The following is a 55,705-nucleotide window of genomic DNA, read 5'->3' on the forward strand; positions in this document are numbered from 1 at the left end:
TCCGCCGGCGGTTTTGGGCGAGGCCTTCTCTCGTACGGGGGTCGTGTGCCTCTACGGGACGACGGCTCGCTGACCGGTGTCCGTCGCCCGTCTCAGCGGCCGGCGTCCGGCGGGCCGCCGGGTGCCCGGCGCCTGCGGCGGCGGGGCGACGACCGTTCCTGTCCGCCGAGTCCGCCGGCGGTTTTGGGCGAGGCCTTCTCTCGTACGGGGGTCGTGTGCCTCTACGGGACGACGGCTCGCTGACCGGTGTCCGTCGCCCGTCTCACCGGCCGGCGTCCGGCAGGCCGCCGGTGTCCGGGGCGCGGCCGGTCAGGCAGTAGGCGCCGCCCGCCGGGTCGCGCAGCACCGTCCAGTGCGGGCCCCCGCCCACCACGACGGCGCCGTGTTGCTCGTGCCGGGCGCGGACGGCGGCGAGGTCCGCGCAGGCCAGGTCGAGGTGGGCGGAGGCGGGGCGCTCGCCGTCGAGCCGCTGGAGCAGGATCCGCACGGGCAGCCCCGCCGGCGGCTTCAGCACCTCGAACTCCGGCCGCGACCCCTTCAGCCGCTCCCAGCCGGTGAGACCGGCCCAGAAGTCCGACTCGGCGGCGTACGCCGACGGCGGGATGTCCAGGCACACCTGGTCCAGCCGGCTGCCCGCCACCACCGGCGGCCGTACCGCCTCCCCGTGCCAGGGCACGGCACAGAACAACTGCCCCGCGGGAGAACGCAGTACGGCCCAGTCGCCGTGGTCCGCCACCGGCTCCGCGCCAAGTTCCAGGGCCGCTCCGGTCACTTCCCGTACGTCCTCGGCGCAGAGGTCGAGATGGGCGCCGCCGTCGCCTTCGGTGACGCCCTGGAGCTTCACACACGCGTCCGCGCCTGCCGCCTCCTCGGGCAGCAGCGTCATGAACTCGCCCCGCTCGCCCCGGGGTTCGGAGGCGCGGGTGCCGGTGACGGCGGTCCAGAAGGCGCGCGCCTCGGGCAGCCGCTCGGCGGGCCGGTCGACGAAGGCGTACGTCCAGCGAATGATCACGGCCTGGAGTCTAGGCGCGAACCCCCCGAGGGCACGCGGACTTTCACTCCGCGGGCCGCTGGAGGAAGCGCAGCTGGTTGCCCGCCGGGTCCCGGAAGGCACAGTCGCGCACCCCGTACGGCTGGTCCGTCGGCTCCTGGAGCACATCGGCGCCGGACTCCCGCACCCGCTCGAACAGCGCGTCGCAGTCCTCGGTCGTGAAGATGACACCCCTCAGCATGCCCTTGGCCAGCAGCTCCGCGAGCGCCTGCCGGTCGGCGGGGGAGGCGTCCGGGTTCGCGCCGGGCGGCTCCAGCACGATCTCGACGTCCGGTTGCAGCGGCGAGCCCAGCGTCACCCAGCGCATGCCCTCGAAGCCCACGTCGTTGCGGACCTCCAGGCCGAGCACGTCACGGTAGAAGGCGAGCGCCTTGTCATGGTCGTCCACCGCGATGAAGCACTGCTTGAGTTTCACGTCCATGCGCTCACGCTAGGCCCATCCGGGCCGGGGCGCGCGGTTCAGTACGAGCGGCGGCGTGGGCGGGTGAACGTACGGGCCACGCAGGACGGGATCACCGCGCTCTCCTCGTGGTCACGGGCCCGGTAGGCGCTCGGCGTCTCCCCGACCAGCTCGGTGAAGCGGGAGCTGAAGGAGCCGAGCGACGTACACCCCACGGCGAGGCACACCTCGGTCACGGTGAGGTCGCCGCGGCGGAGCAGCGCCTTGGCGCGCTCGATCCTGCGGGTCATCAGATAGCTGTACGGCGTCTCCCCGAAGGCCTTGCGGAAGCTGCGCTGGAAGTGGCCCGGGGACATGTGGGCGCCCCGGGCCAGCTCGGTCATGTCGAGCGGCTCGGCGTACTCACGGTCCATGCGGTCGCGCACGCGCCGCAGCCGTCTGAGGTCCTCCAGGGTCACGTCCACAGCTTGGCACAGGGCACCGGCATCGAGAGATGAAACGATTTCGCACAGGACTGCACAACAGGCTCCCTCATATTCGACACGTCGTTCGCCCTCGGTTCTCCGTGCACTGGCCGGCCGTTGCTTGCTTTGGGGAATGGACCACATCACGTTCCTCGTGGCGGTCGTCATCGTCACGGCACTGGCGTTCGACTTCACGAACGGGTTCCACGACACCGCGAACGCGATGGCCACCTCCATCGCCACCGGCGCCCTCAAGCCGCGCACCGCGGTCCTGGTCAGCGGGGTCCTCAACATCGCCGGGGCCTTCCTCTCCACCGAGGTGGCCAAGACGATCTCCGGCGGGATCGTCGACGACACCCTGGTCAGCCCGGCGATGATCTTCGCGGGGCTGGTCGGCGCGATCCTGTGGAACCTGCTGACCTGGCTCGCCGGGCTGCCCTCCAGCTCCTCCCACGCCCTCTTCGGCGGCCTGATCGGCGCGGTCTGGGTCGGTGCGGGCTCCCACGGCGTGCACTTCGACAAGGTCGTCGACAAGGTGCTGATCCCGGCCGTGGCCTCGCCGGTGGTGGCCGGCGTGGCCGCCCTGGTCGCCACCTACCTCGCCTACAAGCTCTCCGCCCGTGCCCGCCAGGACTCGGTGACCAGGGGCTTCCGCCTCGGTCAGATCGCCTCCGCCTCCCTGGTGTCCCTCGCGCACGGCACCAACGACGCGCAGAAGACGATGGGCGTGATCACGCTGACCCTGATCTCGGCGGGCGCGCTCGGCCATGACGCGGGCCCGCCGGTCTGGGTGATCGGCGCGGCGGGCCTCGCCATCGGTCTCGGCACCTACCTGGGCGGCTGGCGCATCATCCGCACCATGGGCAAGGGCCTGGCGGAGATCCAGTCACCGCAGGGCTTCGCCGCCGAGACGGCTTCCACGACCGTGATCCTCACCTCGGCCCACCTGGGCTTCGCGCTGTCCACGACCCAGGTCGCCTCGGGCAGCATCCTCGGCGCGGGGCTGGGCCGCCGCCTCGCGGAGGTCCGCTGGGGCGTGGCCGGCCGTATGGTGCTGGCCTGGCTGATCACCCTGCCCGCCGCCGCGCTGGTCGGCGGCCTCGCGGCGAGCGTGGTCAAGCACGGCGGCGACCTCGGTACGGCGGTCATCGCCCTGGTCGCCCTGGCCCTCGCCGGCGCCATCGTCGCCGCGTCCCGCCGTAACCCGGTGCGCGCCGACAACGTCAACGACCACCACGAGGTCACCGTCCGCACCCCGGCCCCGACGAACGTCGGCACGGCCGCCTGAACCCTCGGGGAGCCCCCATGCATGTCGACTGGTCCGTCCTCGGCAAGGTCGCCGCGGTCAGCCTCGGTGTCACCGTCGCCGTGGTCGTCGTCTTCACCTTCGGCGTCCTGGGCCTGTCCCGGGCCGAAGCCGAGCGCGCCGAAGCCGGAGCCGGAGCCGCCACCGTGGGCCGGGCCCTGGCCGGCCTGTGCTTCCTCGCCTGCGCGGCGGTGGTGGCGTACGGGATCTATCTGATCGTGCCGCAGTTCCACTGACGGCGAGTCCGCACGAGCAGGGGCCCGGTCGAGGGGGAACAGACCGGGCCCCTTTCCCGGACTCGTCCGGCGGAAGGCGTCAGGCGCGCGGAGGTTCGCCGTCGGTGTCCCGCTCGCCGTGCGGGGCGGGCGCGGTGGTGGCCCGTGGGATCAGATGGGTGGGCAGCACGATGTGCTGCTCGTGGTCCGCCTCGGAGTCGTCGATGAGGCTCAGGGCCAGCCGGCCGGCCTCGCGGCCGATGTCCGAGGGCGACTGGGCGATGGTGGACAGGTCGAACCAGTCGGCCGCCGGCTGGTCGTCGAAGCCCAGGACGGACATCTGCGCGGGTACCTCGATGTGGGTACGGCGCAGGGCCCGGATGACGGCGACGGCGACCTGGTCCTGTTCGGCGAAGACGGCGGTGGGCGGCTCGCGCAGGCTCAGCAGCTTTCCGAGCGCTTCCGCGGTGGCCCGTTTGTCGCCGACCGGCAGTCCGGCCACGAGGTCGTCGTCGAGCGGGATGCCCGCTTCGGTGAGCGCCTGCTGGTAGCCGAGCAGCCGCTCGTTGGAGCTGAACGAGAAGCCGCTCGCGCCCACCGTCTTGAGGAAGGCGATCCGGCGGTGGCCCAGGTGGAGCAGGTGCCGGGTGCCGTGCAGGGCGCCGGCGACGTCGTCGACGTACACGCTGGGGCGGCCGTCGACGTGCTGGCTCACATAGATGACCGGCATCCCGAGGGTGTCCAGCCGGTCCGTCTCCTCCTCGGTGAGGTCGAAGGAGAAGACCAGGAGCGCGTCGGCGTTCCGGCGGGCGGGCAGCCGGTCGAAGAACGAGGTGCGCTCGGCGAGGTCGGGTATCACGTAGACCGTCAGCTCCATGCCCGCCGCCCGCAGCAGCGGGGCCAGGCTGGAGAGGGCCGAGCCCATGAACCACGCGTTGAGGGTGGGGACGAGCACCGCCACGGTCCCGGTCCTGCCCGTGACAAGGCTCGCGGCCTGTCGGGAGACGGCGAAGTTCAGTTCGCGGGCGGCCTGTTCGACGCGGGCGCGGATCTCCGGCGAGACGGTGGTCATGCCGCGCAGGGTCCGCGAGACGGTGGACGTGGACACCCCGGCCCGTTCGGCGACGTCAGCCATCGTGGGGTGTCGCTGAGCTGGTGGCATGTAACGGACGGTAGCACAGCGAGCCCTGTTCAGAGGCCCCGTGAGACAGCGCTTTCATGGCGCGGAGCGTCCTGCTGCCGTCTCGTTACCCGGAAGTAACGCATTGACTTCCGTCTACGCCACTCCTACCGTGCAAGCGTTGTCTCGACCCCAGTCAAATCCTTTTCCTGTGGGCGCAGGAAAGTGGCTTTGACCTGCGTGTTTGATCAAGAAGTTGCCGTGACAACGCAGTCTCGCAACAGCGTCGCCTCAGGTTCCGCACGACCAGGAGAGACAGTGAAGACCACAACCGCCAGAGCCCTTCGATGCTCGGCCGCGCTCGCCGCCGCCGGACTCCTCCTCGCCGCCTGCGGCTCGTCCGACGACGGCGGTGCCACGGGGAAGTCCGGGTCCACCTCCTTCACCGGCCGCGGGCCCATCACCTACGTGGCCGGCAAGGACACCACCGGCGCGGTCCAGCCGGTCCTCGACCAGTGGAACAAGCTGCACCCCAAGGAGAAGGTCACCTTCATCCAGCTGCCGACGGACGCCGACGCGCAGCGCCAGCAGATGATCCAGAACGCGGAGACGAAGTCCGACGCCTACACGGTGCTCTCCCTGGACGTCGTGTGGACGTCGGAGTTCGCCGCCCACCAGTGGATCGACAGGCTGCCCGAGGGGAGCTTCCCGCTGGACAAGATGCTCAAGCCGGTGGTGGAGACGGCGAAGTACCGCGGCGGTCTGTACGCGGCCCCGGCCAGTTCCGACGGCGGACTGCTGTACTACCGCACCGACCTGCTCAAGCACGCCGGAGTCACCAAGCCCCCGACGACCTGGGCGGAGATGAAGGCCGACTGCGCCAAGGTGAAGAAGCTGCCCGAGGCCAAGGGCATGTCCTGCTACGCCGGGCAGTTCCAGAAGTACGAGGGCCTGACGGTGAACTTCTCCGAGGCCGTGAACTCCGCCGGCGGTTCCGTCACCGACGCGAACGGCAAGCCCGACGTCGACACCCCCGAGGCGGCGAAGGGACTGGACTTCCTCGCCGGCTCCTTCCGGGACGGGACGATCCCCAAGGCGGGGATCACCTACCAGGAGGAGGACGGCCGGCAGGCGTTCCAGGCCGGCAAGCTGGTCTTCCTGCGCAACTGGCCGTACATGTACGCGCTCGCCGGCAAGAGCGGGGTGGCCGGCAAGTACGCCGTCGCGCCGCTGCCCGGCCTGAACGGACCCGGCGCCTCCAGCCTGGGCGGTCACAACCTGGCCCTGTCGTCCTTCGCCAAGAACAAGGCCACGGCGCTGGACTTCATGAAGTTCTACAGCGGCGAGACCACCGCGAAGACCTTCCTGGAGAAGGCCTCCCTCGCCCCGCCGTACGCGGCTCTGTACGACGACCCGTCACTGTCCCGGCAGTATCCGTACCTTCCGGTCCTCAAGCAGTCGATTCTGCGCGCCGTGCCGCGCCCGCGCGTCGTTCAGTACGGCGATGTCACCTCGGCGGTCCAGCAGGAGGCGTACGCGGCGCTGACCGGCACCAAGAGCAGCGCCCAGGCGCTGAAGGACCTGCAGCGGGAGCTGCTCAAGGCCACGGCGCAGTGAGGGGCGGGGCCATGACCGACATCGAGATCCCGCCAGGATCCGCCGCCGACGAGTCCCACCCCCCGTCCCGTACACCGGTGAAGGCCCTGCGGTCCCGCTCCCGGGCCCGCGCCACGGCCGGTGCCGGGCGGATGGCGGCCCTGCTGGTGTCCCCGACGCTGCTGGTCCTGACGATCGTCGTGCTGTACCCGACGGTGATGGCGCTGCGGGAGTCGCTGTACGGGGCGAAGGGGCTGGACCCGAAGACCGGCTTCATCCGCAGCACCGAGCCGTTCGTCGGGCTGAGGAACTACGCTGACATCTTCGGCGCGGCCGGGGACCGGTTCTGGAACGCCTTCTGGAACACCACCTTCTTCACCGTCGTCACCGTCGGTCTGGAGACGGTGATCGGTGTGGCCATGGCCCTGATCATGCACCGTGCGTTCAGCGGCCGGGCCCTGGTCCGGGCGAGCATCCTCATCCCCTGGGCGGTGCCCACGGCCATCTCCGGCCTGCTGTGGCGGTGGATCTTCAACAGCGACGGCATCGCCAACGCCCTGATCGGCCACCAGATCCTGTGGACCACCGAGGGCTTCCACGCCAAGGTCGCGGTCATCGTCGCCGAGGTGTGGAAGACCGCCCCGTTCATCGGGCTGCTGGTCCTGGCCGGACTGCAGGTGATCCCGAACGAGGTCTACGAGGCGGCCCGCATCGACGGTGCCCGGGCGCTGCGCCGGTTCTGGCACATCACGCTGCCGCTGGTGAAGCCCGCCCTGCTGGTGGCGATGCTGTTCCGCTGCATGGACGCGCTGCGGATGTTCGACCTGCCCTACATCCTCATCGGCGCGCAGAAGAACTCGGTGGAAACCCTGTCCATGCTGGCGCAGAACGAGGCGTCCAACGTCCGCTTCGGGCCCGCCTCCGCCTACGCGGTCCTGCTCTTCCTGTACGTCTTCCTCATCGCGCTCGCCTTCGTACGGCTGCTCGGCGCCGATCTCGTCGGCGACACCGGCGGCAGCCGTCGCAGGAGAGGCAGGCTCGTGTCCGCACGCCGCGCGGAGGTGACGGCATGACGACCACGGCGAAATGGCGCGGCCGGCTGCTGTACGTGGGGGTCGCCGCGGTGGTGGCCTACTGCCTGGCCCCGTTCTACTGGATGCTGGTCTCCAGCCTGCGCCGTACCTCCGACATCTTCGACACCTCGCTGGTGCCGTCCCCGGCGTCCTTCGCGAACTACCGGTCGCTGTTCGGCGCCTCCCAGGGGTTCACCCGGGCGCTGCTCAACAGCCTGGTCGTGGCCGGCACGACCACCGTGCTGGCGCTGGCGCTGGCCACGTTCACCGCCTATGCGATGGCCCGGCTGGAGTTCCGGTTCAAGCGGCTGATCCTCACCCTGATCATCGCCACCTCGATGTTCCCGGTGGTGTCGATCGTGGTCCCGCTGCTGAAGCTGTTCACGGACTTCGGCTGGATCAACACCTACCAGGCCATGATCGTGCCGAGCATGTCCTTCGCGCTGCCGCTGGCGGTGTGGAACCTGACCACGTTCTTCCGGCAGATGCCGGACGAACTGGAGCACGCCGCCATGGTCGACGGCTGCACCCGCGGCCAGGCGTTCCGCAAGGTCATCATCCCGCTCGCCGCGCCCGGCATCTTCACCACCGCGATCATCACCTTCATCGCCGCCTGGAACGAGTTCCTCATCGCCCTGTCGATGACCAACCGGCCGAACATGCAGACCGCACCGGTCGCCATCTCCAAGTTCACCGGCGCCACGACGTACGAGACCCCGTTCGGCAGCCAGATGGCCGCGGGCGTCCTCGTCACGATCCCGCTGGTGGTCATGGTGCTGCTCTTCCAGCGCCGCATCGTCGCCGGCCTGACGGCCGGTGCCGCGAAGTGAACCCCTCTTCTAAGGAGCACCACACCTGATGCCCGGTACCGCACCCTGGTGGCGCAGCGCCGTCATCTACCAGGTCTACATCCGCAGCTTCGCCGACGGGAACGGTGACGGCATCGGTGACATCGCCGGCATCCGCTCCCGCCTGCCGTACCTGAAGTCGCTGGGCGTGGACGCCCTCTGGATCAACCCGTGGTACAAGTCGCCGCAGGCGGACCACGGTTACGACGTGGCTGACTACCGTGCGATCGACCCGCTGTTCGGCAGCGTCGCCGAGGCCGAGCAGCTCATCGAGGAAGCCCACCGGCACGGGATCCGCATCATCCCCGACATGGTGCCCAACCACACCTCCGACCAGCACGCCTGGTTCCAGGCGGCGTTGGCGGCGGGCCCGGGCAGCCCGGAGCGCGAGCGCTACGTCTTCCGCCCCGGCCGCGGCACCGACGGCGACCTGCCGCCCAACGACTGGGTGTCCTCCTTCGGCGGCCCGGCCTGGACCCGGCTGCCGGACGGGGAGTGGTACCTGCGCCTCTTCGCCCCCCAGCAGCCCGACCTGAACTGGCAACACCCCGAGGTGCGGGCCGAGTTCGAGTCGATCCTGCGGTTCTGGTTCGCGCGGGGCGTGGACGGCTTCCGTATCGACGTGGCGCACGGACTGATCAAGCACCCCGAACTGCCCGACCTGCCGCCGCGCCCGGCCGGGGCCGACCGGCGCCGGCCCCACCTCGACCACCCGCACTGGGACCGCGACGAGGTCCACGACGTCTACCGCGCCTGGCGCAAGGTGGCCGACGAGTTCCCCGGCGACCGGTGCTTCGTCGCCGAGGCCTGGGCCGACACCCCCGAACGGCTGGCCGCCTACGTCCGCACCGACGGCCTGCACACCGCGTTCAACTTCGACTTCCTGATGTCCAGTTGGGACCCGAAGGACCTGCGCACGGTCATCGACGACTCCCTCGCCATGCTCGGCGCGGTCGGCGCGCCCGCCACCTGGGTGCTCTCCAACCACGACGTCATGCGCCACGCCAGCCGGTACGGCCGCAGGGCGACCAAGCGCTGGGTGGCCAACGAGCGCTACGAACCCGAAGGCCCCCTCGACCTGGAACTGGGCACCCGCCGCGCCCGGGCCGCCGCCCTCCTCATGCTCGCCCTGCCCGGCGGCGCCTACATCTACCAGGGCGAGGAACTCGGCCTGCCGGAGGTCGAGGACCTGCCCGAGGCGGTGCTGCAGGACCCCGTCTGGGAACGCTCCGGCCACACCGACCGCGGCCGTGACGGCTGCCGGGTGCCGATCCCCTGGTCCGGGCGGAGCGCACCGTACGGCTTCAGCCCCGAGGACGCCTCCGCCGCGCCCTGGCTGCCGCAACCCGCGGACTGGGCCGCACGCACCGTCGAGGCGCAGACCGGCGACGAGACCTCCATGTTGGAGCTCTACCGCGCCGCGCTGCGCCGCCGCCGCGAGCACCCCGCCCTCGGCGACGGCACCCTCACCTGGCTGGACGCCCCCGCCGGAGTCCTCGCCTTCCGCCGCGACCCCGGTTTCGTCTGCGTGGTCAACCTCTCCACCGAGCCGTACCCCCTCCCCGACCACACCGCGATCCTGCTGACCAGCGGCCCCGTGGAGAACGGCCACTTGGCCCCCGACCAGGCGGCCTGGCTCACGGTGTAGCACGTCCCCGGCGGCCTCGGCCGCCGCGCTGTCCGCACACAGGCAAGGGGCCCGGTCGGAGCAACCGACCGGGCCCCTTTGGCAAGGGAGAGAAAGCCTCAGGCCTTCTTGGTCTCCTAGTAGTGGGCCAGGTCGGTGACCTGCGGAGATGTTTGCTTCGGGTCGCTGACCTGGCCTTTTGGTGATTGGTGGCGATGGGGGGCGACGATCTTGAGCGGGTGTCCTGCGGACTGGGTGCGGACTGCTGTCGGCTCGGCGCCATCTCCGTGATCACGGACTTGTCATGGCTCTCGTGACGGATGCGGAGCCCCGAGACTGTCACTCACAGGCCGATCCCGGACTTCACCCTGCCGTGGAAGCAGTGTCAGTCGGCGGCGGAGCCGCCGCGGGTGACCAGGCCCGTTTCGTAGGCGAGGACGACGGCCTGGGCGCGGTCGCGCAGGGCGAGCTTGGTGAAGATCCGGGCGACGTGGGTCTTCACGGTGGACTCGCTGAGAGTGAGGGCTTCGGCGAGTTCGGTGTTCGAGAGGCCCCGGCCCATGAGGGCCAGTACCTCGAGTTCGCGGGGCGTCAACGGAGCCAGGTCGCGGTGGATCGCGGGTGTGCAGGCCGCGGCTGCCAGTGGCGTGCGGCGGAGGGCCGTACCGGCGGCCCGGTCGGCCTCGTGGGCGCTTGCGTAGCGCTCGACCAGGCGGCGGGTGATCGAGGGGGCGAGTAGTGCGTCGCCGGTGTTCACCAGTCGCACGGATGCGGCGAGGTGGGCGGCGGTGACGTCCTTGAGGAGGAAGCCACTCGCCCCGGCGGCGAGCGCCGCGTAGACGTAGCGGTCGAGGTCGAAGGTGGTGAGCATGAGCACCCGACAGTGTGGGACAAGCCGGAGGACGCGTTTGGCGGCTTCCAGACCGTCCAGGTTGGGCATCCGGATGTCCATCAGGAGGACGTCCGGGTGCAGCCGCTCGGCTTCCGCGACGGCCTGTACGCCGTCTGCGGCCTCGCCGACGACCTCGATGCCGCGCGAGGCGAGGATGAGGCGGAAGCCGGTTCGGATGAGTTCCTCGTCGTCGGCGATGAGGACGCGCGGACCACCCGTCTCTCGGCTCGGGTTCGGATCCGGGGCATGGGAGTTCAGAACCGGGCCAGGGGTGTGGAGGTCGCGTTGGTCTGGGGCGGACTCGGTCACGGGCGCTCCAGGGGGATGCGGGCGCGGACGCGGTAGCCGCCGCCTATGCGGCGCCGGGCGTCGAAGCGGCCGCCGTAGACGGCGACTCGCTCGCGGAGACCGATCAGGCCGCGTCCCGCTCCGTCGTCCCGGTGTTCGTGGGCACTGGGTCTGGCCCCCCTGCTCGCGCTGTCGGCGGACAGCACGCTCGGTCCGCTGTTGAGTACCTCGACCCGCAGACTGCCGTCGGCATAGCGCACCGTCACGGTCGCCGTGCCGCCGTCACCGTACTTGAGTGCGTTGGTCAGCCCCTCCTGGATGATTCGGTAGGCGGTGACGTCGATGCCAGGCGCCAGCGGGCGCGGTTCACCCGAAATGCGCACCTCGACCGGGAGGCCGGCGAAGGCGATTCGGTCGACGAGGGTGCCCAGTTGGCTCAGGCTCGGCTGCGGAGCGAGCCCGGAGAGCTCTCCTTCGCCATACTCCGATGCGCGGTCATCGTCATCGCCGTCGGGAGACGGCGCCAGTAGGCCCAGCAGATGCCGCAGTTCGGTCATCGCGTCGCGTCCGGCACCCTCGACGGCCTGCAGTGCGGCCTCGGCCGCGTCGGGCAGGGTAGCCAGTACCTCGCGGGCGGCGGTCGCCTGAACGACCATCAGGCTGACCTTGTGGCTGACGATGTCGTGCAACTCGCGGGCGATGCGGGCACGCTCGGCCGCCACCGCCGTGCGGGCGGCGGCCTCCCGTTCCCGCTCCAGCAGCCAGCGCCGGTCCTCCAGAACCTGGCGGTGGCGGTGGCGGGCGCGCGTCAGCAGCACGGCGGTACCCCCGGCCACGACCAGGCTCACCGCCGCGGAGGCTGCGAGCAGCCCGCATGCTCCCGATGTCCACACGGAGCTCATCGTGCCAGGTAGCCGGAGAGTGAGCGTCCCTCTGCGGGTCCACCCCGTACATCCCCAGGATGACCGTCGCCGCGGGTTACCTCCGCGGGCTGACGCCCGGACGGTCCAGGCCGCCTACCGTCCCTGCCATGAAAGCCGAAGACATCAGCGGCCCGGCCTTGGACGTCGGCCCGGCTGCTGCGCGCGACCAGGAAGTCGTCCGGGTGAGTGGCCTGCGCAAGGAGTACGGCGACACCTCCGCCCTGAACGGGGTGTCGCTGGAGATCGGGGCCGGGGAGGCGGTGGCGGTGATGGGTCCGTCCGGCTGCGGCAAGTCCACCTTGCTCAACATGATCGCAGGGCTGGACCGTCCGAGCGCCGGGTTGGTGCGCGTCCACGGCGAGGACCTGGGCGAAATCAACGAGAGAGGGCTGGCGCTATTCCGGCGCCGCCGGATCGGCATGATCTTCCAGTTCTTCAACCTCATCGACGACCTGCCCGCGATCGACAACGTCGCCCTGTCAGCCCAGCTCACCGGAACGCCGGTCCGTCAGGCCCGGCGCCGGGCCCTGGAGTTGTTGGACGAACTCGGCATCGCCGACCGTAAGAACGTCTATCCCGCCGCGCTCAGCGGCGGGGAGCGTCAGAGGGTGGCCGTGGCCCGCGCGCTGATGAACCGTCCCGTGCTGCTGCTGGCCGACGAGCCGACCGGCGCGCTGGACAGTCACACAGGCGAGCAGGTGATGGACCTGCTCATCGACCTCAACGAACTTGGCCAGACCCTGCTGCTCGTGACGCACGACGAGCGGCTGGCCACCCGCTGTGCCAGCCGCCTGGTGACCATGGCGGACGGCCGGATCACCGGCGAGCGGACCGTGGAGCGGTCGGCATGAGCGCGGTGTGGCGAGCCTCTCGCGCGGCGGTGCGCCGCCGCCGGCTGCAGACTGCTGTGATCGGGGTGGTGGTCCTCGTCTCCAGCATGGCCCTCGTGGTCGCTCTCGGCCTGCTGGACGTCGCGTCCGGCCCCTTCGACCGGCTCTTCGGCCAGGCGCACGGGGCGCACGCCGTCGCCACCTTCGACGCGGCGAAGATTTCCCGTGCCGAGCTGGCACGGACCGGGCGCCGACCGGGAGTACGGGCCTCGGCCGGGCCGTTTCCGGAAGCCGTGGTCGAGGTGCCGCAGAACGCGGCGTCCCAGATGCTCGGGGTGGCGCCCGGCCCCTTGACCGTGGTGGGGCGGGCGGACCCCGGTGGTCCGGTCGACCGGTTGGATCTCTTCGCCGGACACTGGGCCACCAGCCCCGGCCAGGTCGTCCTGGCGTTCCCCGACGCCCCCGGGTTGGGCCAGGGGCCCAACTCGCCGATCGGCAAGCGCATCCAACTGCCCGGGCTGCCCCCGCTGACCGTCGTGGGCCTTGCATCCAGCGTGAGCGAGACTGCACAGGCATGGGTCTCCCCGCAGCAGATAACGGTCCTGCACCCCACCGCGTACCAGATGCTGTACCGCTTCGACCAAGCTACGACAGCCCGCCAGATCACCGTGTACACCACAGCGGCGACCGCCGGCCTGCCGCCCGGATCGCTGCTCGCCCACCAGTCGTATCTGACGCTGAAGGCGCAGGTCGCCTCCAAGCCCAACGCGTTCGTGCCATTCCTCATGGTCTTCGGGATCCTCGGTCTGCTGGTGGCGGTGCTGATCGTGGGCAATGTGGTGAGCGGTGCCGTCGTGTCCGGCTTCCGGCACATCGGTGTGCTCAAATCCGTCGGATTCACGCCCAACCAGGTCGTCGCTGTCTACCTCGTGATGGTCTGCGTCCCGGCGACCTCGGGCGCGGTGGCCGGGACCGCCCTCGGCGCGGTGCTGGCACAACCACTGCTGCACCAGGTCTTCACGGGCGCGGATCTGGGCACCGGGATGGTCACGCCGGCGATCGCCTCCTGGGTGTACGTGGCCACGGCGCTTGGCATGCCGGCAGTCGTGTTGCTGGCCGCACTGATTCCGGCACTGCGCGCGCACCGCCTGTCTGCGGCACGTGCGATCAGCGCGGGCAGTGCACCCGGTGGCGGACGGGGGCTGGCGGTGCAGCGGTGGTTGACCGGGGTGCGGCTGCCGCGCTCGGTGACCCTGGGCCTGGGTCTGCCCTTCGCCCGGCCTGGACGGGCGCTGCTCACCGTCTGCTCGGTGCTGCTCGGCGTGGCGACGGTGACGCTCGCCACCGGCCTGTCGGCCACTATGGTCTCCTACGGCGACGCGGTCGAGGGCGTCGGCAAGGTGCAGGTGATCGTCTCGCGCGGAGAAGCCAGGTCCGGGCAGACCGTCCCGCAGCACAGCGACGCCGCGGCACAGGCGCTGCTGCGCGGTCTGCCGCACGCGGCGGGCGTAGCTGCCGTCGGTTACGCCAACGTGCGGCTGCTCGGGCAGAGCCAGGACGTAACGATCGAGGGTGTGCGCGGGGGCCGGTCCGCTCTCCAGGACGACCTGGCCAGAGGCCGCTGGATGCGTGGGCCCGGCGAGGCGGTGGCCTCGGGCCGATTCCTGTCCAAGTACGGTCTGCGGCTCGGTGACTCCATGACATTGGGCACGGCGGACGGCCGGCAGGAGCGCGTGGCCCTTGTCGGGGAGGTCGTGTCCGGGGCGGCGGACTGGATGCGCGCGGACTGGGCGACGGTGACCGCCCTGGCACCAGGCGCGCAGGCTGACCAGTACTGGGTGCGGCTCAGCCCCGGAACCGATGTCAGCACGTACATGAAGGCCGTTCGGACCGCTGATCCCGGGCTGTACCCGAGCGCGAAGACATCTGTGAACGCCGGGGCCGTGACCGTGATCGGCTCCGCGTCCGCTCTGACCCTGATGCTGACGGTGGTCGCCGCGATGGGGGTGTTCAACACCGTCGTACTGAGCAGCCGGGAGCGGCGGCGCGATCTGGGGATGCTGAAGTCGATCGGCATGACACCACGGCAGGCCACCGCGATGCTGGTGGTGTCCATGGCTGGGCTCGGTCTGGTCGGCGGGATCCTGGGTCTGCCGATGGGAGTCGCGGCCTACCGTGTGGTCATTCCGATGACCGAGGACAGTGCCCACCTCGCCTTCCCGGACCGGATGCTGGACGTGTGGCACCCGGGGAACATGGCGCTGCTGGCCCTGGCCGGGGTGGCGATCGCCGCACTGGGCGCGGTGATACCGGCGAGAGCGGCGGCTCGGCAGACCATCGCCCGGGTCCTGCACACCGAGTGACGGCCGCTCCGCGTTGGAATGGGAACGCCGACACCGGTCCCTTCAACTCATGAGGGGCATCGGCGTTCCTATCGCCAGCCGTCGAGGGAGACTTCCGGACCACCCACGAGGTAACGGTGGAGAGCACTGGCGCTGGTGTCCACGAACTCCGCGGGGATGGCGTCGGCATCGACCCAGCGGACCTGGGCGTGCTTGCGAGGTTCGCGGTTTTCGGGCACGCCGGTCCATTCGTGGGCGGTGAAGACGACGGTGAGGAAGCCGTTGGGGGCTTCGACGCCCCAGGCGCCGTGGATGATGTGGGCGACCTTGAGGGAATCCGGCTTCACGGTCAGGCCGGTCTCCTCGTACAACTCCCGCACTGCCGTCTCGGTGATGGGTTCGCCGGGTTCGCTCTTGCCGACGGGGAGGTCCCACATGCCCTGGGCGAATTTGGCGTTCTGGCTGCGTTGGAGGAGGACGACTCGGTTGGTGGCCTTGTCGTGGACGATGACGGCGGCGACCAGCAGGGTCATGGATTCGAGGGCGGGCGGCAGGGCTTTGGGCTGGTCGTCGGACTGCGGCTGAGCCACGGTTATGTTCCTTCGTCGACCCATTGGTGGATAGCGTTGGCCTAATAATCAGCGGTACGTTCGATTTCGATGGCCAGAGCGCCAAGGGCCTCCTTCTTGGGCGGGTAGATGGCTCGGATGTTGTTGAGCTGCTGTTCCCGAGTGGCGGTCGGATTGACGTTGACCGGTCCCTCGCCGTCGAGCAGGGCCTCGAAATCGGCGTACTCCGTGACCCGTTTGACCTTCACGTCGCAGGTCTCATCGGTGCCCTTGATACGGAAGCGGATGGTGTCGCCGGCACCAAGACCATCGAGGTGCGGGTACTTGACCCGCACCTCGATGGTCTTGGTGCCCGCGGCGACGAGGTCGAAGTACTGGCGGTAGAGGTTGAGCTCGTGGATGCGGGCGGTGGTGTCGGTCATGGGGCGGGAACGCTCCTGGTGGCTGGTGCGGTCATCATGCGGCTGATCTCGGCGGCCGAGTAGGCGCGGAAGAAGTGCCGGGGATCGGACAGCAAGATATCGGTCACGGCCAGTAGTTGCTCTACATACTCCGCGATGGTGCCGGGCCACTGACGGGTGTCGAGCATCCAGTCAGCTGCACCTTCTGGTAGAGGTGCACGGCCTTCGCGGATCAGTGATTTGGACAGCTTGGCGCCGGTGTGGGTGACGACCTGTGGGCAGAACAGACGGGCGGGGAGCTGGGCGCGGGTGAGGCCGATTGCCTGGAGGGCTTCGTCGACCAGGTGGGAGCCGAAGACCCAGTCGCCACCCTTGACCATGACGTGGAGCGTGCCGTGAGGGTTGGACAGGGCGACTTCCTTGACCGCGTTGCGGTACAGGGTGGCCAGGTCGAGGTAGGCGCCTGTGGTTGGGGTGATGGTTGCCTGGTAGGGGCCGTGGTGGAGGCACACGGCAGCGACCCGCGCGGTCTCGCGGTCGGTGAGGTGGGCGCGGGTGCGTTCGGCGTGTTTCTCGGCCCAGCCGCAGCCAGGATGCGGGCAGGGGATGCGCAGGTGTGGGGTGCCGGTGGAGGGCGCGAGCCACCAGCGGGCGGCGTCAAGGCGGGGGAGGAGCCGCAGCCAAGTGCGGCGGAAGTGTTCGCCGGCCTGCTGTTGACTGTAGGTCTCGACCCGGTGTGGGATGCCGAGGCGCCGGGACAGTGCGGTGAACAGGGGTTGGTAGAGGGCGATGACGAGGTCGGTCAGGGCGTCGCGGCCGAGAGCTTGGGCGTAGGCGCGCTGGTAACGGTGACCGCTGACCGAGTCGGTGGTCAACTCGTAGGGGGCGTTGTCGAGGGCGCTGAAGAGGACCTCGGCGGGGATGCCGAAGCGATCGCGCAGGCGGGCAGCCATGGCGAAGGCCAGGGACTGTACGAGGGAGGTGCCGATGTGCGGAGCGCCGTTGATCTGTGTACCGACGACCAGCACGATTCGCTCCGGCGGGGTGGCCAGGATGCGCGGGGTCAGCACGTCCTCGGCGTGGTGGAGGGCGTTGGCGAGGACAGTGTTCGGTGAGACGGGGTAGGTCGTCACGGGATGTCCCCCTGGGGTGGGTTGGGGTTCATTCGGATTGGGTGTGGCCGAAGAGCAGGCGCTGGCGGAGCGTGACGCGGTTCAGGTAGGCGTCGATCTCTGCTGTTGTGGCGCTGCGGGAGAGCGGGTCCAGGCCCAGGACGAGGGCCACCGGGGTTCCCTGGCCGAGCAGCAGAGTCCAGGGACGGCCTGAGGGGATGCGTTTGCGGTAAGGGGTGCCGTCGAAACGCAAGGCCACCTCGGTCGGAGTGATTTGACGCAGGCGTGGCCCGATGTCGGGTGGAGGTGCGGTGGCGGGACCGAGGCGCAGAGCGTCGGCGACGGCGCGCATGCGTTGCTCGATGACGACCGTCGTCTCGTACGTACTGCGGGGTGGTTGAGGGACGAGTAGGAGGCAGCACAGTGTGGCGCCGTTTGGAGTGGTGTCCAGCCATGTGGTGGTGACGAGAGAGGCGATCAACCCAGCCGTTGGGATCGAGGACTTGGCGCTCGCGGGCATCAGCATGCGGGCACCGCGCGTCGGTGGAAGGCGGCCCAGACGCACTTGCCGGGGCCCTGGCGTTCCTCCACGCCCCAGTGGTCGGCAACTGCGGACACGAGCAGAAGGCCGCGGCCGTCGTCAGCGGTGTCCCGTGCCTCCTGCTTTTCGGGTCTGCCCTTGCCGCCGTCGTGTACTTCGATGCGCAGCAAGGTGGCGTGCAGTTCGACGCGCACAAGGACCTGACCGCCCGCAGGGGCTCCGTGCAGGACGGCGTTGGTCGCGAGTTCGGAGGTGCACAGCTGGATGTCGTCGAGGCGTTCGGTCCGGCCCCACTGGGTAAGGGTCGCGGCGACGAAGGAGCGGGCGGCGCTTGGGGTGGTTCGGCGCCGGTCGAAGAGCATCGTTTGGTGCTCGACGGCGCCGTCGAGGGCTTGGGCCGGTGTGAGGGTGTCCGGCTCGTCGGGCAGTGTGCTGGGCATGGCCAACAGCCAACCGCTGTCGCTCGTTCGGGTCGGGAGCCAGCGTGGGGGCCATACCGGGGGCCACTATGGGGGCCAGAACTCACGTGCTCCAGGGAGAGCGGATGGGCGACACGGGGATCGGCGCGTTGCTCGTTCGGCTGCGTACCGAGCGCGGCTGGACCCAGCAGCGGGTGGCCGATGAGTACAACGCCCTGGAGGGGCGTGCCGCCAAGACGGGTAAGGAGATCGGGCGTTACGAGCGTGAGGCGCGTATCCCGGTCCCGTACACCCGCAGACACCTGGCGCAGGTGTTCGGCGTCGACGTCGCAGTGCTCGACCGTGCTGTGGTGGTGAGCAAGAGTCGCCCGGGCGGAGACAGCGCCACAGGGGCCTCGATGGCGCTATCTGTGGCGCCTCAACGCTCGGGTGCGGGCGTCGTTTCAGCGGACGCGGCGGTGTCGGCCGACTTCGCCCGGTTCATCGCGCAACGCAACGCTGACGAGTTCGTCGTCGAGCAGTTGGAGGCCGATGTCGCCCGACTCGCCCGTGCCTATGTCAGCCACCCGCTGCTGGAACTGCATGTCGAGATCAAACGGCTGCGGGACGGGGTGTTCGCGTTACTGCGCGGGCGTCAGCGCCCCCAGCAGACCACCGACTTGTACGTCGCGGCCTCACGGTTGTGCGGGCTGTCCGCGCACGTCTGCCTGGACCTGGGTGACTACGATTCCGCGGCCACGCATGCCCGTACCGCCCGGGCCTGCGCGGAGGCGGCCGGGCACGAGGGGATGCTGGCCTGGGTACGGGCAGTGGAGTCCCTGATCGCCTACTGGACCGGGCGGTACGAACAAGCAGCGCGGCTGGCGCAGGCCGGCCGTCACCACCGGGCCAGCGGCACCATCGGAGCCCGGCTGGCGAGCCTGGAGGCACGGGCACTGGCCATAGCCGGCGACCGAGCGGGCGCGGTGGCGGCGCTGGCGGACGCCGAACGCTCTCGTGAAGCGATGCCTGGCCACGACGAGGTGCCGGGCCTCTTTGCCTTCCCGGCCGCCAAGCAGTTCGCGTACGCAGGGACGAGCTACCTGGCCGTGGGCGGGCGGGAGCATGTCCGGCGGGCCATCGCCAGCGCGGACACCGCGATCCGGCTCTACCGCAGCGCCGAGGACGACGACCAGTCGGTGGGTGACCTGTTCGCCGCCCATGTAGATCTCGCCCGTGGCCATCTGCTTCTGGGCGATCTGGACGGCACCGAGGCGATGCTCGGGTTCGTCCTCGAATCCCCGCCCGAGCGCATGTCGGCCAGCATCGTGCGCCGGCTCACTGCTCTGGGGCGGGAGCTGAGCGGGTCGCAGTACGGTGGAGCCGCGCAGACCGCTCACCTACGCGAACGAATCCAGCACACGGCCGTCCTCGCGGCCTCACCAGCTGCCCACCCTCCGGAGCTGCCGACGTGACCGAACTGTCCGCCGCACACGACGCCGCCGTCACCGACCGGAGCCGCCTCGCCGGGAGCGCCTACAGCAGTGACCGGGATCTGGCCGCCCGTCAGTCGCTCTACCAGTGGCAGGTGCCCCATTACGACCTCCCCGGCATCGTCGCCGAGCAGCTGAGCGGCGTAGGTGGGCGTGTAGTCGATGTCGGCTGCGGCAATGGCAAGTTCATTCAGCGGCTTCGCGACGAGCGGCCCGACCTGGCTCTGCTCGGCCTGGACATCGCTCCCGGCATCCTCGTCGGCGTGCCTGGTCCCGTCGCCGTGGCGGATGCCACTCGCCTGCCGCTGGCCACGGCGACCGTCGACGCCGCCCTGGCGCTGCACATGCTCTACCACGTCCCCGACATCCCCCAGGCTGTACGGGAACTGTCCCGGGTGGTTACCCGTGACGGGCTGGTGATCGCCTCCACCAACAGCGACCGGGACAAGGCCGAACTCGACGACCTGTGGCAGCGGGCCGCAGGCGACGTCCTCGGCACCGGACGTGGCCCGGCCCGCATCTCGCTCAGCGCCCGCTTCTCCCTGGAGAAGGCCGGGGCCTTGCTGGGCGAGCAGTTCGGGCGCGTGGAGACGATCGAACTGCCCGGCACCATCTCGGTCCACGAACCCGAGCCAGTCATCGCGCACATGGCGTCCTACGGGGCGTGGGCCGACCAGCACGAGGTGCCGTTTGAGGCCACGATCGAGCGGGCCCGCGCGATCCTCGCCGATCACATTGCCCAGCACGGGGCCTTCAAGGTCACATGCCTCGGCGGCATCCTCGTCTGCCGCCGCTGAGGGCCGACTCCCTTATCGGTGTCGGCTGCGTTCCGTCGGCCGTTCGCTCACCGCCGTGGGTGTGAGCTGTGGTGCTGGTGTGACTGGCGTGGCTGTTCGGGTGCTTCGACTGCGTGCGGCCTGAGCTCGCTTGTTCGGCTGGGCGGTGATGCGCCAGTTGAGGACTTCGGCGGGCTGTCCGGCGGTGTCGAGTTCTCGTTGGGCGGCGACTTCGACCAAGAGGCGCCGGGGATTGTGGCCGGCGGTCTCGGCGCGGGCGAGGGTTGTGGTCAGGGCCGGCCAGGCGGGGTCGGCGAGGATGCGGTCGGCGTGGTCTGGGAGGGCTGCGCGCAGGTCCTGCTCGAAACGGCGGACGGTGGCGCCGCGTGGGGCGCGGCGGGTGAGATCCGCCAGTACCGGCTCGCCGACCTGCTGGTAACCCGCCTGCAGATGGCGGAAGGCTGCCTCGGCAGCTGCTGCCTGCTGCTCGTGGCCGCGTTGTTCGTGCCACTTGGCGGCTGCCCGCGCGAGATGGAGCGCGGCGAAGATCAGGGCTATGGCGAGCCCGCCCGGACCGTGTGTGGCGTAGGCGAGTTCTCTGGCGGCTTCCCGCAGCGCGGTGGCGGCTTGGTGGTCGGCCTGGATCGTCGAGCGGCGGGCGCGGTTGAACACCCTTGCCGCCGCCTCCAGTTCGTCCCGGTGCGAGCCGTGAGTGGTGCGGGCCAGGTTGTGGAGGGCGTCGCCGAAGGCATCCAGGTGGCCCTGGGCCACAGCATCGTCGTCCGCATCGAGGGTGCCGTGGGCGTGGCGGATGGCGCTTTCAGCGCGGCTCCACGGCTCGGCTGGGTCCGCCACCGATTGAGGGCGGTCGGCCAGGTCCTGGGCGGGGAGACGTTCGCACAGGCGGTTGTAAGACAGGTCGGGGGCGAGCTTCGAGCCGCCGTACCAGACCGGCTCGCCGTTGGCCGTATCGCCGGGCGCGGCCAGGCTGTAGCCGGTCACCTCGCCGGTCTCGGGGCCGATGCGCGGCCTGACCTGGATGCCGAGGGAGCGCAGCACGGTGAAGTACTCGTCGATGCTGCGTACGGCGGCGGCGACCGCGTATGCCTGCTCGCGCAGCCACTCCCGTGCGGCCTGCTCCCGGCCCTGGCGCTCGGCCTTGGCCCGCTCGGCGCCGGTGGGGGTGCGCGGGGCGGTGAGATCGCCGGACTTCAGGCGGCGCAGCCCGAACTCAACCTCGATCTTGCGGCATTCGCGCTGGGCCCGCCAGCCGTCCCGGTTCGTACGGGGGCGGCGGCCGTCGGCGCGGACGGTGGTCGCGAGGATGTGGATGTGGTCGTCGGCGTGCCGTACTGCGATCCACCGACACGCCTTCTCGTCCCCCTCGGGGGCGATGCCCGTGGCAGCTACGACCCGGCGGGCGACTTCGGCCCACTCGATGTCGGTGAGGTAGCGGTCGCCGGGCGCGGTGCGCACGGGGCAGTGCCACACGTGCTGCTGCGGCTTCTCACCGCCCAGTTCACGGGTGCGCAGGTCGACGTGATGGTCCAGGCGCCGGGCCAGCTGGGTGTACGTAGCCTCGGGGTCGCGGCCGGGGGCCGGGGCGCCGGCCGTGTCCCAGGCGGTTACGATGTGTGGATTGGTGTGCTCGTCGCGCCGCCCCTTGCCGAACAGGTAGTTGATCAGGCCCGAGTGTGCTGGAGCCGGTGGAGACGTCAGGCACCATGCGGGATTCCCTCCGTCAGGAGCCGGTCGATGAGCTGATAGCTGTTCTCGGCTGCCTGCTCGACGAGGGCCAGCACGGCCTCGGCGTGCTCGGGAACAGTTCCGCGGTGGATGGCTCCGGTGATCTGGTTGAGGTTGTTGCCGGTGCGGTTAAGCGCGACCGTGTGAGCCTCGATGGCTTCGATCAGCGGGCGTATGGGATCGTCCTCCGGGCTCCCGATCAGACCTGCCTTGCCCAGGGCGACGGCCAGAGCGGCGTCGCCGACGAACCCTGCGAACTTCTGGCCACGCCGCTCGGCTTCCTCGGCGATGATCCGGACCGCGGTCGGGGTGAAGCGGACGGTCTTCTCCTGGTCGCGCTTCTCGGTGGTGCGCTTGCGGTTCATCAGCGCAGGGAGCGTCCGGGCTTCGGGCTCGCGCCACGAGGGCTGCTCGGCAAGCGGGGGTGTGTCGGCGGGCGGCTCGACGGATGAGGGCGCGGGGTCGGCGACGGGCGCGGTCATCCCCTTTGCCGGCTCGTGCGCCCGCTGGCGCTCGGCCTCCTCCCCCGCCACCCCTGGGGCGGGGGCAAGCGCGGACGAAGCCTCGTTAGAGGCTCGTTCGCTCCAGCTTGCTGCTGTTCGTCGGGCAAGGCCGAACAGCCCCCTGCGGCGGCTGCTGTGGGCGTGGTTGTCGTGCATGACGGTGCTCCGAGGGCGTGTGGGCGGGGCGGCGTCGCAGTCCGTCGCGTCCGTCGCATGCCTGGTCAGCACAGGTACGGACACGGGCGCAGGTACGGAGAGATCCGTATCGGCGAGGAAATCCGTCCCCGCGCTGACCTGCGCGGGGACGGATGCGACGGAGTGCGCCGGGCCCAGGGGAAGGTGGGTTAGCGGGCGTGCTTGGGTCCTCCGGCGCCGCCTGGAGGGCTGACGGGCAGGGTTCCCGTCGCCCTGGCGGGCGGCAGGCCCCTGGCTGGAGGTGCGGGTGCGCCCTTCTGCGTGGGCGCGGAGACCGGTTGGGCGGTGTCGGGGCAGTAGCGGGCCCAGGCATCGAGGAACCGGTTGCGCATGTATGCCTTGGCCTGCCTGCCCTCCTCGAAGCGGTAGTTGGCCGGGCTGATGTTGAAGTCCCGCAGCAGGTTGGCCAGGTGGTAGGCGTTCAGGCCCTTGGTGCCATACTCCGCCCAAGGCGCTTCGGCATCCACGGTGAGTTCTTGGACCAGGTCATGGGTGCGCAGGGCCTCGGGGTTGTCCCGCTCAGCGAAGACGCGGCGGATGTCCCGCAACAGCCGTGTCTTCAGGCTGCTCTGCTCGTCCTGGACGACCTCGTTGCGGGTCATCGCCACGCAGGCTGCCCGAGCACTCGCGGGCCAGTGACCACCGGCCATGTCGGCGACGATGACCAGGGGCTCCCAGGTGTCCGCGGCTCGGTCCTCGACCGGCATCGTCGGCACCAAGCGGGCAGCTGTTGCATGCAGTGGGGTCAGCCATGCAGCCAGCTTGTCCCGCAGCGCGTTCAGTTCCGGTACGGCGTAGCGCGAGCGGAACGGGGTGACCTTTTCGCCGGGCTTGCGCTTTTGCATGCGGAGCACGACCGCCCGGTCCATGATCGTGTCGGGCAGGTCGCCGATCGCGGCCAGTGCTGCCATCGCGAAGGTCGGATACGGGGTCGGCTTGTGCTCCGGACCGGAGATGCGCCAGGCGGGCCGGTTGCGTTGGTGTCCGGCGTTCAGCAGGCCGCGCAACTCCTCGTTCTCGCCGGCCTTGGGGCCGAATATGGTGTCGGCCTCGTCCACCAGGATCGTGCGCGGGACCTTGCCGACGACCCGGAAGAGCACCGCTGTGGACATGTTCACCGTCATGATCGGCTTGTGGACGGTTTCGTGGAGCACGTCCAGGACGCGGGACTTGCCGCACCCCTTGGTCGGCCCGACCACCGCCAGGCGGGGAGCGTGCTGCAGCGCGGGCTGGATGTGGGTGGCCGCCACCCACAGCGTGACCGCGTTCAACGCCTCCTCGCTTGGCAGCACCACGTACTTGGCGATCGCCGCCTGCAACTCGTCCAGCAGCGCGGCACCGTCAGCAGCTGACACGGTGTCGGAGCCTTCGTGGTCTCCGGCGCCCGACCTGCCATCGGGGACCGGGGCGTCATGCTGCACGGTCCCCTCCACGGGACCGTCGGTCCCCAGCGACCGGCGGGGACCACGATCACGGTCCCCATTGCGGTCCCCTGGTGCAACTTCCGTGTCTTGGGGACCGGTCCCCGTTGTCACGCCGCTGACCTGCACGGTTCCGCCGGATGCGGATGTCGGGACTGCGGCTTGAGGGGACGGAGGCTCGGGCGCATCGCGGGGACGGTCTCCAGACGTCGTGTCAGTGGGGAGCCGGTCCCCGCGGTGCGAGGGGATGCCCTGGCCGGGGACCGCGACGGGAGGCCAGGCGGTGGTCAGGGATGTGTTCGTGGTGTTGGGGGACGTAGAGTCCTCCATAGACGTTCCTCTCCGGTGGGGGTAGGGCGGGCAAGGCCCCACCCCTCACCAACTCGTTCGTTCAGGGATGGGCGATCAGTTGGGGAATCTCCGGCTCTCGGTGTTGGCGCGCCGAGGGCCGTTGTCGTGCTCGGGGCTTCCGGCGGCTCAGGAAGCCAGGCCCCACTCGTCTTGGCCGTCGGCCAGCGTGCGCTCGTACCGGAGCAGCTCGGCCTCGGGGTACAGCACCCGCTTGCCGATCTTGATGCCGCGCGGGCCTTTCCCGATCTGGCGCCAGTAACGGACGGTGCTCTCGGCCGTTCGGTAGCGCTCGGCGACCTCGGCGGTGGTCAGGTATCGCATGCGTTCCAATTCGACTAGGTGGCAATTCGGTCTGCATAGGTGTACCTGACGATCGCCGGTTAACCAAATCGGAGAGAGTATGTTTCAATTTGGATAGCAACGGTCACGGCGGAGGTGTGATGGCAGGCGACAAGCACGACAGTGGCGAAGTGCCACTGCTCTACAGCGAGGGCAACATCGCCGCGAGGGTGGCCCTGGAGCGCGAGGTCAGAGGGTGGAGCACGATCGAGCTGGCGGACCGGGTGTCCAAGGCCGGCGTCAAGATGAACCAGACCGCGGTCTGGCGCATCGAGAACGGCACCCCACGCCGCCGCATCAACGTCGATGAGGCGCTCGCGTTCGCCCGTGTCTTCGAGCTGCCCCTCGAAGAGCTGATGTCCCCGCCACTGGAAGGGCTGGACCTCAGCAGCAGGCGGCTCGTCCAGGAAGCCGTCGAGGCGTACTACGAGACCCGCGACGCCGAAGACCGCCTGCACCACGCCATCGTCGGCATCGCCGAGCACATCCAGGCCCACCCCGACAGCTCACGGGCCATCCACGAACAGTGCCTTCGCCTCATGGGCGAGGAGCGCGACGCCCGCACCCTCACCGAGTACATCGAGGGCGGCGGCTACTACCGATAACCAACCCGAAGGAGAAGCCACTTGGCCAACATTCAGAAGCGCCCAAACGGCAAGTGGCGGGCTCGCTACCGCGACCTCGACGGCAAGGAGCACGCCCGCCACTTCGATCGCAAGCTCGACGCCCAACGCTGGCTCGATGAGGTCACGACCAGCATCGTGACCGGCCAGTACGTCGACCCGCGGGCCGGACGGATCTCGTTCGAGAAGTACGCGAAGAAGTGGGAGGAGTCGCTCATCGCCAGCGAGGCGGCCGAGCGCATCACCGACAACGCGCTATGGCTCCACCTCGTCCCGGCACTCGGCTCCCGCGCCATGGCGGCGATACGCCGCAACGACATTCAGGTGCTGTTCAAGAGCCTGTCCGAACTGCTCGGCCCCGGCAGCGTGCGCAACGTCTACGACGTCCTCGTACGCGTCATGACCGCGGCCGTCGAGGACAAGGTCATTCCGGCCAGTCCGTGCCGCCGGATCACCCTCCCGCCCATGCCGGACGAGGAGGTCACCCCGCCCACGGTCGCCCAGGTCGAGGCCATGGCGCGTGTGATGCCGCCGTACATCCGTGCGGCCATCGTCACGCTCGCCGGATCAGGCTTGCGCATAGGCGAGCTGCTCGGCCTCAAGGTGTCGGACGTCGACTTCAAGGCCGGCACCATCCGGGTCGAACGGCAGCGGCTCCAGTCCGGGAAGATCGGCCCGCCGAAGACCGGGAAGTCTCGGCGAACGGTTCCGGCATGCGAGGTCATCACCGACGCGCTCCTCGCGCACCTTGCCGCACGCCCCTCCAAGGAGTGGCTCTTCACGATGGAGGAGGGCAAGCCTCTCAACTACCGCCGTTGGAAGACTGAGTGGAACTGCGCCCGCAGGACCCTCCAAGCGACGGAGAACGAGGCAGCCGAACGCGAGGGCCGCAGGCCCGTAGAGCTGCCCCACATGGTGACGCACGACCTGCGCCACTTCTTCGCCTCCGCCCTCATCGCCGGCGGAGCGAGCGTCAAGCAGGTCCAGCTGGTCCTCGGCCACGCGTCCGCCGTCATCACGCTGCGGATCTACGCCCACCTGTGGCCGGGTGAAGAAGACCGCACCCGGTCCGTGATGGACGCCGTTCTCGGCGGCCTGCGGACCGGGTGCGGACAGGGAGACACTGCAACCAAGGAAATCGCAGGTCAGAGGGCATGATCGAAGATCAAGCCTTCTTGGTCTCCCAGAAGATCTTGTCGATCTGGGCGATGTAGTCCAGCGCCTTCTGGCCCGTCGCCGGGTCGGTGGACGCCTTGGCGGCCGAGAGGGCCTTCAGGGTGTCGTTGACCAGCTGGTGCAGCTCCGGGTACTTCTCGAAGTGCGGGGCCTTGAAGTAGTCGCTCCAGAGCACGGAGACGTGGTGCTTCGCGAGCTCCGCGCGCTGCTCCTTGATGACGGTGGCACGCGCCTGGTAGTGGGGGTCGTCGTTGCCGGCCATCTTGTCCTGGATGGCCTTCACCGACTCCGCCTCGATGCGGGCCTGGGCCGGGTCGTACACGCCGCAGGGCAGGTCGCAGTGGGCGCTGACCTTGACCTTGGGGGCAAACAGGCGGGAAAGCATGGAGCATTCCTTCCTCGTGATCGTCTTCTCAGGTGCGACATTACTCCCTGAGCAAGGCGATTTCTCGGGTGCCCCCTAGGGCTTAGGACAAAAGTCCAGGGTCAGACTGAGACTGGTGGAGGAACGGACCGGGGAGGTGCCGGGGATGCCGGAGCTGTCGCAGGAGACCGAGCGGGGGAGGGCCGTGGCGCCCTTCGGAGTGGCGGAAGTGACCGGGCCGTCCATGGTGCCCACCCTCCTGCACGGGGACCGGCTGCTGGTGCAGTACGGCGCGCCGGTCCGGACGGGGGACGTCGTCGTTCTCCGGCATCCGTTCCAGCAGGACCTGCTCGTCGTCAAGCGTGCCGTGGAGCGGCGCGACGGCGGCTGGTGGGTGCTCGGGGACAACCCGTACGCGGGCGGGGACAGCACGGACTACGGCGTCGTACCCGATGAGCTCGTCCTCGGGCGCGCCCGCTTCCGGTACCGGCCGTTCCCCTCCGGTCAGCGTTCGCCGCTGACGCTGGTGCGCTGGGCGCTCTCCGCGGCGAGGCCGCTGCTGCCCGACCGGTCGGCCTCCAGGCGCTTGCGGGCCCGGTAGGCGGCCACGTTCGCACGGGTCGCGCAGCGGTCGGAGCAGTAGCGCCGGGAGCGGTTGGTGGAGGTGTCCAGGTAGGCGTTGCGGCAGGGGGTCGCTTCGCACAGGCCCAGGCGGTCCACGCCGTACTCGGTGAGGTGGAAGGCCAGACCCATCGCGGCGATCGCCGCGTAGCCCGCGGTCGCGTTCGACGGGTGGTCGGCTAGGTGCATGTGCCACAGCGGACGGCCGTCCTCGTCGCGGTAGTCGTGGCCGGAGATCTGCGGCGACACCGGGAACTCCAGCAGCAGCGAGTTCAGCAGGTCCACGGCCAGCGTCTCGTCGCCCTTGTCGGCCGCCTCGAAGACCGCGCGCAGCCGCGCCCGCACCGAGCGGAAGCGCGTGACATCGGCGTCGGTGGCGCGGCGGGCCGCCGACGAGTTGGCGCCGAAGAGGTCGCGGACGGCCTCGACCGAGGTCAGCGAGTCCTTGCCCCGGGCCGGTTCCTCGCTGTTGACGAGACGGACGGCGTAATCCGAGTAATAGGCCAGTTCCACTTGTAGTCCTTACGAGGGCGCTTTATGGTCGTGTCTGCGGTCGGGTAACAGCCGGTCGTGCATCCAGGGTATTACGCAGAAGGGGGACGGGCTTCATGACTACGAGCACGGGCACCGACTGGGCCGCGTGGCAGGAGAGCTGGGACCGGCAGCAGGAGTGGTACATGCCGGACCGCGAGGAGCGCTTCCGGATCATGCTCGACATGGTCGAGGCGCTGGTCGGCACCGCCCCGCGGGTCCTCGACCTGGCCTGCGGCACCGGCAGCATCACCGCCCGGCTGCTCCACCGGTTCCCGGCGGCCACCAGCACCGGCGTCGACCTCGACCCGGCCCTGCTCGCCATCGCGCGCGGCACCTTCGAGGGCGACGACCGGGTCACCTTCGTCGCGGCCGATCTCAAGGACCCGCACTGGCCGGCGAAGCTGCCGTACGACTCCTACGACGCCGTCCTGACCGCGACGGCCCTGCACTGGCTGCACAGCGAACCCCTCGCGGCCCTCTACGGTCAGGTCGCGGAGCTGGTCCGCGACGGCGGTGTCTTCATGAACGCGGACCACATGATCGACGACAGCACGCCCCGGATCAACGCCGCCGAGCGCGCCCGGCGCCACACCCGTATGGATCAGGCCAAACGGGACGGTGCCCTGGACTGGGCCGAATGGTGGCGGCTCGCGGCCGAGGACCCGGTCCTCGCCGAACCCACCGCCCGCCGCTTCGAGATCTACGGCGAGCACGCGGACGGCGACACGCCCTCGGCCGCCTGGCACGCCCGCACTCTGCTGGCGCAGGGCTTCGGCGAGGCACGGCCGGTGTGGTGCTCGCCGTCGGACACGCTGCTGCTCGCCCTCAAGTAGCGGCCGGCACGCCGCGGAGGCGGAGCGGGACAGCGGGAAAGCGGGAAACGGAGGCGGTACGGACATTCGTACCGCCTCCGCTGCGTCCCCGGGGGACTCCCACCGCACTGGTACGGGTGAGACGGTCCGTATCCGGTGGACCGGCGGAAAGGGGGAGGGATGACGCGGGGCGCGGAAGCGACTCTGCACGCCTTCGTCGAGGGCAGACGCACGGCGCTGTTCCACAGCGCCTATCTGCTGTGCGGCAACCGCGACGAGGCCGAGGACCTCGTCCAGACGACGCTCGTGAGGGTCGTGCTCGGCGCGCGCCGGCACGGGCGTCTGGAGAACCTCGACGCGTATGCGCGCAAGACGCTGGTCAACACCTTCATCTCGGCCCGCCGCCGGTTCTGGCGGCGCGAACAGGCCTACGGCGAACTGCCCGACCTGCCGGGCCGGCCGGTGGACAACGACACCGGTCTGATGGTCCGGGCCGCTCTCGCGGGACTCGCGCCCAAACAGCGGGCGGTGCTCGTGCTGCGCTACTGGGAGGACCTCAGCGTGGCCGCCACCGCCGAGCTGCTCGGGATGCGGGAGAGCACGGTCAAGAGCCACACGGCGAGGGGACTGGCGGCGCTGAAGGCCGCGGTGCGGGAGGAATACGTATGAGCGAGAACGAAGTCGTGCGGGAACTGCTGTGGAAGGCGGCCGCCACCGTACCCGTACCGGAGAGCCGGGGGAGTGAGGCCGTGTTCGCACGGGCCTCCCGGCTGCGCCGGCGGCGGCGCGCGGCGGTGACCGGCGCCCTGGCGGCGGTGGTCGCGGGGGGCGTCGCCCTCGGCTCCGGCGTGCTGCCCGGCGGGGACGGGCGGAGCGTGGCCGCCTCGCCCACCGCCGGGGAGTTCGGCGGCGGTGCGGCGGGGTTCGCCAAGCTGCTGCCCCGGGACGTCGGCAAGGTCCGGGAGGTCTCGCTGCTGCGGCTCATCAAGGGGGTGCCGAAGGCGCCGCTGCCCAAGGACGTGGGGCCGTACGACGGCGACTACGCCATCGCCCGCGAAGACGGGGTCGGGTACGTCACCGTGGGCGTGATGACGGCGAAGGGGGTGCAGGCCAAGCGGGCCGACCGGGACCCCTGCACGATCGGCAACGTGACACCGCCGGTGCTGAAGTGCACCAACGAGAAGGTGCCCGGCGGCCTGCTGTCCATCTGGCTCACCCCCGCCCAGAAGCTCACCCAGCCGTCGTACTACGGCGCCGAACTTAAGGCGCGGCTGCTGCGGAAGGACGGCAGCGTGCTCTTCGTCCGTGACTGGACGGGCTTTCTGGGCCAGGGCTCGCAGGGCCCGGTGCTCAAGACGTTCCCGCTGACCCGGGCGCAGCTGCGTGAACTGGCGCTGAGGCCGCAGCTGCTGCCGTAGTGGCGCTGCCGTCGTGGCGGGGAACACGAAGAGGGCACACGAAAAGGGGCGGTACGAGGATCCCGTACCGCCCCTTTGCCGTGCGCGCCGCTACAGCACCTTGGACAGGAACGCCTGCGTCCGCTCGTGCTGAGGGTTCGTCAGGACGTCGCGAGGATGGCCCGATTCGACCACCACACCCTCGTCCATGAACACCAGGCTGTCGCCCACCTCGCGGGCGAAGCCCATCTCGTGGGTGACGACGACCATGGTCATACCGGACTCGGCGAGGTCCCGCATGACGTCCAGGACGTCACCGACCAGCTCCGGGTCCAGGGCCGAGGTCGGCTCGTCGAACAGCATCAGCTTCGGGTCCATGGCGAGGGCCCGGGCGATCGCCACCCGCTGCTGCTGGCCGCCGGAGAGCTGCGAGGGGTAGTGCCCGGCCCGGTCGGCCAGGCCCACGCGCTCCAGCAGCTGCATGGCCCGCTCCCGGGCCTCAGCCTTGCTCACGCCCTTGACCTGCACCGGCGCCTCGATGACGTTCTCCAGCGCCGTCATGTGCGGGAACAGGTTGAAGCGCTGGAAGACCATGCCGATGTCCCGGCGCTTGCGCGCGACCTCGCTGTCCTTGAGCTCGTACAGCTTGTCGCCCTTCTGGCGGTAGCCGACCAGCTCGCCGTCGACGTACAGCCGGCCGGCGTTGATCTTCTCCAGGTGGTTGATGCAGCGCAGGAACGTCGACTTGCCGGAGCCGGAGGGGCCGATCAGGCAGAACACCTCGCCCGGCTTCACCTCCAGGTCGATGCCCTTGAGCACCTCGACATGGCCGAAGGACTTGTGCACGCCCTGCGCCCTGACCATCGGGACCGTGCTCTTGGGCGGCGTGTCCTGGGTCTTGCTGAGCTTGTCGGTCATGCCGTGACCTTCCTGCTAGAGAAGGTCGTCAGATGTCCCTTGACCTTCTGCCACGGGGTCGGCGGGAGGCTGCGGCTGGAACCACGGGCGTAGTAGCGCTCGATGTAGTACTGGCCGACGCTCAGCACCGAGGTCATGATCAGGTACCAGGCCGCGGCGAGGAAGTACATCTCCACCGGGGCGCCGGAGTTCTGGCCGATGTCCTGGGCGTAGCGGAACAGCTCGGGGAACTGCACGGCCGCCACGAGCGAGGTCGTCTTCAGCATGTTGATGACCTCGTTGCCCGTCGGCGGCACGATGACGCGCATCGCCTGCGGGATGATCACCCGGCGCAGGGTCTTGCCGTGGCTCATGCCCAGCGCGTGGGCCGCCTCGGTCTGGCCCTCGTCCACCGCGAGCAGACCCGCCCGGCAGATCTCGGCCATGTACGCCGCCTCGTTCAGGCCCAGGCCGAGCAGCGCCGTCAGCAGCGGCGTCATGAAGTTCGACCACTCGTCCTTGTAGAGCGGCATCAGGTTGATGTAGTGGAAGACCAGGCCCAGGTTGAACCACAGGAACAGCTGGACCAGGACCGGCGTGCCGCGGAAGAACCAGATGTAGAACCAGGCGATGGACGAGGTCACCGGGTTCTTCGACAGCCGCATCACCGCGAGGACGATGCCGCCGACGATGCCGATCAGCATCGACAGGACCGTCAGCATGAGGGTCTTGTAGACACCGGTCATGATCCGGTGGTCGAAGAAGTAGTCCGGCACCGCCTGCCAGTTGATGTCGCCCTGGCCGAAGGCGTAGACGATCGCCACGAGGAGCGCGATGGCGACGAGGGCGGAGACGTACCGCCCGTAGTGCCGGACCGGGATGGCCCGGATGGCCTCCGGGCCGGCCGGGGGGACGGGGGTGTCCCCGGCGCTCTCCCCCGGGCCCTGTCCGGCCGTCTTCTCGATGTCAGTCACGGGTGTTGCCTCTCAGTGGCCGCTTCTGTTGCTTGCGCGGGTCACTTGCCGCCGTTGATCACGGACTCCGTGACGGCGCCGTCCTGGGCGCCCCACTTCTTGAGGATCTTCGCGTACTCGCCGTTCTTGATGATCGCGTTCATCGCGGCCTGCAGCGCGTCGCGCAGCTGGGTGTCCTTCTTGGCCACGGCGATGCCGTACGGGGCCGCCTCGACCTGCTGGCCGACGATCTGGAAGTCCTTGCCGCCGCCGGAGGTCTTCACCGCGTACGCGGCGACCGGGAAGTCGGAGGAGGCCGCGTCCACACCGCCCGAGCGGAGCCGGGTCTGGGACTGCTGGTCGTCGTCGAAGGGCTCGATGGTGAGCTTCTTGCCGCCCGGACACTTCTTGGCCTCCTGCTTGGCCAGGTCCTCCGAGACGGTGCCGCGCTCCACGGCGATCTTCTTGCCGCACAGGTCCGACCAGCCGTTGATGCCCTGGGTGTCGCCCTTGCGGGTGTAGATGGAGACACCGGCGGTCAGGTAGTCGACGAAGTCGACGCCCTCGCCGACCTTCTTGCCCGAGTCCGGGTCGACGCCCTCCTGGCGGTTCTTGTTGTCGGTCATGGCCGACATGGCTATGTCGTAGCGGCCCGAGCGCAGACCGGTGAGCAGGGCGTCGAACGTGCCGTTCTGGAACTCCAGCGTCACGCCGAGCTGCTTGCCCATGGCCGCCGCGAGGTCCGGGTCCAGGCCGACGGCCTTGCCGGAGGAGTCCTTGAACTCCACCGGGGCGTACGCGATGTCCGAACCGACCTCGATCTTGCCCTTGTCCCGGATCTCCTGGGGGAGCTTGCCGGCCAGCGGAGCACTGGCCGTGGACGCGCTGCCGGAGCCCTTGTCGTTGTCCTTGGTCTGGTCACCGCAGCCGGTGAGCAGCAGGGTGCCCGCGACCGCGATCGCACCGGCCGCTGCCAGACGGGAGCGTGCGGCGGGCGTACGACGGGTGGAGCTTGCGGTCATCGTGGTTCCTCCGGCGGATGGGAAGAGGTGCGATGGGTCAGCGAGAACACACACCTTCGGGTGTCGCGACCTCGCGGGTTTACCGCATCTTGCCATTCGGACCAGCGCATTCAGGGGCGCGGCTATGTCAAAATCGGATAACGGGTCACCCCCGAACCGCATCAGGTCGGTACATCCTTGGTCGTTCACCATCGAACCATCTGCGGGAAGCCGGCCCTCCGGCCGGAGAATCTTCGTCGTGTCTCACGATGTGGTCGCCGCGCGCGCCGCTCTACCGGCGGCCTCACCTGCTCGGCGCGGTTGTCAGCCACGTGTCATTTCGCCGTGGCTTTCCGGTTCCGAGATGTGACCTTGCACCTAATGCACTCGTCCTGGGCACCGTCCGTCCGGTAAGAAGGTTCTTTACACCCCTCATCCGGGGCTCAGGGCGCGTGTGCGGCGCGCCCGTCGCGTATGGCCCGTACGTATCAGCAATCGGGCGGTACGCGGTGCCCGCCCACCCCTCACCAGGAGTGGTCGACCCTCAAACCATGCATACCTAAGGGGTACAACGAAGTGGCAGCGGAGATCGTCAATCCTCGCAGCGACAAAACGGACCAGGACGGCGGGGCGGAGCCCCTCGATTCCTTCGATCCGGCGTTCGCGCTGCACCGCGGCGGCAAGATGGCCGTGCAGGCCACCGTGCCGGTCCGCGACAAGGACGACCTTTCCCTCGCGTACACGCCCGGCGTCGCTCGCGTGTGCACCGCGATCGCGGAACAGCCGGAGCTGGTCAACGACTACACATGGAAGTCCTCCGTGGTCGCCGTCGTGACGGACGGTACGGCCGTGCTCGGACTCGGGGACATCGGTCCCGAGGCCTCCCTCCCCGTGATGGAGGGCAAGGCGATCCTGTTCAAGCAGTTCGGCGGCGTCGACGCGGTTCCGATCGCGCTCGACTGCACCGACGTGGACGACATCGTCGAGACCGTCGTCCGGCTCGCCCCGTCCTTCGGCGGAGTGAACCTGGAGGACATCTCGGCACCCCGGTGCTTCGAGATCGAGCGCCGGCTCCAGGAGCGCCTGGACATCCCGGTCTTCCACGACGACCAGCACGGTACGGCCGTCGTGACGCTCGCGGCACTGCGGAACGCGGCGCGGCTCAGCGGGCGGGAGATCGGGCAGCTGCGGGCCGTCATCTCGGGCGCCGGCGCGGCCGGTGTCGCCATCGCCAAGATGCTGGTCGAGGCCGGCATCGGGGACGTGGCGGTGGCGGACCGCAAGGGCGTCGTGTCGGCCGACCGGGAGGACCTGACCCCGGTCAAGCGGGAGCTCGCGGGCTTCACCAACAAGGCCGGCGTCACCGGCTCGCTGGAGGACGCCCTCGCGGGCGCGGACGTCTTCATCGGCGTCTCCGGCGGTACGGTCCCAGAGGAGGCCGTGGCCTCCATGGCCAAGGGCGCCTTCGTGTTCGCGATGGCCAACCCGAACCCCGAGGTGCACCCGGAGGTCGCCCACAAGTACGCGGCCGTGGTCGCGACCGGGCGGTCCGACTTCCCGAACCAGATCAACAACGTGCTGGCGTTCCCGGGCATCTTCGCGGGCGCGCTGCAGGTGCGGGCCTCTCGGATCACCGAGGGCATGAAGATCGCTGCGGCGGAGGCGCTGGCCGCGGTGGTGGGGGACGACCTTGCCGCCGACTATGTGATTCCGTCGCCGTTCGATGAGCGGGTCGCTCCTGCGGTCACGGCCGCGGTGGCTGCGGCTGCTCGGGCCGAGGGCGTTGCTCGCCGCTGAGGTCGCGCTCGATGGCCCCGTCCGTTTGGGCGGGGCCATTTTTTTTTGCCCTTTCGCCCGCCTGAATCGGGTGTCGGAGAGGTGCCCCGGTGGCGTGGTGTCGGCCTGCGCTGGATGGGTGGCCCTGTGCAAGAGGGTATGTGTCACAGGTCCCCGCGGTTCCGTCGGCTGATCGGCGCACCTATCGTCGGCTGCATGTTCGCTGTCTACGCCGCCCGAATCGACCGCGACCAGCCGCTCAACGGCCTGGAGTTGGGGGAGCGTCCGGCTCCCGAGGCCCGGCCCGGCTGGAGCACCATCTCGGTGCGCGCCGCCTCCCTCAACCACCACGACCTCTGGTCCCTGCGGGGCGTCGGCCTCCCGGAGGACCGGCTCCCGATGATCCTCGGCTGCGACGCCGCCGGCGTCGACGAGGACGGCAACGAGGTCGTCCTGCACTCCGTCATCGGCCAGACCGGCCACGGCGTCGGCCCGAACGAGCCGCGCTCCATCCTCACCGAGCGCTACCAGGGCACCTTCGCCGAGCAGGTCGCCGTGCCGACCTGGAACGTGCTGCCCAAGCCCAAGGAGCTCTCCTTCGCCGAGGCGGCCTGTCTGCCGACGGCCTGGCTGACCGCCTACCGGATGCTGTTCACCAACGCCGGGGTACGGCCCGGCGACTCGGTCCTCGTGCAGGGCGCGGGCGGCGGTGTCGCCACGGCCGCGATCGTGCTCGGCAAGGCGGCGGGGCTGCGCGTCTTCGCGACCAGCCGGGACGAGGCCAAGCGGAAGCGGGCGCTGGAGCTCGGGGCCGTCGAGGCGGTGGAGCCGGGAGCCCGGTTGCCGCAGCGGGTGGACGCCGTCATCGAGACCGTCGGCGCCGCCACCTGGTCGCACTCGGTGAAGTCGCTGCGGCCCGGCGGCACGATCGTCATCTCCGGTGCCACCAGCGGGGACCGGCCCTCGCACGCCGAGCTGACCCGGATCTTCTTCCTGGAGCTGAAGGTCGTCGGCTCCACCATGGGCACCAAGGAGGAGCTGGAGGACCTGCTCTCCTTCTGCGCCGCGACCGGGGTGCGGCCCGTCATCGACGAGGAACTGCCGCTGGACCGCGCCCGCGAGGGCTTCGAACGGCTCGCATCGGGCGGGCAGTTCGGGAAGATCGTGCTCACCAACTCCTGAGGTCCTTCGTCAGAGCCGTCGTCGGGCGGGTCCGGGTGTCCGGGCCCGCCCTTTCGCGCGCCACGTCTGTCAACATTGGTTGACAGAAGGGATGATGTCAACGTAGGTTGACATCATGACCGAGGCAACCGATCTCGCCGAGCGCGCCGGTGACCGTGATCCGCGGGTCGGACTGCGGGCCGTGGCCGCGCTGCGCCGCCTGCTGGAGCAGCTGGAGGCGGTACAGGTGCGCAGTGCGCGCAACAAGGGCTGGTCGTGGCAGGAGATCGCCGCGGAGCTCGGAGTCAGCAGGCAGGCCGTGCACAAGAAGTACGGGAGGCAATGATGTTCGAACGCTTCACCAAGGACGCCCGTGAGGTCGTGAAGGGAGCGTTCGTCCACTGCGAACGCTCCGGCGAACAGACCGTCGGCGCCGAGCACCTGCTGCTCGCCCTTCTCGACCGCGAGGGCAGCCGTGCCTCCTTCGCGCTGGCCGCGCTGGGGCTCGGGGACCGCAAGGCGTCCGTACGGGAGGCGCTGGACGAGGCGCGGCGGCGGGCCGGGCTGTCGCGGGCCGACTCGGACGCGCTCGCGGGGCTGGGGATCGATGTGTCGGAGATCGTCGCCCGGGTCGAGGAGGTGCACGGCGTCGGGGCCATGTCCGGCGACCCGGAGGACCGGCGCCGGTGGTCGGGACGGCGGCCGGGTTTCGGGCGCGGCGCCAGGAACGTCCTGGAACGGTCGCTGCGGGTCGCCGTCGGCCACCGCGACCGGCACATCGGCGACGAGCACCTGCTGCTCGCGCTGACCCTCCTGCCCGGGGTGGTCGGCGAGGTCCTGGCGGACCACGGCGTGACCCACGCGTCGATCACCCGCGTGCTGTACGGCGCGCAGCAGGCACAGGCCAGCTGAGGCGCGGCTGGGCCTGGGGCATCTCGGTCGAGGTGCCGGGGGTGCGGTTCCGGGCGGCTGGCTGCCCGCTTGGGTGGTTGGCAGCGGGGGTGCGTGGGCCGGCTGGAGGATGGCTCGGTTGGGGTGCGTCTCGCGGGGTTGTACACGGGGCGGTTGGCGCCCCGCCTGCGTGGTCGGCAGCGGCGAGGGCGCAGGCCGGCTGAGCGCAAGTCGGTGGTGGCACCGGCGGTTGGCGCCCCCCTCCGTGGTCGGCAGTGGCGGAGGAGGCGCAGGTCGGCCTGGGCAGTTCGGTGAGGCACCGGTCGGCTGGCGCTCTGCCTCCGTGGTCGGCAGTGGCGGAGCAGGCGCAGGTCGGCCCGGGCAGTTCGGTTGAGGCACCGGTCGGCTGGCGCTCTGCCTGCGAGGCCGGTAGGGGTGGGAGATGCGCAGGGCTGAGGGGTAGCGCGGGTGGGGCGTCGGTCGGCCGCCGTCCCGGCTCCGTGGTCGGCAGCCGCCTTGCTCGCCCTCGACCGGCAGTCGTCCTACCCTCCCCGGGTTCGGCAGCCGGCCTGGTCTCCCTGGCCAGCTGCCAGCCGGATCCCCTGGACGGCAGCTCGCCCTGCTCCTTCCCGGGACGGGAAGCCCCCCGTGCTCCCCACGGCCGGCTGTCAGCCTCCCCGCTCAGGCCTTCGGTGTTCGCAGGAGCGCGGCGATGTGGGCCGCTGCCGTGGACAGATGGCGGCGGGCCTCACCGAGTTGGGTGGGGGTGACTCCGTGGTCGCGGGCCGCGTCGCGGATGTCGTCGCGGAAGCGGTCCAGGAGGCGGTCCAGGTCGCGGGCCGGGTCACCGGTGGGGCCCTCGTGGGCCCAGGCGGGTTCGTACTCGGCCGGGAACTCCTCGCCGGGAGAGACGTAATGCGCGTCCGACGGTGCGGCGGTGGGCTTCGCGGCCGGTTCCCCGGGGGTGCGGGGGGAGCCCCAGTACTTGCCGAAGTCGCCCAGTTCCCGGGCCAGTTCGGACAGGCCCTCGCGGACACCCGTCGGCCAGTCGCCCTGGGCGAAGTGGTCCTGGACGCGGTCCTGGACCTGGCGGGCGATGCGCTGCATCTCCTCCTGCGCCTGCGCCCGCGCCCGTGTCTGCGCCTCCTGGGCCTGGCGGCGGGCCCGCTGGGCCTCCTCGCGGGCCCGGCGGCTCTCGTCCTTGGCGCGGCGGGCCTGCTCCTTCCACTCCTGCTTGACCCGGCGCATCTCCTCCTTGGCGGCCTTCCAGGCCTCCTTGTCGCCGAGGTCGCCGTACTCCCCGAAGGGGCCCGCGGCGCCGCCCGCCTTCGCGCCCCGGCGGGCCTCGGACGCGGCGGCACGCATCTCGCGGCGCAGATCGCCGGCCGCGCCGCGCACGTCGGCCTGTATCTCGGCGGCCAGTTCGGCGACCGACTCGCGGATCTCCAGCTCCAGGTCGGCCAACTCGCCGCTGCGGTCCGCCAGTTCGGCGCGGCCCGCGTCCGTGATGGCGTACACCTTGCGGCCGCCCTCGGTGGTGTGCCTGACCAGGCCCTCGGCCTCCAGCTTGGCCAGCCGGGGGTAGACCGTGCCCGCCGAAGGGGCGTACAGCCCCTGGAAGCGCTCTTCGAGGAGCCTGATCACCTCGTAGCCGTGGCGCGGGGCCTCGTCGAGCAGCTTGAGCAGATACAGGCGGAGGCGCCCGTGGGCGAAGACGGGGGGCATGTCAGAGCACCTTCTTGTCGGTCGTGCCGTCGGCCGGGGCGTCGGTGCCGCCGGAGGCGTCGGCGCCCTGGCCGCAGACGGAATTGTCCCCCGGAGCGGTCGGGGCGTCGGCGGCGGGGGCGGCGTCCCGTGGTGACCCGGAGGGGCCGGCCGGCGCTGCGGGCCGGGCTTCCCACGGGGTGTCCGCCTCGTCCTCCTCGCGCGGCGGGCGGCGCAGCAGGGCGATCGAGCCGGAGACCGTGGTGGCGCGCAGCCTGCCCGTGCCCGCGCCGAGGCGGCCGGTGATCTTGTGGGCGCCCCACTGGCCGTGCACTCGGAGTCCTTCGAAGGCGTTGGAGACCGTGCCGCTCGCGGTGTTCGCCTCCACCTCGGCATCCGCCGGGTGCGGCAGGCGGATGGCGATCTCGCCGGAGACGCTGGTGAGGCTGACCTCCGTCGGGCCGTCCGGGTCGAGGTCGACGATCATGGAGCCGCTGACGGAGTCGGCGCGGACGGAGCGGCCGGAGCCCGCGACCACCGTCAGGTCTCCCGAGACCGAGTTGAACCGCAGGTCGCCGGTGACGGCCTGGGCCTCCAGGTTGCCCGACACGGTGTCCGCGCGGACCGGGCCCGAGACGCCGACCAGGGTCGTGTCGCCGGTCACCCCCTTGACCACCGCCGGGCCGCGGATCCCGGAGACGACCGCGCCGGCGCCGACCACGCCCACCTCCACACGGGTGTCGGCGGGGACCGCCAGGGAGACGACCGCGCTGCGCCGCCAGCCCTTGCGGTCGAGCCACTTGAGGAAGCCCTTCCAGGGCAGGTCCTCGTACGCCACCGTGAGGGTGTCGCCCTGTTGGGTGACCACGAGGGGTGGGCCTTCGATCTCCGAGATCTCCAGGCGGGCGGAACCTTCGTCGGTGCCCACCACGTTCACCGTTCCGTTGACGATGCGGACCTGGAGGTCGCTCACGCGGGAGTCGAAGGTCAGCTTCTGGGGCTCGTTGACGGACCACTCGGGCATGGGAGACCTCCTAGGGCCAAGCACGGGACGACACGCCATATCGCGTCCTCTGAGAAACACGATATATCGTGGCCGTCGGAAGTCAAGGCACCCTTTCGCGTGAGTGTGTATGCGTCATATCGGGCGTGATGTGGGCGAACTGCCTAGCGTGTTGGCATGCCGACGGACGCGTTCCAGGGCGGATACCGGGCCGCCTCCGCCCCCGGGGCCCTGCTGCTGTGCCGGGCCGAGCCGGAGTCCGTCGCGCTTCTCGCCCCGCTGCTACGCGAGCGGATGGCGATCACACACGCGGGTGAGCGGTGGACCGTACTGGTGCCGGAGGGGAGTCCGTGGCGGGGAGGCGGTACGGGGGGTGAACCGGTCGACCGGGTGCTCACCGGCTGGGCCGCCGCGCTCGCCGTCGGGTCCTCCTGGCCCGTGCTCGCCCTGTGGTGGGACGCCGACCGTGTCGGTTACACCCTCGCGTCCGGCTTCCGCCGCCCCGTCGCCTACGTCTGGCTGGCCAACGGCACGCCGGCGGGCGAGGCCGAGGCGATGCACACCTTCGCGGCTCGGCTGGGACTGGATCCCGTGCTGGACGTGCAGGCCCTGGACGGGCTGACGGCGCTGGACTCCGACGCGGACGGGCAGGCACGGATGCGGGGCCTGATCGCGGTCCTCACGCGCGCGGGTGTCGCGTTGCCGGAGGGGCTCGTGCCGGGGGAGAGCGCCGAACGGCTGCTGGAGGCCGCGGCGGGGGTGCCGGGCGGGGTGCGGTGGGTCGAGGGGGCCGGGTGGCGGGAGGCGGTGCGGGCGGAGTCCGGGCCGGCCGAGACGGGCGGGGGTGGCGGAGGGCTTGGCGTGTGGGTGCCGGGGTCGGGGGATCCGCGGGCTCGGTGGCTCGGGATGGCGCAGGTGGGGGTGGGGGTGCCGGTCACCGTATGGGGGATCTGGCGGCGGAGTGCGGGGTGGGTGGCGGCGGGGGTGCTGCTGCTGGCGCACGGGGCGCTGGGGATGGCGTACGAAGGCGTGCGCGGGCGCGGGTGACCACGTGCGCCGGGGTGCGCTGCGGGTGCGCTGCCGCTGAGCCGGCTTCCGTGGTGCCCTGAGCTGAGGCTGGGCGGGGTTTGCGAGGCACCCGGTGCCGCCGCCAGCCAACGGGGCGCTTCACCCGCCCGCGCCGCCGGGGTACCGCTGCGCCCACCCGTGCCGGCCCCAGCGGCACGCTCGCCGGCAGCTCCGCAGGGGCGGCGGTAAGGAGCACCCCGAAGGGCGCGGGGGGGCTGTGGCGACCGGCCACGGGCGGCCCGCAGCCACTCGGCGGGTGGGCACCGCCCCAGTGGCACGGCTGCCCGCAGCTGAGCGGGTGCGACTCTGCCCGCAGCTGCGGCGCCGGGGAGGCCCCGAAGGGGCGTGGGGAACCGGGCGACCGGCCCACCACCGGCCCGCACCCGGCGGCGACGGCCCGGCCCCCGCGCGAACCCCGCGCCGCCCACCCCGAAACGTTGCATACGCTGTCTCTGTAGCCACCACCGGCATGGATGTTCACGCAGGAGACGCACCCCATGTACTTCACCGACCGCGGTATCGAGGAGTTGGAGAAGCGGCGCGGCGAGGAAGAGGTCACCTTTGAGTGGCTCGCCGAGCAGTTGCGCACGTTCGTCGATCTCAACCCCGACTTCGAGGTGCCCGTAGAGCGGCTGGCCACCTGGCTCGCCCGGCTCGACGACGAGGACGAAGAGTAGCCCCGTGCAGCCCGTGGCGCGGGAGCAGGGGCGATCACCAGCCGTATCGTTCGTTGCCTCTCCCCCTCCCCTTTCCCGGGAGTTAGCCTTCTTCTCCCATCGGCGAACGGGGGCGTCATGGCTGGCGGAGTCGAGCGGATACGGCTGGACGACGGGACCGTCGTCTGGGCCAGGATCGGGGACGGGGACGAGGGGGGCTACGGCGGGGAGTACCGGGACACCTCATTCGGGGACCGCGTCATCGACATGGCCGGCGGACTCGCCGGCACGGTCGGCGGAGTCGTGCGCTCCCTGCGCGCCGGTCTGGACACACCGGCCCCCGTCGAGGTCTCCGTCAGCTTCGGCATCGAACTGACGGCGCAGGCGGGCAAGATCGTGAGCGCTATCGCGGAGGGCGGCGGCAAGTCGTCCCTGACCGTGTCCCTGACCTGGACCGAACCGGCCACCGCGGCCGACGGCGCGGATCCCGCACAGCCCGGCGGCACGGTCGTACCGCCGCGGTCCCCGGCCTCCGGCGCCGTATGAGCGCCTTCGCCGAGATGGTGCGCCCCTCCCTCGCGCGCATCGGCGCACCGGGTGACGGGTATGCAACGGACCGTGACCCGTACTGGGGATCGGGCTTCTTCATAGCCCCGGGCTGGCTGTTGACCTGCGCCCATGTCGTGGGGAAGGGGGGAGCCGCGGTGTGCCGAGGGGAGAGCGCCATGAGCGTGACCTGGCTGGAGCGCACCCGCGCCGACGGCTGGGCGGAGCGCACCGGCACCGGCACCGCCCGGCTCCTCGCCCCCGGCCTGGAGGCCGCGCAGGCGGTGCGTGACCGCTGGTCGTTCCCCGACCTCGCGCTCGTCCGGGTCAGCGGCGCCGACGACGTGCCCTGTCTGTGGCTGGCCGACCGGGAGGCCGGCCCCCGCACCCCGGTCGGCCTCTATGGCTGGTCCGTGCAGACCGGCGAGCTGGGCATCCGGCACGGCGACGGGGAGATCGCCGGCGCCGACGCGCGTGCCCTGCTGCTCACCGGGAGCCTGCCGGTCGGCGGGCTGTCCGGCGGCCCGGTGCTCGACCTGCGGCACGGCTCGGTCATCGGCGTGATCAAGGGGCGGCGGACGGAGGACGGCGTCGCCGTTCCGGTCACCGCGCTGTCCGAACTGCTCGACCTGAGGGACGGGGGCCGCACGGTACGGGAGGTGCTGCGCGCGCACGACCTGCATCACCTGCGCCGCCTCGAAGACTCTTCCCCCTCCGCACCCTTCCCGGCCTACCCCGACTGGACCTCCTTCCAGGCCGAACTGCCCGGGCACGCGCCCTCGGTCACCGGGATCGGGGCCGAACTGCGCACCCGGCTGTACGGCCACCTCGCGCATCTGCCGCCGCCGGCCGGCGCGGGCGAGGTGGTGCACCTCGTGGAGGACGTGAAGGAGCAGGTGCGCGGCGAGCGGCTGCTGTCGCTGGTGCTGCGCAATGCGCGCACCTGGCGCGAGGGCGCCGGGCTGCTGTCCGGGCTGCGCACCCTGCAGCCGGGCGGCGGGGGCACGCTGGTCGATCTGGACGCCGTCCTGCTGTACGCGGCGAAGGTCGCCCGCAAGACGGCGTGGGAGCGCGCGGACGAGGTGGACCCGGCGCGGCTCGGCGCCTTCACCTCCTGGATCGCCGGACAGGCCGCCGGGCACCGGCACTGGGCGGTCGGCGAGGCCATCCGCGCCCTGCTGGAGGGCATCGACAACCCCCAGGGCCCGATCGGCAACCACCAGGGCCCATCAGACACCCGTGAGGGCGAGGAGCCCCTCGTATCGGAGCTCCCCCCGCCGCAGCCCCCCGCCGCCCGGACCGACGTCCTGGTCAAGGTCGGCGCGCCCATGTACGACGGCCGGTATCCGTGGAGCGTGCAGCTGATCTACGACGGTCGGGACGTCACCCCGGTCGCCGCCGACGACCGGGGCGTGCGCGCCGACGAGCTGGCGCGGGTGCTGCGCGAGCCGCTGGCCCGGGCGCTGAGCCAGGGCGATCACGGCGAGCACCTGGCCGCCATCGAGGTGTTCCTGCCGCGCAGGCTGTTCGACCTGCCGGTGGACGAGTGGCAGCTGCTGCCCGAACCGCCCGGCGAGCAGGGGACCGTGGGCGACGAGGACGCCGAGGACGAGTTCGTGGACGAGCGGGCCATGCCGCTCGGGATGCGGCGGACCGTCTTCGTCCGGGACGTGCGCCGCAACGCCCAGGCGCCCTCCCCGGAGTGGCGCCGGCGCTGGAACGGCGTGCGCAAGGGGCCGCTCACGGCCGAGACGCTGCACGGGCGGCCGGCGGCCGACGGGCATCCGCCCGGTGCGCGCCCCGGCGGCCGCTTCGCCTACTACGGCGCCCTGACCGGGATGGCCGACGAGGGCGTACCGGTGTACTGCGGGCCGGTCGGCGGCGGAGAGGGGCTGGCCGCGATGAATGACGCGCTGCGGGCCGGGCACTCGGTGGTGCTGTGGCGCCGGGACCGGCACGACCACGAGGAGTGCGGGGCCTTCCACCGGCAGGCCGCCGACCTGCTGAAGGCGGCCCGGCACGCGAGCGGGCTGCACGGTCCGGTGCGCGACCTGCGCATCCGCCTCACCGACGCGGACACCGCCCGCGGGGACGGGCTGTGCGGCAAGATCGCCGTGCTCTTCGACCCGCCGGACCGGCCGCCGTTCGGCGCCGAGGCGATGCGGCCGCCGCCGCAGGCCGCGCCCGGCGGCTGACCGGGCCGCGCGCGGAACGCGCCGCCAAACCGCGGACACGCCGTCAATCCGCTTGGTCCGCAAGGGTGTTCGTCCGGCCGGAAGTGAACGCCGGGCGCCCCGAACCTCGGCAGGCACGGCCCGCTGGCGGTAGCCTCGTAGGCCGGACGACCGGGACCCGCTGCATGATCACCAGAGCCGGGAGGAGCCCAAGGTGAACGACTGGCGGATCTACCGCGGAGTGGGTCAGCCGCACGACGGTGTACGGCGGTTGCCGGCGCCGCCGCCCTGGCGTGACTTCGCGGCGTCCCGGGAGAGCGGGCACGCGGGCGCGGAGGACCCGAGCAGCGCCCGCCGGCTCGGGGTCCGCCGCCGGCTGGTGGAGAGCTATGCTCCCCGGCCCGCCGAGGTCGACGCCGTCAACGCGGCCCTCTATCTGCGCCGACCCCTGCTGGTGACCGGCAACCCGGGCACCGGCAAGTCCACCCTGGCCTACGCGATCGCGCACGAACTGGGCCTCGGCAGAGTGCTGCGCTGGCCGATCGTCAGCCGTACGACCCTCCAGGACGGCCTGTACCGCTACGACGCGATAGGCCGCCTGCAGGACGTCCAGCTGGAGCGGGCCCGGGGCGGCGGCCAGGACGCGGCGAGCGCCTCCGGCATCGGGTCGTACATCCGGCTCGGCCCGCTCGGCACCGCGCTGCTGCCCGCCGGCGAGCCGCGCGTGCTGCTCATCGACGAACTCGACAAGAGCGACCTCGACCTGCCCAACGACCTGCTGAACACCCTGGAGGAGGGGGAGTTCGCGATCCCGGAGCTGGAGCGGCTGGCCGACCGCGAACCCGTCGTCTCGGTGCTCGACCACGACGGCGACCGGGTGGCCGTGCACGGCGGACGCATCGCCTGCACCGCCTTCCCGGTGATCGTCCTGACCTCCAACGGCGAACGCGACTTCCCCGCCCCGCTGCTGCGCCGCTGCATCCAGCTGGAGCTGGAGGCGCCCGGCGAGGAGCAGCTGACCGCCATGGTCGAGGCGCATCTGGGTCCGGAGGGCGTCGCCGCGGGCGGCGAGCTGATCCGGCGGTTCCTGGAGCGCGAGCCGGGCGAGGTGCTCGCCGCGGACCAGTTGCTCAACGCCCTCTTCCTCACCCGGCACGACCCGCGCGCCCAGAGCCTCACCAGGGAGCGCATCGCCGAGATGCTCATGCAGCCGCTCGACCGTACGAGGTGATGGCCGGATGCCCGGCATGGGTCTGGACGAGCTGATCGGCAAGCTGCGCCAGGGCGGGCTCGACCTCACCGCCGAGGACGTGGCGGACGCGCTCTGGCTGGCCCGGCGGCTCGGCACCGGTCCGGCGCGCGACGCCCCCGGCCCGTCCCCGGCCGAGCCCGGCCGGCCCCTCCGCGACGGCACGCCGACGCCGGTACCGCCGGATGCCCCGCACGCCCCGCCGGACCCCGGCACCGGCCCGCGTTCGGCCCGCCCGGACAACTCCACCGCCCCTGTCCCGCTGCACATGCCCACGCCGGGCCCGAGCTCCGGCCGAGCGCGTCCGCGGCCCGAGGGCGCCGCGGCCGCGTTCCCCGTGCGCGCCCCGGCCGCGGGCGCGCTGCCCGGGCTGCTCGGCCTGGAGCAGGCGCTGCGCGCCCTCGGCCGCTACCGGGCCGCCTCCGCCCGAGCGGAGGACGAGCGGATCGACGAGGAGGCCACCGCCGACCGGGCCGCCGCGGGCGGCATCCTGCTCCCCGTCACCCGGCCCGGCCGCCGCCGGCGCTGCGACGTCCAGCTCCTCATGGACACCGGCCCCGCGATGGCGGTCTGGGGCCGGATGGTGGAGGAGCTGCGCCAGGCCTGCCAGCAGTCCGGCGCGTTCGCCTCGGTCCGCGTCCACCACCTGTACGCCGACGACTCCGGGGACACCGCCGTCCCGCTGGTCGGCACGACTGCCGGTCCTGGCCGGCGCACCCGGTTACGCCCCGCCGACGAGCTGCACGACCCCACCGGCCGCCGGGTCACCTTCGTCATCAGCGACTGCGTGGGCCCGCTGTGGCAGAACGGCAGCGCCCAGCGGCTGCTGCACCGGTGGCCGCGAGGCGCCCCGCTCGCCGTCGTCCAGCCGCTGCCGCCGCGCCTGTGGGGCCGTACCGCGCTGCCCGCGGAACCCGGCCTGCTGGTGCGCGACGCCGAGACCGGCGGACGCCTGACCTTCATCCCCGACGACGAGCCCTGGGAGGAACCGGCCGCCGACGCCCGGCCGGTGCCGGTCCTCACGCCCACCCCGGACGCCTTCGGCGCCTTCGCCCGGCTGCTCGCGGGCACCGGCCCCACCAGCGAGCGCGCCTGGGCCGCGCTCACCGGCCCCGGCACGGCCCCGCCGCCCGGGCCCGCCGGCCCGCCGAGCGAGGACGACCTGCTGCGGGCCTTCCGCGCCGGTGCCTCGCCCGGTGCGCTGCGCCTCGCGGTCTACCTCGCCGCGGCCCCGCTCACCCTGCCCGTGATGCAGCTCGTGCAGCGGGCCATGCTGCCCGACACCGGGCCCATGGAGCTGGCCGAGGTGCTGCTCGGCGGACTGCTCACCCAGCTCCCGGGCACCGCCGAGCAGCCCTGCTTCGCCTACCCGCCCCGGGTGCAGGACCTGCTCCTGTCCTCCCTGGACCAGGACACCGCCGGACTCGTCCTCAAGCACTGCTCGGCCTATGTGGAGCGGCACTTCGGCCGGGGCACCCGGAACTTCGCCGCGCTCGCGGCCGCGCGGCTCACCGACCACGACCCGGACGGCGGCGCCGGGCCGCTGTCCGAGGAGGCCGGCGCGCAGGGTGGGGGCGGCAGTGTCGAGGCCGAGCTGTTCGCCCGGGTCCCCGCCCGTGTGCTGCGCTTCTACCAGCCCGACCACCCCGCCCGCGACCCGCTCACCGAGGGCGGCAGGCTGTTCGAGGAGTGGCGGCGCCGCGGCGACCCGGACGTGCTGCGGCAGGCCCGGGACCTCGCCCGCACGGCGGTGTCCGGTTCGGGCGCCGCCCAGGTCACCGCCGCACGGGCCCGGCTGCTGCTCGGCCGCGTGCTGCGCGCCGAGGCCGGCACGGCGGCCGCACGCGCCGCGGGCCGCCGCGAGGAACTGCTCCGCGAGGCCGTCACCGAACTCGCCGCCGCGTACGGGACGGCAGCCGCCGACAGCCGCGAACAGGCCGAGGCCGCCCTCGAAATCGCCTCCTCGCACCGGGAGTTGTGGCAGCTGACGGGGGACGACGAGCTCCTGACGGCCGCGCTGGAGGTACTCGACCCGGACCGTGCGCCGTGGCCGGGCCTGGCGGAGGCAGCGCGCGCGTGGGTGCGTCTGCGACAGGACGGGACCGACGGCACGGGCGAGGGGGCCGTCGACGTCGAGGACGTCCCCTGGGCCGTCGGTGTGCACCGGTCCCGGCTGCTGTTGCGCGGCTGGACGCTGCTCAAGTTGCGGCAGGCCGGCACCGCCGTGCCCGAACTGAAGGAAGGCTGTGTGCTGTTGGACCTCGAAGAGGCCGCCGACGCCGTACGGGCCCCGGCACTGCTCGATCTCGTGCGGGCGCTGCGGGCCACGGGGGCCGCCGACGCAGAGACGCGCCGGGCGCTGGAGCGGGCCGAGCGGGCGGCCGGTGAGGATCCGACGCTACTGCTGCCCTGCCTCGCCGCCCGGGCCGCGTTCCACGACGAGGTGGGGGAGGCTCGGGAGGCCGACGCGGCCTACGAGCGGGCCGTGCTGCTCGCCCCGGCCGACAGCACCCCACGCTGCGAACTCCTCACCGCCTGGGGCGAGTCGCTGCTCCGGCGGGCCTCGGCACCGGACGGCGCCGGCATCGTCGACCGGGCCGAGTACGTGCTGCGCGAGGCGCTGCAGGCCCTGCCGGTGCGCTCCAGGCAACGGGGCCGGCTCCAAGGCCTGGTCGGCAGCGCGCTCGCCCAGCGGTTCCGGCACCTCGGTTTCCTTCCCGACCTGTTCGAGAGCCGGCATCTGCTCGGACAGGCGGTGCGCGTGGCGGCCGACGCGGCCGTACGCGCCGAGGCGTGGCTCCAGCTGGGGCGGGTACGGCTGGAGGGCTGGCATCACGCCGGGGCGCCCGTGCTGATGGAGGCGCTTCAGGCGTACGAGAACGCCGAACGAGAGGCACACGCGGCCCACGCCGGCGATCCGGGCTCGCTGACGGAGGCCCGAGCCCGGTACGGCAGCGCGGCGGTGCTCGCCCTGATGGGACGCCCGGGAGCGGCGCGCAGCGCATTCCGGGCGGCCCGGGAGCAGTGGAGCCGGCTCGTCGGCGCGCTGCGGGAGGTCGACTGGGCCGACGTCGAGCTGACCCGCACGGCGGAGGATCGGCTGACGGCACTTGAGGCACAGTGGACGCCGGAGGAGCGGTGGCGGCAGATGGCTCCGCCCTGGTGGCCCTGGATGCAGGAGTGGAGCAACCCGGCCGACGCTGACCGGAGTTGAGCCGTCCAGGGTTTCTGCCTCCGGCCTGTCGGGAAGAACTGGGCAGCCATGACGGCCGTGCGGGGCGGGCGTGGGCAGGGAGGAGCCGAGCGTGGCGGAGCGGACGAAGGGGGCGGTCGGCCCGGGCGAGGAAGCCGGCCGGTCCGTGTTTCTGCCCGACTTCACCGGTGTGGACCTGCACACTCTGCGCGCCATGGACGATCCTGGGCTCACGGCGCTCGTCGACGAGATCCTGGCGTCGGCCCGAGGCGGTGGTGAAGTCTGGTACACCGGCGGGGACTACAGCCCCGTCGACCCGGAACAGTCGGGCCGGTCGTTTCCAGCCACCCGTACGGAGCTGTCACGGGGTGAGGAACGGCCGGGATGACGCTGGTGTCCGTGCCGCGCGATGCCCTCGCGGAACTCGCCGGGACCCGGCCCCGCCCGGCCGCCCTGGCCGCGCTCACGGAAGGCCTGCACGCCCGACGCCTGCTCCTGCTCAAATCGCTCGCCGTCCGGGTGGAGCGCGCAGGTGGTCCGGCCCGCCAGGACTTCGAGGCGGACTGGGCACTGCTGGAAGAGGCCGAGCGCACCGACGCCCGAGCGGTCCGCGAGGTCGTCGACTACCCGCTGACCGGTGCCTGGCTGGCCGAGACGCTTGCCGCCCCCGACGGCCCCGCCCTCCACGGACAGCTCGCGCAGTTCCGGGGCCTGGCCGCCGCCGCGGCCGTCCGCGCGGGCCGGCGGATCACGGTGACGGTCCCGCCTGCCGCGGGCTTCCTCGTGCTGCCCGGACTCGGCGTCCTCGACCCGGCGGCGGGCCGCGCACACCTGGACGGCCGTAGCGGCAGTGTCCGGATCCCGGACGGCGCCGGCCGCGGGAACGTCGTGCCCCTACACGCCCCGGCAGTGAGGTGGGCCGCGCCACGGTGGCCGGCCCAGCGCGGCTGGTCGGCCCTCGGCACGCTTCCGGGCGGGGCCGTCGTACTCGATGATCTGCACCCCCAGCGGGTGCCCCCCGGAGGCATCGGTCCCGGGGCGTTGCCCCCGGCCGAGCGCCCGCGCTCCGCCCACCGCGCGTGGGCCCGGCGGTGGCGGGAGGCCCACGCGATACTCCGGACGACGGATCCCGAGCGTGTCGCCGAGATCGGTACGGTGTTGCGGGCGGTGGTGCCCCTGGCCTCGCCCCGGCGTGGCGGCCCCGCCATGAGCGCCACCCTGCAGACCGCGCCGGGCGCCGTGCTCTCCCAGCTCCCGACGAGCGGGACGGACCTGGCGGAGTCTCTGGTCCACGAGGTGCACCACACCAAGCTGGCGGCGCTGCACGAGCTGGTTCCGCTGTGCCGTCCGGGTGGAGCCGCCGTGCACCGGGTGGGCTGGCGCTCCGATGCACGGCCCTTGGCGGGCGTCCTCCACGGGGCATACGCCCATCTGGCGCTGAGCGACCTGTGGTGGAGGGCGAGGAGCGGGGCGACGGCCGGACGGGCCTGGCGGCGGCGGGCCGCCGAACAGTTCGACCAGCACCGCGCACACGTCGGCCAAGCCTTGTCGATTCTCCTTGAATCCGATGAACTGACTTTCGCGGGTGGACAGTTCGTCCGGGAGATGGTCAGATCCCACGCCCGGCTCGGCGTGGCGAGCCGGGGGCATGAGTAACACTGTGTGCGTGATCGGTCGCATCGCGTGGTGACCGGTGGAAGCGCCGCCGACGACGTACGGCGGCGGACGTGGAACAGGGAGTTGGCGCATGGCGGAACAGCGCAGGACGGGCGGGGGCGATACGGGGGCGACCGAGCACTTCCTCGTGGTCTTCCCGGGCTATCACCGCTCATGGGCGGCCTGGATCGCGCAAGTCCTGGAGCGCCACGGCCACCGGGTCACCCTCCAGCGCTGGGACCCGCCCCGCGAGGTGCCGCTGGAGGACTCCCTCGGTGACCTGCTGCTGTCCTCCGGACGGGTGCTGCTCGTCCTGGACGACTGGTTCTTCGAACTCGGCCCGCGCCCCGCCGGGGAGTGGAACGACGTCCTGCGCGGCTTCGTCGCCGCCCACGCCGACCGCTTCACCGCGGTCAATCTCACCAATCGGCCCCTGCTGCCCGCCACCGCCGTCCTGGAACCGGCCAGCCTGTGGGGAATGGGCGAGGAAGGCGCCGAGGACCGGCTGCTGGGCCGACTGGGCCTGGAGCGCCGCCGCACCCCCAGACCTCCGACCGCTCGCGTCCGCTACCCCGACACCCGCTGCGAGATCTGGGGCGAGGTCCCGCGCCGCAACCCGCGCTTCACCGGCCGCGACGACCTACTGGCCGAGCTGCACCAGCGGCTCGCCGACGCCGAGCGCGGCGCCGCCGCCTGCACTCTGCTCGGCATGTCCGGCATCGGCAAGACGCAGCTGGCCGCCGAGTACGCCCACCGGTTCAGCCCCGACTACGACGTGGTGTGGTGGGTCAACTCCGACGACCGCACCATCCAGCGCGACCGGTTCGGTGAACTCGCCGTGGAACTGGGGCTCGGGATCGGCAGCGAGCCCGGCGAGCGCATCCGTGCCGTGCGCGACGCGCTGCGCCGCGGCGAGCCGCATGCCAACTGGCTGCTGATCTTCGACGGCTGGGACGACACCGAGGGCATCAACGCGCTCCTTCCGCAGGGCTCCGGACACGTGCTGATCACCTCCCGCAACCGCGGCTGGAGCGAGCACACCGACATCCTCGAGGTCCCCGCCTTCCTGCGGCCGGAGTCCACCGGCTATCTGATGCGCCGCGCCCCGCACATCACGGCGGCCGAGGCGGACGAGGTCGCCGCCGAGTTCGGCGACGTTCCCCTGCCCCTCGTCCAGGCCGCCTCCTGGCTCGGCGAGTCCAGCATGGAGGTGCCGGAGTACCTGCGGATGGTGCGCGAGCGCAGGCTCTCCACCGTCGACGAGCCGGTCACCGGGGACGGCTTCCCGCAGTCCTCCATCACCTCCTGGTCGATACTGCTCAACCGGCTCCGCCGCGCCCAGCCGCAGGCCATCGACATCCTCGGCCTCTGTACGTCCTTCGCGCCGGGACGCATCCCACTCGGCCTGATCCGCGCCTACCCGCAGGCCGACCTGCCCGAGGAACTGCGCTGGATGGCCACCGACCTGCCCGCCTGGACCCGGGCCCTGGACACGCTGGTCAGCTACTCGGTGCTGACCCGCGAGACCCGCGGTCCCGTCGGCGCCGACATGGGGCCGCACCAGGAGTCGGTCCACATGCACCGCCTCGTCCACGACATCGTCTCCAAGCTGATCAGCGACGACAGCCGCGCCGTGCACCGCAGGGCCGTGCACACGCTGCTCGCGGAGGCCGACCCGGGCAATCCGGTGGACTCGAGGAACTGGCCCCGCTACGCCGAGCTGCTGCCCCACCTGGAACTCTCCGGCGCCCTCGGCAGTGATCAGCCCCGGGTGCAGGAAACCGTGCTGAACTGTCTGCGGTACTGCTTCCGCAGCGGCGAGTACAGCGGTGGTCTCAAGCTCGCCCAGCAGATCCGCGAACACTGGTCGCGCACCATGGACCCGCTGGCCCAGCCCATGCTCGACCTCGCCAACCAGGAGAGCTACATCCTGCGGGCCAGCGGCCGGTTCCGCGACGCCTATGAACTGGACCGGCGCGTTCTGGAGCGCCTCCAGAGCGCTCCCCGGCGCAACGAACTCGCGGAGCTGACGACCAAGAGCGCCATGGCCAACGGCCTGCGGCACCTCGGGCGGTACGGCGAGGCGCACTCCCTCCAGAAGGAGGTGCTCGAAGGCACCACACATCTCCTCGGCTCCGACGAGGTCACCACGCTGGCGGCCCGGCACAACCTGGGCGTCGGCCTCAGACTGCTCGGCCGGTACGCGGAGGCGTACGAACTCGACCTCGAGACGCTGGCCCGCCGGGAGAACGTCCTGCGCGCCCGGCACATCAACACCCTCAACTCGGGCAACGCCGTCACCAACAGCCTGCGCCTGCTGGGCCGTTACCGGGACGCCGTGGCCCGCCAGGAACCCGTGGTCCGGCTGCATGTCCAGGTGCTTGGCCCGCAGCACCCGCAGACCCTGGAGGCGCGCGCCCAACTGGCCATGGGCCGGCGCCGTGAGGGCGGGTTCACCCAGGACGTCGGGCCCTCGATGGCCGCCCTCCTGGACCAGCTGGTACAGCTGCACGGCCGGGAGCACTACCGGACGCTGGCGTTCCTCACCAGCTACGGCAACTACCTAAGGGAACACGGGGATCTGAGCCGGGCCCGGGAACTGATCGCAGAGGCCGAGGCCGGCTACCGGGTGCTCCTCGGACCCGCCCACCCCGTGGCCACCGGCATGCTCGCCAACACAGGCCTGGTGATGCAGGTGTCGGGCGAGCGGGCCGAGGCCATGTCGATGTTCGAGGCGTCCTTCGCGGGCCTCACCGCCACCCTCGGGCCCGACCACCCGTGGGTCCTCGGCTGCGCCCTCAACGCGGCCAGCGCCCGCAACTTCAACGGCCGTATCGCCGACGCCGTGGAGCTGAGCCGCGACACCCTGAGGCGGGCCCGGCACACGCTCGGCGACGAGCATCCGCTGACCCTCTCCTGCGTGATCGCGCTCGCCGCCGATCTGCGGGCCGCACGCGAGCACGAGGAGGCCGGAAAGCTGGAGGAGGACGGGCTGCTGGGGCTCACCCGCACGCTGGGCGCACAACACCCCCACACTCTCTCCGCCCGGCAACGAACAAGGCCGTACTGGGACTTCGAGCCGTACCTGGGCTGAGGGACAGGCGAAGGGCCCGGCACCGAGCGGGAACTCGGCACCGGGCCCTGAGCGTCGGCTGAACCGCCGGAGGCCTACGCCTCGAAGACCTCACGCACCAGCTGCTCCTGCTCGGCCTGGTGCCGCTTCGCGGAGCCCACCGCCGGGGACGAGGAGTGCGGGCGCGAGATGCGCCGCAGGCGCTCGCCGTGCGGGACGTCCGCCCCGACCGCCAGGTCCAGGTGGTCGATCAGGTTGAGCGCGATGAACGGCCAGGCACCCTGGTTCGCCGGCTCCTCCTGGGCCCACAGGTACTTCTCGGCGTTCGGGTACTTCTTGATCTCCGCCTGCAGCTCGGCACCCGGCAGCGGGTACAACCGCTCAAGGCGGATGATCGCCGTGTCCGTGACACCGCGCTTCTGCCGCTCGGCCTCCAGGTCGTAGTAGACCTTGCCGGCGCAGAAGACGACCTTGCGGACCGCGGCCGGGTCGACCGTCGAGTCGCCGATGACGGGGCGGAACTGGCCCGACGTGAACTCCTCCGTCTTCGACGCGGCGGCCTTGAGGCGCAGCATCGACTTCGGGGTGAAGACCACCAGCGGCTTGTGGTGCGGGTTGTGCACCTGCCACCGCAGGAGGTGGAAGTAGTTCGACGGCAGGGTCGGCATCGCGACCGTCATGTTGTTCTGGGCGCACAGCTGGAGGAACCGCTCGACACGGGCCGAGGAGTGGTCCGGGCCCTGGCCCTCGTAGCCGTGGGGGAGCAGGAGCGTGACGCCGGACATCTGGCCCCACTTCTGCTCCGCCGCCGAGATGTACTCGTCGACCACCGACTGCGCGCCGTTGACGAAGTCGCCGAACTGCGCCTCCCACATCACGAGCGCGTCGGGGCGGGCCAGCGAGTAGCCGTACTCGAAGCCCATGACCGCGTACTCGGACAGCAGGGAGTTGTAGACGTTGTAGCGCGCCTGGTCCTCGGCGAGGTACTGGAGCGGGGTGTACTCCTCGCCCGTCTCGCGGTCGATGAGAACCGCGTGGCGCTGGCCGAAGGTGCCCCGCTGGGAGTCCTGGCCGGACAGGCGGACCGGGGTGCCCTCCAGCAGCAGGGAGCCGATGGCCAGGGTCTCGCCCATGCCCCAGTCGATCGTGCCGTCCTCGACCATCGTCGTCCGGCGCTGCAGCTGCGGCAGCAGACGCGGGTGCACGGTGAAGTGGTCGGGGATGTTGACCTGGGACTCGGCGATGCGCTTCACGACCTCCGAGGAGATCGCGGTCGGCACCGCGACCGGGAAGCCGTCCTGCGGCGCCTGGGTGTCCGCGACGGTCGGCTGGGAGGTGGCCTCGCGGACCTCCGTGAAGACCTTCTCCAGCTGGCCCTGGTAGTCCTGCAGGGCCTGCTCGGCCTCTTCCAGGGTGATGTCGCCGCGACCGATCAGGGACTCGGTGTAGAGCTTGCGCACCGAACGCTTCTTGTCGATCAGGTCGTACATCAGCGGCTGGGTGAAGGCCGGGTTGTCCGACTCGTTGTGACCGCGGCGGCGGTAGCAGATGAGGTCGATCACCACGTCCTTGTTGAACGCCTGGCGGAACTCGAAGGCCAGACGGGCGACGCGGACGACCGCCTCGGGGTCGTCGCCGTTGACGTGGAAGATCGGGGCCTCGATCATCCGCGCCACGTCCGTCGCGTACATCGACGAACGCGAGGACTCGGGGGCGGCGGTGAAGCCGACCTGGTTGTTGATGACGATGTGGACCGTGCCGCCGGTGCGGTAGCCGCGCAGCTGCGACATGTTCAGGGTCTCGGCCACCACGCCCTGGCCCGCGAAGGCCGCGTCGCCGTGGATCGCCACCGGCAGGACCGTGAAGTCCGTGCCGCCCTTGTTGATGATGTCCTGCTTGGCGCGGGCGATGCCCTCGATCACCGGGTCCACCGTCTCCAGGTGGGACGGGTTGGCGGCCAGCGAGACCTTGATCTGCTCGCCGTCCAGGCCGGTGAAGGTGCCCTCGGCGCCCAGGTGGTACTTCACGTCGCCGGAGCCGTGCATCGACTTCGGGTCGAGGTTGCCCTCGAACTCGCGGAAGATCTGCGCGTACGACTTGCCGACGATGTTGGCCAGCACGTTCAGGCGGCCGCGGTGGGCCATGCCGATGACGACCTCGTCCAGGCGGGACTCGGCGGCGGAGTCGATCACCGCGTCGAGCAGCGGGATGACGGACTCGCCGCCCTCCAGCGAGAAGCGCTTCTGGCCGACGTACTTCGTCTGCAGGAAGGTCTCGAAGGCCTCCGCCGCGTTCAGGCGGCGCAGGATGCGCAGCTGCTCCTCGCGCTCCGGCTTGGAGTGGCCGCGCTCGACCCG

51 protein-coding genes and 1 pseudogene (1 of these 52 only partly in view) are annotated in these 55,705 nt (G+C 71.3%); 29 read left to right on the forward strand and 23 right to left on the reverse strand.

Annotation, left to right across the window (positions count from 1 at the left end):
• Positions 1-262: 262 nt before the first annotated feature.
• From ACIBJF_RS09540 to ACIBJF_RS09550, 3 genes are read right to left on the reverse strand one after another with little or no spacing between them, the layout of a single operon-like run.
• Positions 263-1,012: a VOC family protein gene (locus ACIBJF_RS09540; protein WP_399173120.1), complete on the reverse strand. Its 750-nt coding sequence runs from the start codon at positions 1,010-1,012 to the stop codon at positions 263-265.
• 43 nt (positions 1,013-1,055) lie between these two features.
• On the reverse strand, positions 1,056-1,472 hold the full coding sequence (locus tag ACIBJF_RS09545) for a VOC family protein (protein ID WP_351799586.1): 417 nt from the start codon (positions 1,470-1,472) through the stop codon (positions 1,056-1,058).
• A gap of 38 nt (positions 1,473-1,510) precedes the next feature.
• Positions 1,511-1,909 (reverse strand): helix-turn-helix transcriptional regulator, encoded by a 399-nt coding sequence (locus tag ACIBJF_RS09550; RefSeq protein ID WP_399173121.1) that lies wholly within the window; start codon positions 1,907-1,909, stop codon positions 1,511-1,513.
• Positions 1,910-2,048: 139 nt separating this feature from the next.
• Here ACIBJF_RS09550 and ACIBJF_RS09555 point away from each other — a divergent pair, with 139 nt between their 5' ends.
• Together ACIBJF_RS09555 and ACIBJF_RS09560 are read left to right on the forward strand one after the other, a co-directional pair.
• The gene (locus tag ACIBJF_RS09555) at positions 2,049-3,203 is read left to right on the forward strand and encodes an anion permease (RefSeq protein WP_399173122.1); all 1,155 of its coding nucleotides are present in this window, start codon (positions 2,049-2,051) and stop codon (positions 3,201-3,203) included.
• A gap of 17 nt (positions 3,204-3,220) precedes the next feature.
• Positions 3,221-3,457, forward strand: a complete 237-nt coding sequence (locus ACIBJF_RS09560; protein ID WP_399173123.1) for a hypothetical protein — start codon at positions 3,221-3,223, stop codon at positions 3,455-3,457.
• Between the two features lie 79 nt (positions 3,458-3,536).
• Here the strand turns inward: ACIBJF_RS09560 and ACIBJF_RS09565 are convergent, their stop codons facing one another.
• A complete protein-coding gene (locus tag ACIBJF_RS09565; RefSeq protein WP_399173124.1) occupies positions 3,537-4,598 on the reverse strand; it encodes a LacI family DNA-binding transcriptional regulator in 1,062 nt (353 codons plus the stop codon).
• Positions 4,599-4,874: 276 nt separating this feature from the next.
• Between ACIBJF_RS09565 and ACIBJF_RS09570 the strand changes: the two genes are divergently transcribed.
• From ACIBJF_RS09570 to ACIBJF_RS09585, 4 genes are read left to right on the forward strand one after another with little or no spacing between them, the layout of a single operon-like run.
• Entirely contained in the window at positions 4,875-6,173 is a 1,299-nt protein-coding gene (locus tag ACIBJF_RS09570) for an ABC transporter substrate-binding protein (RefSeq protein WP_399173125.1), read from the forward strand.
• An 11-nt stretch (positions 6,174-6,184) separates the two neighbouring features.
• Entirely contained in the window at positions 6,185-7,225 is a 1,041-nt protein-coding gene (locus ACIBJF_RS09575) for a carbohydrate ABC transporter permease (RefSeq protein WP_399173126.1), read from the forward strand.
• On the forward strand, positions 7,222-8,055 hold the full coding sequence (locus ACIBJF_RS09580) for a carbohydrate ABC transporter permease (RefSeq protein ID WP_399173127.1): 834 nt from the start codon (positions 7,222-7,224) through the stop codon (positions 8,053-8,055). Before ACIBJF_RS09575 ends, ACIBJF_RS09580 begins: the two co-directional genes overlap by 4 nt.
• A 28-nt stretch (positions 8,056-8,083) precedes the next feature.
• Positions 8,084-9,721: a glycoside hydrolase family 13 protein gene (locus ACIBJF_RS09585; protein ID WP_399173128.1), complete on the forward strand. Its 1,638-nt coding sequence runs from the start codon at positions 8,084-8,086 to the stop codon at positions 9,719-9,721.
• A 364-nt stretch (positions 9,722-10,085) separates the two neighbouring features.
• On the opposite strand, the gene ACIBJF_RS09590 is transcribed toward ACIBJF_RS09585, so the two are convergent.
• Together ACIBJF_RS09590 and ACIBJF_RS09595 are read right to left on the reverse strand one after the other, a co-directional pair.
• Positions 10,086-10,850, reverse strand: a complete 765-nt coding sequence (locus ACIBJF_RS09590) for a response regulator (protein ID WP_399173239.1) — start codon at positions 10,848-10,850, stop codon at positions 10,086-10,088.
• A gap of 47 nt (positions 10,851-10,897) precedes the next feature.
• Positions 10,898-11,782, reverse strand: coding sequence for a sensor histidine kinase (locus ACIBJF_RS09595; RefSeq protein ID WP_399173129.1), 885 nt, complete (start codon positions 11,780-11,782; stop codon positions 10,898-10,900).
• Positions 11,783-11,910: 128 nt separating this feature from the next.
• On the opposite strand from ACIBJF_RS09595, the gene ACIBJF_RS09600 reads away from it, so the two are divergent.
• Together ACIBJF_RS09600 and ACIBJF_RS09605 are read left to right on the forward strand one after the other, a co-directional pair.
• Positions 11,911-12,654: an ABC transporter ATP-binding protein gene (locus tag ACIBJF_RS09600; protein ID WP_399173130.1), complete on the forward strand. Its 744-nt coding sequence runs from the start codon at positions 11,911-11,913 to the stop codon at positions 12,652-12,654.
• Positions 12,651-14,996 (forward strand): FtsX-like permease family protein, encoded by a 2,346-nt coding sequence (locus ACIBJF_RS09605; protein WP_399173132.1) that lies wholly within the window; start codon positions 12,651-12,653, stop codon positions 14,994-14,996. Before ACIBJF_RS09600 ends, ACIBJF_RS09605 begins: the two co-directional genes overlap by 4 nt.
• A gap of 68 nt (positions 14,997-15,064) precedes the next feature.
• On the opposite strand, the gene ACIBJF_RS09610 is transcribed toward ACIBJF_RS09605, so the two are convergent.
• Genes ACIBJF_RS09610 through ACIBJF_RS09630 form a run of 5 tightly spaced genes read right to left on the reverse strand, consistent with a single transcriptional unit; the run spans position 15,065 to position 18,038 of the window.
• A complete protein-coding gene (locus ACIBJF_RS09610; RefSeq protein WP_399173133.1) occupies positions 15,065-15,589 on the reverse strand; it encodes an NUDIX domain-containing protein in 525 nt (174 codons plus the stop codon).
• Between the two features lie 17 nt (positions 15,590-15,606).
• The gene (locus ACIBJF_RS09615; RefSeq protein WP_399173134.1) at positions 15,607-15,966 is read right to left on the reverse strand and encodes an ASCH domain-containing protein; all 360 of its coding nucleotides are present in this window, start codon (positions 15,964-15,966) and stop codon (positions 15,607-15,609) included.
• A complete protein-coding gene (locus ACIBJF_RS09620; RefSeq protein WP_399173135.1) occupies positions 15,963-17,078 on the reverse strand; it encodes a hypothetical protein in 1,116 nt (371 codons plus the stop codon). Before ACIBJF_RS09620 ends, ACIBJF_RS09615 begins: the two co-directional genes overlap by 4 nt.
• A gap of 28 nt (positions 17,079-17,106) precedes the next feature.
• Positions 17,107-17,583 carry a hypothetical protein gene (locus tag ACIBJF_RS09625; protein WP_399173136.1) on the reverse strand — a complete coding sequence of 159 codons (477 nt, stop codon included), beginning with the start codon at positions 17,581-17,583 and terminating at the stop codon, positions 17,107-17,109.
• Entirely contained in the window at positions 17,577-18,038 is a 462-nt protein-coding gene (locus ACIBJF_RS09630; RefSeq protein ID WP_399173137.1) for an ATP-binding protein, read from the reverse strand. The genes ACIBJF_RS09625 and ACIBJF_RS09630 overlap by 7 nt, the downstream gene beginning before the upstream one ends.
• Before the next feature lie 104 nt (positions 18,039-18,142).
• Here ACIBJF_RS09630 and ACIBJF_RS09635 point away from each other — a divergent pair, with 104 nt between their 5' ends.
• Together ACIBJF_RS09635 and ACIBJF_RS09640 are read left to right on the forward strand one after the other, a co-directional pair.
• Positions 18,143-19,471, forward strand: a complete 1,329-nt coding sequence (locus ACIBJF_RS09635; protein ID WP_399173138.1) for a helix-turn-helix domain-containing protein — start codon at positions 18,143-18,145, stop codon at positions 19,469-19,471.
• Positions 19,468-20,286 carry a class I SAM-dependent methyltransferase gene (locus ACIBJF_RS09640; RefSeq protein ID WP_399173139.1) on the forward strand — a complete coding sequence of 273 codons (819 nt, stop codon included), beginning with the start codon at positions 19,468-19,470 and terminating at the stop codon, positions 20,284-20,286. The genes ACIBJF_RS09635 and ACIBJF_RS09640 overlap by 4 nt, the downstream gene beginning before the upstream one ends.
• Before the next feature lie 12 nt (positions 20,287-20,298).
• Here ACIBJF_RS09640 and ACIBJF_RS09645 read toward each other — a convergent pair.
• The 4 genes and pseudogenes from ACIBJF_RS09645 to ACIBJF_RS09660 all read right to left on the reverse strand — a co-directional run bounded on the left by ACIBJF_RS09645 (position 20,299) and on the right by ACIBJF_RS09660 (position 24,802).
• Positions 20,299-21,991 (reverse strand): annotated as a pseudogene (locus ACIBJF_RS09645) (relaxase/mobilization nuclease domain-containing protein).
• Positions 21,981-22,493 carry a hypothetical protein gene (locus tag ACIBJF_RS09650; protein ID WP_399173140.1) on the reverse strand — a complete coding sequence of 171 codons (513 nt, stop codon included), beginning with the start codon at positions 22,491-22,493 and terminating at the stop codon, positions 21,981-21,983. Before ACIBJF_RS09650 ends, ACIBJF_RS09645 begins: the two are co-directional and overlap by 11 nt.
• A 365-nt stretch (positions 22,494-22,858) precedes the next feature.
• Positions 22,859-24,064: a DUF3631 domain-containing protein gene (locus ACIBJF_RS09655; RefSeq protein WP_399173141.1), complete on the reverse strand. Its 1,206-nt coding sequence runs from the start codon at positions 24,062-24,064 to the stop codon at positions 22,859-22,861.
• Between the two features lie 543 nt (positions 24,065-24,607).
• A complete protein-coding gene (locus tag ACIBJF_RS09660) occupies positions 24,608-24,802 on the reverse strand; it encodes a helix-turn-helix transcriptional regulator (RefSeq protein ID WP_399173142.1) in 195 nt (64 codons plus the stop codon).
• 119 nt (positions 24,803-24,921) lie between these two features.
• Here ACIBJF_RS09660 and ACIBJF_RS09665 point away from each other — a divergent pair, with 119 nt between their 5' ends.
• Entirely contained in the window at positions 24,922-25,425 is a 504-nt protein-coding gene (locus ACIBJF_RS09665) for a helix-turn-helix domain-containing protein (protein WP_399173143.1), read from the forward strand.
• A 21-nt stretch (positions 25,426-25,446) separates the two neighbouring features.
• Complete coding sequence (locus ACIBJF_RS09670; protein WP_399173144.1) at positions 25,447-26,601, forward strand: tyrosine-type recombinase/integrase; 1,155 nt, start codon at positions 25,447-25,449, stop codon at positions 26,599-26,601.
• Between the two features lie 7 nt (positions 26,602-26,608).
• Here the strand turns inward: ACIBJF_RS09670 and sodN are convergent, their stop codons facing one another.
• A complete protein-coding gene (gene sodN, locus ACIBJF_RS09675) occupies positions 26,609-27,004 on the reverse strand; it encodes a superoxide dismutase, Ni (RefSeq protein ID WP_351613554.1) in 396 nt (131 codons plus the stop codon).
• 145 nt (positions 27,005-27,149) lie between these two features.
• Between sodN and sodX the strand changes: the two genes are divergently transcribed.
• Positions 27,150-27,584 carry a nickel-type superoxide dismutase maturation protease gene (sodX, locus tag ACIBJF_RS09680; RefSeq protein ID WP_399173240.1) on the forward strand — a complete coding sequence of 145 codons (435 nt, stop codon included), beginning with the start codon at positions 27,150-27,152 and terminating at the stop codon, positions 27,582-27,584.
• Here sodX and ACIBJF_RS09685 read toward each other — a convergent pair.
• On the reverse strand, positions 27,488-28,117 hold the full coding sequence (locus ACIBJF_RS09685) for a CGNR zinc finger domain-containing protein (protein ID WP_399173145.1): 630 nt from the start codon (positions 28,115-28,117) through the stop codon (positions 27,488-27,490). The two genes, sodX and ACIBJF_RS09685, sit on opposite strands and share 97 nt — an antisense overlap.
• Before the next feature lie 95 nt (positions 28,118-28,212).
• On the opposite strand from ACIBJF_RS09685, the gene ACIBJF_RS09690 reads away from it, so the two are divergent.
• From ACIBJF_RS09690 to ACIBJF_RS09700, 3 genes are all read left to right on the forward strand, one after another.
• Entirely contained in the window at positions 28,213-28,971 is a 759-nt protein-coding gene (locus tag ACIBJF_RS09690; protein WP_399173146.1) for a class I SAM-dependent methyltransferase, read from the forward strand.
• A 159-nt stretch (positions 28,972-29,130) separates the two neighbouring features.
• Complete coding sequence (locus ACIBJF_RS09695) at positions 29,131-29,619, forward strand: SigE family RNA polymerase sigma factor (protein ID WP_356312861.1); 489 nt, start codon at positions 29,131-29,133, stop codon at positions 29,617-29,619.
• Positions 29,616-30,368: a hypothetical protein gene (locus ACIBJF_RS09700; protein WP_399173147.1), complete on the forward strand. Its 753-nt coding sequence runs from the start codon at positions 29,616-29,618 to the stop codon at positions 30,366-30,368. Before ACIBJF_RS09695 ends, ACIBJF_RS09700 begins: the two co-directional genes overlap by 4 nt.
• A 90-nt stretch (positions 30,369-30,458) precedes the next feature.
• Here the strand turns inward: ACIBJF_RS09700 and ACIBJF_RS09705 are convergent, their stop codons facing one another.
• Genes ACIBJF_RS09705 through ACIBJF_RS09715 form a run of 3 tightly spaced genes read right to left on the reverse strand, consistent with a single transcriptional unit; the run spans position 30,459 to position 33,219 of the window.
• Entirely contained in the window at positions 30,459-31,211 is a 753-nt protein-coding gene (locus ACIBJF_RS09705; RefSeq protein WP_399173241.1) for an amino acid ABC transporter ATP-binding protein, read from the reverse strand.
• A gap of 50 nt (positions 31,212-31,261) precedes the next feature.
• The gene (locus tag ACIBJF_RS09710) at positions 31,262-32,218 is read right to left on the reverse strand and encodes an amino acid ABC transporter permease (protein WP_399173149.1); all 957 of its coding nucleotides are present in this window, start codon (positions 32,216-32,218) and stop codon (positions 31,262-31,264) included.
• 41 nt (positions 32,219-32,259) lie between these two features.
• Positions 32,260-33,219, reverse strand: a complete 960-nt coding sequence (locus ACIBJF_RS09715; RefSeq protein WP_399173150.1) for an ABC transporter substrate-binding protein — start codon at positions 33,217-33,219, stop codon at positions 32,260-32,262.
• A 555-nt stretch (positions 33,220-33,774) separates the two neighbouring features.
• Here ACIBJF_RS09715 and ACIBJF_RS09720 point away from each other — a divergent pair.
• The 4 genes from ACIBJF_RS09720 to ACIBJF_RS09735 all read left to right on the forward strand — a co-directional run bounded on the left by ACIBJF_RS09720 (position 33,775) and on the right by ACIBJF_RS09735 (position 37,047).
• Positions 33,775-34,995: an NADP-dependent malic enzyme gene (locus tag ACIBJF_RS09720; RefSeq protein ID WP_399173151.1), complete on the forward strand. Its 1,221-nt coding sequence runs from the start codon at positions 33,775-33,777 to the stop codon at positions 34,993-34,995.
• A gap of 195 nt (positions 34,996-35,190) precedes the next feature.
• The gene (locus tag ACIBJF_RS09725; RefSeq protein WP_356312853.1) at positions 35,191-36,156 is read left to right on the forward strand and encodes a zinc-binding dehydrogenase; all 966 of its coding nucleotides are present in this window, start codon (positions 35,191-35,193) and stop codon (positions 36,154-36,156) included.
• Between the two features lie 115 nt (positions 36,157-36,271).
• Positions 36,272-36,481, forward strand: a complete 210-nt coding sequence (locus tag ACIBJF_RS09730; protein WP_351799620.1) for a helix-turn-helix domain-containing protein — start codon at positions 36,272-36,274, stop codon at positions 36,479-36,481.
• Complete coding sequence (locus ACIBJF_RS09735; protein ID WP_399173242.1) at positions 36,481-37,047, forward strand: Clp protease N-terminal domain-containing protein; 567 nt, start codon at positions 36,481-36,483, stop codon at positions 37,045-37,047. The genes ACIBJF_RS09730 and ACIBJF_RS09735 overlap by 1 nt, the downstream gene beginning before the upstream one ends.
• Positions 37,048-37,707: 660 nt before the next feature.
• Here ACIBJF_RS09735 and ACIBJF_RS09740 read toward each other — a convergent pair.
• Positions 37,708-38,751, reverse strand: a complete 1,044-nt coding sequence (locus ACIBJF_RS09740) for a helix-turn-helix transcriptional regulator (RefSeq protein WP_399173152.1) — start codon at positions 38,749-38,751, stop codon at positions 37,708-37,710.
• Between the two features lies 1 nt (position 38,752).
• Positions 38,753-39,754: a DUF4097 family beta strand repeat-containing protein gene (locus ACIBJF_RS09745; RefSeq protein WP_399173153.1), complete on the reverse strand. Its 1,002-nt coding sequence runs from the start codon at positions 39,752-39,754 to the stop codon at positions 38,753-38,755.
• A gap of 156 nt (positions 39,755-39,910) precedes the next feature.
• Here ACIBJF_RS09745 and ACIBJF_RS09750 point away from each other — a divergent pair, with 156 nt between their 5' ends.
• The 9 genes from ACIBJF_RS09750 to fxsT all read left to right on the forward strand — a co-directional run bounded on the left by ACIBJF_RS09750 (position 39,911) and on the right by fxsT (position 53,369).
• On the forward strand, positions 39,911-40,780 hold the full coding sequence (locus tag ACIBJF_RS09750) for a hypothetical protein (RefSeq protein WP_399173155.1): 870 nt from the start codon (positions 39,911-39,913) through the stop codon (positions 40,778-40,780).
• 518 nt (positions 40,781-41,298) lie between these two features.
• Positions 41,299-41,478, forward strand: a complete 180-nt coding sequence (locus tag ACIBJF_RS09755) for a DUF6104 family protein (protein ID WP_023586593.1) — start codon at positions 41,299-41,301, stop codon at positions 41,476-41,478.
• 117 nt (positions 41,479-41,595) lie between these two features.
• Positions 41,596-42,003, forward strand: a complete 408-nt coding sequence (locus ACIBJF_RS09760) for a CU044_2847 family protein (RefSeq protein WP_399173156.1) — start codon at positions 41,596-41,598, stop codon at positions 42,001-42,003.
• Between the two features lie 14 nt (positions 42,004-42,017).
• Positions 42,018-44,198 (forward strand): trypsin-like peptidase domain-containing protein, encoded by a 2,181-nt coding sequence (locus ACIBJF_RS09765; RefSeq protein ID WP_399173243.1) that lies wholly within the window; start codon positions 42,018-42,020, stop codon positions 44,196-44,198.
• A 193-nt stretch (positions 44,199-44,391) separates the two neighbouring features.
• On the forward strand, positions 44,392-45,408 hold the full coding sequence (locus ACIBJF_RS09770; RefSeq protein ID WP_399173157.1) for an AAA family ATPase: 1,017 nt from the start codon (positions 44,392-44,394) through the stop codon (positions 45,406-45,408).
• Positions 45,409-45,415: 7 nt separating this feature from the next.
• Positions 45,416-48,640, forward strand: coding sequence for an SAV_2336 N-terminal domain-related protein (locus tag ACIBJF_RS09775; RefSeq protein WP_399173158.1), 3,225 nt, complete (start codon positions 45,416-45,418; stop codon positions 48,638-48,640).
• A gap of 91 nt (positions 48,641-48,731) precedes the next feature.
• Entirely contained in the window at positions 48,732-49,007 is a 276-nt protein-coding gene (locus ACIBJF_RS09780) for a hypothetical protein (protein WP_399173159.1), read from the forward strand.
• Positions 49,004-50,275: an aKG-HExxH-type peptide beta-hydroxylase gene (locus tag ACIBJF_RS09785; RefSeq protein WP_399173160.1), complete on the forward strand. Its 1,272-nt coding sequence runs from the start codon at positions 49,004-49,006 to the stop codon at positions 50,273-50,275. Before ACIBJF_RS09780 ends, ACIBJF_RS09785 begins: the two co-directional genes overlap by 4 nt.
• A 91-nt stretch (positions 50,276-50,366) precedes the next feature.
• Complete coding sequence (gene fxsT, locus ACIBJF_RS09790) at positions 50,367-53,369, forward strand: FxSxx-COOH system tetratricopeptide repeat protein (RefSeq protein ID WP_399173161.1); 3,003 nt, start codon at positions 50,367-50,369, stop codon at positions 53,367-53,369.
• A 74-nt stretch (positions 53,370-53,443) separates the two neighbouring features.
• On the opposite strand, the gene ACIBJF_RS09795 is transcribed toward fxsT, so the two are convergent.
• Positions 53,444-55,705, reverse strand: partial view of a multifunctional oxoglutarate decarboxylase/oxoglutarate dehydrogenase thiamine pyrophosphate-binding subunit/dihydrolipoyllysine-residue succinyltransferase subunit gene (locus ACIBJF_RS09795; RefSeq protein ID WP_399173162.1) — the 3' portion only. It continues 1,539 nt past the right edge of the window; the window shows 2,262 of its 3,801 coding nt (coding positions 1,540-3,801); its start codon lies off the right edge, out of view; it ends in the stop codon at positions 53,444-53,446.

The sequence above is a fragment of the Streptomyces sp. NPDC050743 genome (genome assembly GCF_044456925.1).
GTDB lineage: Bacteria > Actinomycetota > Actinomycetes > Streptomycetales > Streptomycetaceae > Streptomyces.

Bases quoted from the DNA above. Each gene is read 5' to 3' on its own strand.
- ACIBJF_RS09600 (WP_399173130.1), top strand. From the start codon at position 11,911: ATGAAAGCCGAAGACATCAGCGGCCCGGCCTTGGACGTCGGCCCGGCT.
- ACIBJF_RS09695 (WP_356312861.1), top strand. From the start codon at position 29,131: ATGACGCGGGGCGCGGAAGCGACTCTGCACGCCTTCGTCGAGGGCAGA.
- ACIBJF_RS09700 (WP_399173147.1), top strand. From the start codon at position 29,616: ATGAGCGAGAACGAAGTCGTGCGGGAACTGCTGTGGAAGGCGGCCGCC.
- ACIBJF_RS09665 (WP_399173143.1), top strand. From the start codon at position 24,922: ATGGCAGGCGACAAGCACGACAGTGGCGAAGTGCCACTGCTCTACAGC.
- ACIBJF_RS09605 (WP_399173132.1), top strand. From the start codon at position 12,651: ATGAGCGCGGTGTGGCGAGCCTCTCGCGCGGCGGTGCGCCGCCGCCGG.
- ACIBJF_RS09750 (WP_399173155.1), top strand. From the start codon at position 39,911: ATGCCGACGGACGCGTTCCAGGGCGGATACCGGGCCGCCTCCGCCCCC.
- ACIBJF_RS09760 (WP_399173156.1), top strand. From the start codon at position 41,596: ATGGCTGGCGGAGTCGAGCGGATACGGCTGGACGACGGGACCGTCGTC.
- ACIBJF_RS09745 (WP_399173153.1), bottom strand. From the start codon at position 39,754: ATGCCCGAGTGGTCCGTCAACGAGCCCCAGAAGCTGACCTTCGACTCC.
- ACIBJF_RS09575 (WP_399173126.1), top strand. From the start codon at position 6,185: ATGACCGACATCGAGATCCCGCCAGGATCCGCCGCCGACGAGTCCCAC.
- ACIBJF_RS09740 (WP_399173152.1), bottom strand. From the start codon at position 38,751: ATGCCCCCCGTCTTCGCCCACGGGCGCCTCCGCCTGTATCTGCTCAAG.
- ACIBJF_RS09650 (WP_399173140.1), bottom strand. From the start codon at position 22,493: ATGACCGCGCCCGTCGCCGACCCCGCGCCCTCATCCGTCGAGCCGCCC.
- ACIBJF_RS09555 (WP_399173122.1), top strand. From the start codon at position 2,049: ATGGACCACATCACGTTCCTCGTGGCGGTCGTCATCGTCACGGCACTG.
- ACIBJF_RS09785 (WP_399173160.1), top strand. From the start codon at position 49,004: ATGACGCTGGTGTCCGTGCCGCGCGATGCCCTCGCGGAACTCGCCGGG.
- ACIBJF_RS09580 (WP_399173127.1), top strand. From the start codon at position 7,222: ATGACGACCACGGCGAAATGGCGCGGCCGGCTGCTGTACGTGGGGGTC.
- ACIBJF_RS09755 (WP_023586593.1), top strand. From the start codon at position 41,299: ATGTACTTCACCGACCGCGGTATCGAGGAGTTGGAGAAGCGGCGCGGC.
- ACIBJF_RS09615 (WP_399173134.1), bottom strand. From the start codon at position 15,966: ATGACCGACACCACCGCCCGCATCCACGAGCTCAACCTCTACCGCCAG.
- sodN (WP_351613554.1), bottom strand. From the start codon at position 27,004: ATGCTTTCCCGCCTGTTTGCCCCCAAGGTCAAGGTCAGCGCCCACTGC.
- ACIBJF_RS09545 (WP_351799586.1), bottom strand. From the start codon at position 1,472: ATGGACGTGAAACTCAAGCAGTGCTTCATCGCGGTGGACGACCATGAC.
- ACIBJF_RS09735 (WP_399173242.1), top strand. From the start codon at position 36,481: ATGTTCGAACGCTTCACCAAGGACGCCCGTGAGGTCGTGAAGGGAGCG.
- ACIBJF_RS09585 (WP_399173128.1), top strand. From the start codon at position 8,084: ATGCCCGGTACCGCACCCTGGTGGCGCAGCGCCGTCATCTACCAGGTC.
- ACIBJF_RS09775 (WP_399173158.1), top strand. From the start codon at position 45,416: ATGCCCGGCATGGGTCTGGACGAGCTGATCGGCAAGCTGCGCCAGGGC.
- ACIBJF_RS09565 (WP_399173124.1), bottom strand. From the start codon at position 4,598: ATGCCACCAGCTCAGCGACACCCCACGATGGCTGACGTCGCCGAACGG.
- ACIBJF_RS09730 (WP_351799620.1), top strand. From the start codon at position 36,272: ATGACCGAGGCAACCGATCTCGCCGAGCGCGCCGGTGACCGTGATCCG.
- ACIBJF_RS09715 (WP_399173150.1), bottom strand. From the start codon at position 33,219: ATGACCGCAAGCTCCACCCGTCGTACGCCCGCCGCACGCTCCCGTCTG.
- ACIBJF_RS09690 (WP_399173146.1), top strand. From the start codon at position 28,213: ATGACTACGAGCACGGGCACCGACTGGGCCGCGTGGCAGGAGAGCTGG.
- ACIBJF_RS09595 (WP_399173129.1), bottom strand. From the start codon at position 11,782: ATGAGCTCCGTGTGGACATCGGGAGCATGCGGGCTGCTCGCAGCCTCC.
- ACIBJF_RS09560 (WP_399173123.1), top strand. From the start codon at position 3,221: ATGCATGTCGACTGGTCCGTCCTCGGCAAGGTCGCCGCGGTCAGCCTC.
- ACIBJF_RS09635 (WP_399173138.1), top strand. From the start codon at position 18,143: ATGGGCGACACGGGGATCGGCGCGTTGCTCGTTCGGCTGCGTACCGAG.
- ACIBJF_RS09660 (WP_399173142.1), bottom strand. From the start codon at position 24,802: ATGCGATACCTGACCACCGCCGAGGTCGCCGAGCGCTACCGAACGGCC.
- ACIBJF_RS09705 (WP_399173241.1), bottom strand. From the start codon at position 31,211: ATGGTCAGGGCGCAGGGCGTGCACAAGTCCTTCGGCCATGTCGAGGTG.
- ACIBJF_RS09625 (WP_399173136.1), bottom strand. From the start codon at position 17,583: ATGCTGATGCCCGCGAGCGCCAAGTCCTCGATCCCAACGGCTGGGTTG.
- sodX (WP_399173240.1), top strand. From the start codon at position 27,150: ATGCCGGAGCTGTCGCAGGAGACCGAGCGGGGGAGGGCCGTGGCGCCC.
- ACIBJF_RS09610 (WP_399173133.1), bottom strand. From the start codon at position 15,589: ATGGGTCGACGAAGGAACATAACCGTGGCTCAGCCGCAGTCCGACGAC.
- ACIBJF_RS09725 (WP_356312853.1), top strand. From the start codon at position 35,191: ATGTTCGCTGTCTACGCCGCCCGAATCGACCGCGACCAGCCGCTCAAC.
- ACIBJF_RS09630 (WP_399173137.1), bottom strand. From the start codon at position 18,038: ATGCCCAGCACACTGCCCGACGAGCCGGACACCCTCACACCGGCCCAA.
- ACIBJF_RS09765 (WP_399173243.1), top strand. From the start codon at position 42,018: ATGGTGCGCCCCTCCCTCGCGCGCATCGGCGCACCGGGTGACGGGTAT.
- fxsT (WP_399173161.1), top strand. From the start codon at position 50,367: ATGGCGGAACAGCGCAGGACGGGCGGGGGCGATACGGGGGCGACCGAG.